Genomic DNA, 55,774 nt, shown 5'->3' with positions numbered 1-55,774 from the left:
GGTGGTCCCTTCGTCTATCGGTTAGGACGCCAGATTTTCAATCTGGAGAGAGGGGTTCGACTCCCCTAGGGACTGCCATCTCTGGCTGTATTTCAGAATTGTTGCTGTGATGTATCTGCGACGAAATGTCGCGGAACGCCTTTGTGCGCCGTTTTGACGTGATTTCGTCATTGACGGCTCTCCTCACGCGAGAACACTGTTCTCGTAGTGCTTGCTCCGATGGGCTGATTGGGCAAGCCAGAGGGGTGGGATGTCTGGTTTCGATTTTGAGGACGCTGCGGCGCACGAAGAGTTCGTGCGCATCAGCGGGAGGGTGAAGTGGTTCGACGCCGGCAAGGGCTATGGGTTCATCGTACCCGATGATCCCGGCCAGACCGGGCTGAAGGACGTACTTCTACATGTGACGTCGCTGCGTAACTGCGGCCGCGAAACCGCCATGGAGGGGGCGGTTATCGTGTGTGACGTCGTCAAGAGGCCCAAGGGCTGGCAGGTCTGCGAGGTCGTCAATCTCGACGAAACCTCGGCGCCCGCGCCCCTGGAGCGCCAGAGGCGGACCTTCGCCGACGGGCCGCCGCGCCGCGATCCCCTGCGGGAAGGCCACGGGCGTCACGCCCTGGAGCCCGAAGGGCCGGCCGAGCACGCCAAGGTCAAGTGGTTCAACCGCACCAAGGGCTATGGCTTCGTGATCCGCGACGCCGAGCCGGGCGATATCTTCGTGCATATCGAGACGCTCCGCCGGGGCGGGCTCGAGGACCTGCAGCCGGGCGATGACGTTCTGGTGCGGTTCGCGCGCGGACCCAAGGGCCTGGTGGTCGCCGAGATCACGGCCGGCGACGTCTGACTTCCGTCGTCTCGCGGCGAAAGCTAGTCTCGAGCAGGGACTGGCTTTCGGCGAGGTGGCGCGTGGCGGAACGGATGATCGACAGGCGAGCCTTTCTGGCCGCGCTGGGGCTTTCCCTCGGCGCGGGCGGCGACGCCTTGGCCGCGCCCAAGCTGGAGACGGTCGAGATTGTCACCGGCCGCGGTCGCGCGCGCTTCCAGGTCGAGATCGCCGCCACCCTGGCTCAGCAGAAGCAGGGGCTGATGTTCCGCAAGTCCCTGGCGCCGGACCGGGGCATGCTCTTCACCTATCAGCGGCCGCAGCCGGCGGCCTACTGGATGAAGAACACGCTCATCCCGCTGGACATCCTCTACATCGCGCCCAACGGGACGATCCTGTCGCTGGTCCGCAACGCCCGTCCGCACGACGAGACGCCGTTGCCGTCGGGCGGCATGGTCCTGGGCGTGCTGGAGATCGCCGGCGGCCGCGCCGCGCAGCTGGGGATCCTGCCGGGAGATCGTGTCTTGCACAGGATCTTTCCAAAGGCGTGACGCTTTCGTTGATCCGCGCGCCAAACGCCTGTAGAGCAGCCGCCTGCCGGTGTTTCGGAGCGTAGCGCAGTCTGGTAGCGCGCCTGGTTTGGGACCAGGATGTCGCAGGTTCAAATCCTGCCGCTCCGACCATCGGCAAGTACTTTGGGAGAGGTCCATGCTGGCCCGCATCTATCGCCCCGCCAAGAACGCCATGCAGTCCGGCAAGGCCAAGACCAAGGACTGGGTGCTGGAGTTCGAACCGGCCTCGGCCCGCAGGCCCGACCCGCTGATGGGCTGGACCACGTCCAGCGACATGAATGGCCAGATCCGCCTGACCTTCGAGACCCGCGACGAGGCCGTGGCCTACGCCCAGCGTCACGAGATCTCCTTCCAGCTCTTCGAACCGAAGACGCCCAAGAAGATCATCAAGGCCTATGCCGACAACTTCGCCGCCAACCGCAAGCAGCCCTGGACCCACTAGGGCTATTGCGGACCAGGCCGGCCAGCGCGCGCCCTTAGCTCAGCTGGATAGAGCACTCGCCTTCTAAGCGAGCGGTCGCTGGTTCGAATCCAGCAGGGCGCGCCATTTCGGTGCAAAACCGCGCAACTCTAGAGCGGCCGATTCTACGCCATTGTTGCTGGCCAGGGTTCTGAGCGGCTCTATGCGCGAGCCGCATATCCACACCATACGAAGCCTCGGCAAGCTTAAAGCGCCGCAGCGGCTCCATCGGCCCGTTACCGCTTGGGCAATCCGAGGAACTATGGACCGCGTCCATGTCCTCGAAGATCATGCCCTCCTTCTCGCAAGCCTATATGCGCCGCGAGCCTTTCTGGTTCAGCGCGGAGCGCGGCGACGCCTTGGCGACGAAGGCGCCGGCCAATATCAGAATGGGGAGGGTAAGCGGCGAAATCGTCAGTTCGCATGCCTCGGACGACGGCACATACAGTGGGTAGCTCAAGGAACAGTCTGGGCACTGAATGCGGCGTGGCAACCACATTTCGAGCTGCATTTCGCGGCCCATGCTGACGTCGGCGCCCAGCACGTCGAGAGTCGTTTCGGTCGAACGGTACGTCGTGAGAGGCGGAAGCTTCTCCGAGTTGAAGATCCGCAGCGTCAGCTTTCCTTGCCGATCCCTGACGACGTTCGGTTGGTCACCGCAGAGAGCGTGCGCGCCGAGGTGAGGCGTCCTCGACGCATGCTAGCGCTGGCATTCAGAAATGAGACCGGTAACGTAAAGTCGTTGACACCGTCGGGCGCCGCTTGTTTGTCTCGGCCCAGACCCGGCGAACTGGGCAATGGGAGGGTGCTACGCTATGGATCGACGAGGCCTGATGCTAGGCGGTCTTACGGCCGGCGCGGCGCTGATCCGCCCCCACACAAGCCGGGCCGCGACGCCAGCCGGCGGCGCCAAGCCTACGCCCTATGCGTTTAGCGTCCGCGATTTCGGCGCGGTCGGCGACGGCGCCCAGATCGACTCGCCGGCCATCAACAAAGCGATCGATCATGTCGCGTCGCTGGGCGGGGGCACGGTCTATTTCCCGCCTGGGACCTACGCCTGCTACACGCTTCGCCTGAAGAGCAACATCACCCTGCACCTTGGCGAAGGCGCAGTGATTCTGGCGGCCGCGCCCAATGGCGTTGCGCCGAACGGCTATGACGATCCCGGCCCGGGCGCGGGCAACGCCTATCAGGACTATGGCCACAGCCACTGGAACAACAGCCTGATCTTCGGCGAGGGCCTGCATGACGTCTCGATCGTCGGCCCAGGCCTGATCTGGGGCAAGGGCCTGACCCGCGGCAACCGTTTCCCGGGCGATGCGCCGGACATCTCGGGCCCGGGCGTTGGCGACAAGGCCATCGCCCTCAAGAATTGCCGCAACGTCCTGCTGCGCGACTTCAAGGTCCTGCAGGGCGGCTGGTTCGCCCTTCTGGCCACCGGCGTCGACAACATGACGATCGACAACCTGATCGTCGACACCAACCGCGACGGTCTGGACATCGACTGCTGCCGCAATGTCCGTGTCACCAACTGCACGATCAATTCGCCTTGGGATGACGGCATCTGTCCCAAGAGCTCGTTCGCGCTGGGCTATGCCCGTCCGACCGAGAATCTGACGATCTCCGACTGCTTCCTGACCGGCAACTACGAGATGGGCTCGGTGATCGACGGGACCTGGAAGAAGATGCCGCTGGGCTTCCACGGCTATGGTCGGATTAAGCTGGGCACGGAGTCCAACGGCGGCTTCAAGAACGTCACCATCACCAACTGCGTGTTCGACCACTGCTACGGCATCGCGCTGGAGACGATGGACGGGGCACTGACCGAAGATATCGCCATCAGCAACATCACCATGCGCGGTCTCGGCTTTCCGCCGCTGTTCCTGCGCCTAGGCAGCCGCATGCGCGGTCCGGCGGGCGCGGCGGTGGGCAAGCTGCGGCGGATCACCATCCAGAACATCGTCAGCCATGGCGCCACGCCGCAGCCGTCGATCATCGCCGGCGTCGCGGGTCATCCGGTCGAGGACGTCAAGATCAGCGACGTCTATTTCCATTCGCTGGGCGGCGGTTCGGCCGAGCTGGCCAAGCGTTGGCCGCCAGAGGCCGATAAGGCCTATCCCGACCCCGACATGTTCGGCGACCTGCCGGCCAGCGGCTTCTTCATCCGCCACGCCCGCAACATCGAGATGAGCAACGTGGAGATCGTCACCGAGGCGGCCGACGCGCGTCCGGCCTTCTGGCTGAATGATGTCGAGGAGATCGATCTCTTCCGGCTGCGCCTGCCCAAGGGGCCGAGCTTCCTGCTCGACCAGGTCACGGGCTTCCGGTCGTTCGGCAGTCGCTGGTTGCCCGATCGCCGGATCGACGAGACGACGACCCAATCGTTCTAGCGGGGTGCCCTGTGATGCGCTTGGCGCTATTCGCGGCGGCTCTCGCCCTGGCCGCTCCGGCGCTGGCCGCGCCGAAGTCGCCGGCGGCCGTCTATCGCAATCCGATCCTGCCGGCGGACTATTCGGATCCCGACGTCATCCGGGTCGGCGACACCTATTACCTCGTCGCTTCCAGCTTTCACTTCTCGCCCGGCGTGCCGATCCTGACGTCCAAGGACCTGGTCCACTGGACGATCGCCGGCCACGTCTTGCCCAAGCTGCCGTTCGCACCGGAATATGACCTGCCGGGGCCGGCGCCGACCGATGATGCGGGCAAGCGCATGCCGCGCGACCAGCGCACGTCTGGCCAGCGCTACGCCGGCGGGGTCTGGGCGCCGTCGATCCGCCACCACGACGGCAAGTTCTACGTCTATTTCGCCACCCCCTATGAGGGGATCTTCATGTCGACCGCGACCAAGGTCGAAGGCCCATGGACGGCGCCGGTGGCCGTGGTGGCAGGGCCGAACCTGGAGGATCCCTGTCCCTTCTGGGACGATGACGGCCAAGCCTATCTTGTGCACGGCAAGGTCGGCGCGGGCCCGCTGGTGCTGCACCGCATGGCCCCGGACGGCAAGTCGGTGCTCGATGAGGGCAAGGTCATCATTGAGGACGCCAAGGCCCTGCCGGTGCTGGAGGGGCCCAAGCTCTACAAGCGCAACGGCTGGTATTACATCTTCGCACCGATCGGCGGGGTCGATACCGGACCCCAGGCGGTGATGCGCTCGCGGTCGATCTGGGGCCCGTACGAGCACCGCGAGGTGCTGGTCCCGGGCAATGGCTTGAAGGGGCCGCACCAGGGCGGCTGGGTCGAGACGCCCTCGGGCCAGGGCTGGTTCGTCCACTTCAACGGCGAGGGCGCCTACGGCCGCATCGTCCACCTGCAGCCGGTGGTCTGGAAGGACGACTGGCCGTTCATGGGCGAGCCGATCCCCGGCGCTGGCCCGGACGCCCACGGCGGCCGGCCGGTCCTCACGCATGCCATGCCGGATGTCGGCGGACGCTTCCCGACCGTCTCGCCACAGACTTCTGACGGCTTTTCCAGTGCGAAGCTCGGGCCGCAGTGGGAGTGGAACCACAATCCCGATGACAGCCGCTGGAGCCTCTCAGCGCGGCCTGGCTTCCTGCGTCTGACGGGCGGGCCGGCGGTCAATCTGGTCAGCGCCCGCAACACCCTGACTCAGTCGCTGCAGAGCCGGAGTTCGGTGATCACCGCGCGCCTCGACGCCAGGGGGCTGGTCGAAGGGCAGCGGGCGGGCCTGGCCATGTTTGGCGCGGGGATCGGCGCGATCGGCGCGATCCGCAAGAACGGCCAGACCCGGATCGTCTTCTCGCTCCGAGGCGTCGACACCTTGGGCCCGGCCGTGCCGGCTGGCGCGATCGACCTGCGTGTGGCCGTGGCCGACCAGGCGGCGCACTACAGCTACAGCCGCGACGGCGGAAAGACCTTCGTTGACATGGGGGGCGGGGTCCTGCCGCGCTTTTCCTGGTGGAAGGGCGCGCGGCCGGCTCTGTTCAGCTACAGCGAGCCGGGACAGACCAAGCCTGGTGTCGCTGACTTCGATTGGGTCGACGTCAAGTCGGTGGCGCGCTGAGCAGGGTAGGGGACGGGACGCGTCGTCCGTTGACGGTGACGCGCTCCAACCGTAGCGCGTTGGCATGGGCGACGACGCTGGCCTTGGTGACCCCGTCGAAGCGGCAGTCGCTCAGCACGATCTCGCCCAGCGGCGCGTTCGGCAGGCCTTGCAGGTCGAGGACCTGGGCGGCGGCGTGGGCCCGCATCCGCTCGATCCGGACCTTGCGCAGCACCGGCGTGAAGCCGCCGCGCGCGCCTTCCTCGTAGTTGAAGTCGCAGAGGATCGCTGCCCGCGCCACGCGCCCGACCGTGATGTCACGGCAGTAGATGTCCTGGATGACGCCGCCGCGCATGGCGTTGTTCTTGAAGCGCAGGGCGTACCAGAGATCCTGGCTGTCCATGTGGCAGCGCTCGACGAAGATATTGTCGACCCCGCCGGACACCTCGCTGCCGATCACCACCCCGCCGTGACCGTCCTTCATCATGCAGTCCTGGATCAGGATGTTGCGGGTCGGCTTGGCCAGGCGGCGACCGTCGGCGTTGCGGCCCGACTTGATGGCGATGCAGTCGTCGCCGCAGTCGAAGATGCAGTGCTCGATCAGCATGCCGTCGACGGATTCGGGATCGCAGCCGTCGGTATTGGGGCCGTGACCGATCACCGTGACGTCGCGGACGGTCACGTTGCGACACAGCACCGGATGCAGCGTCCAGCACGGCGAGTCACGCAGCGTGACGCCTTCGACCAGCACGTTGGCGCAGTTTTGGAACTGCACCATCATCGGCCGCAGATAGTGGCCGTCGCCAAAGACCCTCTCGGCGACGGGAACGCCGCGCTCGGCCATGTCGAACAGAGCCTGGCGGGCCTTGCGCTGGTCGGGCATGCCCGGACGCCAGCCAAACTGCGCGCCACTGCTCCAAGGCCACCAGGCCGGGCCCTGGCCGTCGAGCGTTCCGCTGCCGGTGATCGCGACGTCATGCTGGCCATCGGCAAAGACCAGCGGCGCGTAGTTGATCAGCTCGACCCCTTCCCAGCGCGTGGCGACCATGGGGTAGCGGGCAGGGTCAGTGCTGAAGAGCAGGGTGGCGCCTTGCATCAGGTGTAGCTCGACGCCGCTACGCAGCCGGATCGCGCCGGTGAGCCATCGGCCCGGCGGTACGACCACCCGCCCGCCGCCGCCCGCCACGCAGTCCTGGATCGCCTTCGAGATGGCCGCGCTCGTCGCGTCGACATCGCCCTGGATCGCGCCAGCTTGCGTGATGTCCCATTGGCGCGCGGCGAAGACCGGCGGACGGATCTTGCGCCCAATCACCGTGGCCGCGGCCCAGGCGTCTGGGGCGGCGGCAGCCAAGCTCGGAACGGCGAGCGTGGTCGCCAGCAGGCTTCTACGAGACAGGGTCCGGGGTGTCATAGCCAGGTCCACGCGGTCGCGCCATCGTAGTTTGCAGCCTCGTATATCGACGCAATACCACTTTGTGGACAGCTATTGCATATGTCGGAATTTGAGGTACCGTTACCATAACGACCGCAAATGATAGCGGTACCTTCGGGAGGGGACTATGAAGAACACTCACAAGCAACGCCTGTTCATGAGCTGTGAAACGGCCATCGCGCTGGCGGCAGCCATGCTTGTGCCAGCGCTGGCACAAGCTCAAACCCAAGCTTCGCCGTCGGCCGATAGCGACACCGTCACCCAAGTGGTGGTGACCGGTTCGCGCCTGGCGGCCCGCGGATTTCGAGCCCCGACACCGGTCACGGTGATCGGCTCGGAAGAGATCGGTCTGTCGGGCACGCAGAACGTCGAGACGCTGCTCAACGACACGCCACAGTTCCTGGGATCTCAGAACAACGGCCCGACCGCCAACACCGTGCCGGGCGGAACGGCGACGCTGAACCTTCGCGGCTTTGGCGCCCAGCGTAACCTGGTGCTGGTCAATGGCCGGCGCTTCACGATCACCGGGCCGGACCAGACGACCGACATCAACACGATCCCGGCGGCGCTGATCAAACGCGTCGAGACCGTTACCGGCGGTTCGTCGGCGGTCTACGGCTCGGATGCGATCACCGGCGTCGTCAACTTCATCATGAAGGACGATTTCCAGGGCGTCGAACTGACCGGTCAGGCCCGCCAGGACACCCACACCGAGACCAAGACCTACACGGCCGACCTGACCTTCGGCACGAACTTCGCTGACGATCGCGGCAATGTCGTCGTGGCCCTGAACTATCTGGATCGCGGCGGCTACACGCGCGGCGACCGCGGCGGCTGGGCCACGCCCAGCATGGCCGACGGCTGCGTCACGGCCGGCACTTGGAGCGCCACGCGTCCGGGCACGCCGCAGGCCATTCCGGCCGGCCAGAACTGCGTGTCGGCGGGAGGGCGGCCGGGCCTGATCTTCGGCGGCAGCGGCACCATTCCCAACGGCCGCTTCGTCACCGTCGGATCGCCCTCGAGCGCCGGCCTTACGGCCGCGCTCGCCGCGGCCGGCCTCGGCGGCATGGGCTCGCGCGGCTTCACCTTCGACAATGCGGGCAAGGTCGCCCGGCCGGCCGTTACGCCCGGCGACGACTACGATCTGGGCCCGGCCGCCTATCTGGTCATTCCCCAGCGCCGCTGGATGGCCAACTTGGCCGGTCACTACGACTTCAATGCGCACATGACGGGCTATGCCGAGGCCCACTACAGCAACAACCGCGTCTCCATGCAGCTGCCGCCCAGCGGCATCGGCGGCAACTTCCTGCTCAACACCAACAATCCCTATCTGACGCCCCAATTGCAGGAAGTCCTGCGCCAGCTCGACCTGGCCGAGACCGGCACGGTGCGGGTGACCAACGGCACGTCGTCGCTGACGACCACGGCGGGCGACGGCCTGGCCGTCCTGAACGTCAACCGCCGCCTGCCCGACGTCGGCAACCGCCTGAACACCGCCGACCGCTCGGCCTACCGGACGGCCATCGGCATGCGCGGCGACCTGGGCAGCGCCTCGGAAGGCTTCCTGCGGAACCTGAAGTACGACGCCTATTACAGCTACACCCGCACCACCGATACCAGCATCTCCAGCGGCGCGGCCTCTCTCAGCAAGTTCCAGGCGGGCCTGCTGTCGGTCAGCGGCGCGGCGCCGGTGCTCAACATCTTCGGCGCCAACCTGGCGCCGCAGGGCGCTAGCTCGATCGCGGTGTCGTCGACCAACTACACGGAATCCTCGCAGCAGGTCCTGGCCGCCAGCCTGGCCGGCGAGCTGTTCGACACCTGGGCCGGTCCGATCGACTTCAGCACCGGCGCCGAATACCGCAAGGCCTCGGCGCGGTTCGTCCCGGACAGCTTCCTGGCCTCCGGCGACGTCTCCGGCTTCAACGCCGCCCTGCCGACCAAGGGCTCGGAGTCGGTGAAAGAAGTCTATGGCGAAGTCCGCGTGCCGCTGCTGAAGGACTCGGCCCTGGGCGAGCGCGCCAGCGTCAACGGCGCCTTCCGCTATTCCGACTACGACCTGGCCGGTGTCGGCGGCGTCTGGACCTATTCGGTGGGCGGCGAGTACGCGCCGATCTCCGACATTACCGTGCGCGGCCAGTTCCAGCACGCCATCCGCGCGCCGAACGTAGGCGAACTGTTCGGCGGCAACACCACCAGCGGCCCCTCGGCGGTCGATCCCTGCTCGAGCCGTCAGCCGACGGCCCAGCAGACGGCGGCGGTGCGGGCGATCTGCGTGGCCACCGGCGTGCCGACGGCTTCGGTCTTCACCCTGTCGGTGCAGCCCAACACCTTCATCAACCAGGTCTCGGGCGGCAACCCGAACGTCGGTCCCGAAGAGTCGGACACCACGACCTTCGGCCTGGTGCTACAGCCGCGCTTCGTGCCGGGTCTGGCGCTCAGCGTCGACTACTTCAAGATCAACCTGGACGGCGCCATCGCGCCCCTGGGCGGTGGCATCGCGAACACCCTGAGCCTCTGCTACAACACCGTTCAGGACGCCAATAGCGTGTTCTGCAAGGCGATCACCCGCGACCCCTTGACCGGCCAGATCGCCGCGCCGGGCTATGTCACCACCACCAACGGCAATACCGGCGGCCTGAAGACCTCGGGCGTCGACTTCGACGCCAGCTACCGCTTCAACCTGGCCTGGGGTCCGTTCGGCGAGAGCCGCTTCGATATCGGCACGAACTTCACCTACACGGACGAGTTCACCGCGACGCCGGTCCAGGCGCTGCCGGCGACCAAGAACTACTGCGTCGGCGCGTTCGGCCCGACCTGCGGCCAGCCGATCCCGGAATGGAAGGGCACGACGCGCATCACCTGGCGCTCGGGTCCGGCGACGCTCAGCCTGCGCCACCGCTACATCGGCGAAGTGACGGTCGACACCTACCTGCTGCCCAAGCGCCTCGGCGCAGCGTTCCCCGACAAGGCGACGCTGACCAACCCGGTGATCAAGGCCCAGAGCTACTTCGACCTGACCGGCGCCTATGACGTGACCAAGGACATCTCGGTCACCGCCGGGGTGCGCAACCTGTTCGATAAGAATCCGCCGATCGTCGGCTCGTCGGCGCCCTCCAACAACACGTTCTCGGCGACCTATGACGTCGAGGGCCGGGTGGTCTACGCCAGCGTGACCGCCCGGTTCTAACCGGCATGGCGGTCCTTTCATTCCGCCAGAATCTGACCTCCTCCTCCGAGGCTGGCGCTTTATGCGCCGGCCTCTTCTTTTTCGTGGATGCTGCTCAGGGCCCGGCGATGGCGGTCATGGCCTCATTTCAATGTCGGCGCTCCGGGCCCGGGCGCGCTGCGCGCCAACGATCGAGTAGCCGCCTCTATCAAACGCCGAGCGTCACATCCTGGCGCGACCCCAGCGGCAGTTATTGGCGCTGGCCTGCCAGGCAGTCAGACCAGCTGATCTTTGGTCGCTCGTTGGGTTTCCTATTACGGTAGTTGCGGGCGCCCGCTCGTCGTCGGCGCGTCGCTCGCGGGCCTGGGGCGCACGCTCTGACCATGGCCTCGCCGAGGGCCTAACCCGGTTATAGGGCTCCCGGTTTTCTTATACCGGCCCGTGGCGGAGGTTTGTTAGGTCGATAATGGGGCGGGCCTGCTCGACACGGGCGCCGGTTCGAAAGACCCCAAACATTTCATGCCGGAAGGTGCTTCTGTGATCATCGACTGCCACGGCCACTACACGACCGCGCCGGCCGCGCACGACGCCTGGCGCCAAGCGCAGACCAGCGCTTTCAAGTTCGGCGGCGATGTTGATCCGGCGTATCCCGACATCTCCGACGACGAGATTCGCGAGACCATCGAGCAGAACCAGCTGCGCCTGCTCCGCGAGCGCGGCGCCGATATGACGATCTTCTCGCCGCGGGCCTCGACCATGGCCCACCACGTCGGCGACGAGGCTGTCAGCCAAGCTTGGACCCACCGCTGCAACGATCTGATCAAGCGCGTCGTCGACCTTTATCCCGAGACCTTCATCGGGGTGTGCCAGTTGCCCCAATCTCCCGGCGTTTCAATCGAGCACTCGATCGGTGAGCTGGAACGCTGCGTGTCCGAACTGGGCTTCGTCGGCTGCAATCTCAACCCCGATCCGTCCGGCGGTCATTGGACCAGCGCCCCGCTGACCGACCGGGCTTGGTACCCCTTCTTCGAGAAGATGGTCGAGCTGGATGTGCCGGCGATGATCCACGTCTCGGGCAGCTGCAACCACAATTTCCACGCCACCGGCGCTCACTACATCAATGCCGACACCACGGCGTTCATGCAGTTCTTGGAAGGCGACCTCTTCAAGGATTTCCCGGACCTGCGGTTCATCATCCCGCACGGCGGCGGCGCCGTGCCCTATCACTGGGGCCGCTATCGAGGCCTGGCGGACATGCTCAAGAAGCCCGCCCTTCGCGACCACGTGATGAAGAACGTCTTCTTCGACACCTGTGTCTACCACCAGCCGGGCATCGAGCTGCTGTTCAAGGTCATCGACGTCGACAACATCCTGTTCGGCTCGGAAATGGTCGGCGCCGTTCGCGGCATCGACCCGGAGACGGGCAACTTCTTCGACGACACCAAGCGCTATGTAGACGCCTTGCCGATCCCCGACGCCGACAAGCGCAAGGTGTTCGAAGGCAATGCCCGCCGTGTCTATCCGCGCCTGGACGAGATCCTCAAAGCCCAGGGACGATAGCCTTCCCAGTCGTCCAAGGCCTCCGGGGGCGCTCGCCGCAATCGCGGCGGCCGCCCTTTTCATGGGCGAAGGCGGCCTGGCGGGGTCTCACCCCCCGTCCCATAGCCTGGATCTTCGCGGCAAGGGCGCCGGTGGTTGGCGAGCACGGACGCCAAGCGCACGACCATTTCCTCTTGGCCTAGAGCCGGGCCGGTTCGAGCTTGGGTGAGAGAAGGTGCACGACCAGCAGCGCGATGAGGTAGGCGCTGCCGGCGACGATGAAGATCGGGGTGTAGCTGCCGATCTGCTCGAGCACCTGGCCGATGTACTTGGAGAACACCATGCCGCCAAAGGCGCCGACCATCCCTCCGATGCCGACCACCGAGCCGACGGCGGCGCGCGGGAAGACGTCCGAGGGCAGGGTGTAGAGATTGGCCGAGAAGCCCTGGTGGGCGGCGGTGGCGACGCCGATGATCAGCACGGCGACCCAGACGCTGTCGGCCTTGGCGGCGAAGACCACCGGCATGGCCAGAAGGGCGCAGACCAGCATGGTCAGCTTGCGCGCGGTGTTGAGGCTTGCCCCGCGCTTTAGCAGGGTCGAGGACATCCAGCCGCCGGCGACGCTGCCGACGTCGCTCATCAGGTAGATGGCGATCAACGGCGGACCGAAGGACTTGAGATCCAGACCATAGCGCTTGCCCAGGAAGTCGGGCAGCCAGAACAGGAACATCCACCAAATCGGGTCGATCAGGAACTTGCCCAGGGCGTAGCCCCAGGTCTCGCGCTTGGTCAGGAGCTTGGCCCAGCCGATCTTCTCGGCGGGGTCAGCAGGATCCTGCTCGATATAGGCCAGCTCCGCGCCCGAAAGGCCCTTGGCCTCGCGCGGGCGGCGATAGACCAGCAGCCAGATCGGCAGCCAGACTAGGCCCGCCACGCCCGTGACGATGAAAGCCATCTGCCAGCCGAAGGCCAGCACGATGCCCGGCACGACCAATGGCGTGACGATGGCGCCGATATTGGTGCCGGCGTTGAACAGGCCCGTGGCGAAGGCGCGTTCCTTCTTGGGGAACCACTCGGCCACGGCCTTGATGCCGCCCGGGAAGCCGCCAGCCTCGCCGACGCCCAGGCCCATGCGCACCAGGACGAACCCAGACAGGCCCCGCGCCCCGGCGTGGGCGATGTGGGCGATCTGCCAGATCAGGAAGGCGATGCCGAAGCCCCAGCGAGCCCCGATCCTGTCCATGATCTTGCCCCAGGCCAGGTAGGCCACGGCGTAGGCGAGCTGAAAGTAGAAGACCAGATCGGCGTAGTGCGTCTCGTTCCAGCCGAATTCCTTCGACAGGTCCGCCTTCAGCAGGCCCAGCGTCTGTCGGTCGACATAGTTGATGACCATCGCCGCGAACAGCAGCCAGACGACCACCCACCGGTACCGGCCGCTCGTGGCGGACGGCGTCGGGTTAATGCGCGTTTCCATCGCGATTTTCCTCGCCCCTTGGACTTTGTCGTGAGTGCGCCGTTCAGGCGTCGTTGGTGCGCGCCAGCCGGTCCTCGATCTCGCCGACATAGCCGCGAGCGGCGTCGACGAAGGCCTGGGCGTTGCGCAGGAGAGACGTGTCGCCGCGGCGGATCAGGCCGGCCGGGCGTGACCTGGCGGCGGTCTCCAGCGGCAGGAGCCGCATGGCGCCGCGCAGAAGGTCGCCGGCCAGCATCATGTGCGGCATCACGGCGACGCTGTCTGTGGCGTAGAGGATCTCGCGGATCATCGCCGGAGAGCTGGATCGCAGCGGCTGGCGCGGCGCGATGCCCATCTCGGCCAGCAGGCCGTCGATCTCGCGGCCGACGCGCTGGGAGACGGTCGGCAACACCAGCGAGTAGTCCGCCAGGACCAGCCGGGTATCGAGGCCTTGCGTAAAGATCGGATGGTCGTGGCGCGCCAGCACCGAGATCGGCTCGGAATAGAAAGGCGTGCGCACCAGGCCATCGTCCTGGGGCATGGGGTAGAGCTGGCCGATGATCAGGTCGATCTCGCGCAGGGTCAGCAGCGAGATCAGTTCCTCGGTGCGGCCCTGGGTGACACGTACCTCAATGTCGGGCCGGGCGATCTTCAGGCGCGCCAGGGCGCCGGGCAGGACGCCGGCGGCCGCGACGGGCAAGGCGCCGACCACCACGGGACCGCCATCGCCGCCCTCGATCGCGTCCAGTTCGTCCTCGAGCCGGCCGATCTCCGAGAGCAGGCGACGGGCCGAGGCGGCCACGGTCAGGCCGAAGGGCGTCGGGTCGGCGCCGCGCGCGTGACGGTCGAACAGCCGGGCGCCGACGATCTCCTCGACTTCCTGCAGGTTCTTGGTCAGGGCCGGCTGGGAGAGGCCGAGCGCCTTGGCCGCTTGCAGGATGCTCTCATGGGTGACGATCGCGTCGATCACTCGCAAGTGCCGAAACTTCAGGCGCTGTTGCAGATAGCGTTGCACTAGTCGTCCTTCCGCTCGGCAGGCCCGTCCAGACGTGCGGCGATGGCGTCCAGCAAGGCCTTCAGGTCGTCAGGACCCTCGGCCGCCGAAGCCAGCCCCAGGGCGCCCTGGCGAGCATGGACCTCGACCATCGCGCAGGTCATTGGCGCCTGCAAACCCGCGCCCAGCAGCATCTTGGCTGCTTCGACCATCTCCTCGCTGCGGCGCTTGCCATGGACCAGCGGCCGCGACAGCAGGTAGCGCGCGAGCACGGGCCAGTCGGGATGGGGGATCGTGTTGCTGAGCGAGGCCAGCACCTCGTCCTCGACGCCGTAGTGGCGCGCGCTGGCCAGGCTCTCGGTGACGACGGCCTCCAGCCCCTTGACGAAGATGCTCCGCGACAGCTTCACCGCCGAGGCCCGGCCGATCTCAGAGCTGGACGGCGAGGCGGCAAAGCCGAGGGTCGCGAGCATCGGGGCGATGTCGTTGGCCGCTGGTCCGCCCAGCAGGATCGGGGTCTTCAGCCGCTTGGGAGCGATCGGGGCCATCACCGCGCCCTCGACATAGCGGGCCGCGCCGTCGGCGAGCGCCTGGGCCTCGGCCTGTCGGGTCTGGGGCGAGACGGAGTTGAGGTCCAGAAAGAAGGCTCCGCCAAGATAGGGAGCGGCTCCGCGCGCGACGTTCAGCGCCTCGGAGGCGGTGACGGCGCTGATCACCAGGTCGCGGCCCTCGCACGCTGCCGCCAGGTCGTCGACGACCTTGGCTGCAGCGTTGGCGGCCGCGCGGGATGGCGCGGAGGCCGGATCGGCAAACAGCCGATCATGCACCAGGACGTCGGCGAAGCCCGCCGCGACCAGGTCGGTGCGCAGGGTCTGGCCGACCTCGCCATAGCCGATCAACGAAAGGCGCGGGCTCATGCTTGTCCGTCCCAGATGGCCGCCGGCACGAACACCGAACCCGTCATCAGCAGTCGCGCCGTTCGTAACAGGGCGGCCGACACCACCTCACCTTGCGGCGACAGGCTGAGCAACGCGGTGAACTCACCGGTGGGATGCTCGACGGTGACCGTGATGTCGCCTTGGCGATCGGGCAAGTCCGCTACCGAGGCGGCGACCGAGCCAGGCAGGCAGGCCGCGGTCGCGACGCTGACCGCGCCGAACACCCCGATGGCCTTGTGCACGGTGTGGGGGATGAAGCTGCGGGTCGATAGGGCGCCGCCCGCGACCGGCGGCGAGACGAGCGTGACCTTAGGTACGGTGGCGGCGGTGACGTCGCCAAGGTTCATGCGCCGGCCCGCCCCAAGCCGGATGGCCTCGACCTTGGCGCGCAGCGCCGCGTTGGCCTCAAGATCGGCGGGCGTCTCGTCGCCACGCACGCCCAGGTCAGCGCCCCGGACCACGACCACCGGCATGCCGTTGTCGATGCAGGTCACTTCGACGCCCTCGATCATGTCGACGACGTTGCCGGTGGGCAGCAGGGCGCCGCACGACGACCCGGCGACGTCGGCGAACGTGATCGGGATCGGTGCGGCCGAGCCCGGGACGCCGTCGATGCGGCAGTCGCCGGCATAGTTGACCCGTCCGCCCGGCGTCTCGATGCGGGCCGTGGCCAGGCCATCGGTATTGCGCATGAAGATCCGCACTTCGGTATGGCCATCGCCCGCGGCGAGCAGACCGGTCTCCAGCGCGTAGGGGCCGACCCCCGCCAGGATGTTTCCGCAGTTCTGGCGATCGGACACCAGGGCTTGCGCCACCGACACCTGCAGGAAGAGATAGTCGATGTCGGCGTCAGGCCGCGACGGCGGCGACAGGATCGCCACCTTGCTGGTCAGCGAGTCCGCCCCCCCCAGGCCGTCGATCTGGCGATCGTCCGGCGAGCCCATGGCGGCCAGGAGCACGCGGTCGCGCAGCGCCGGATCGGCCGGCAGGTCCCGGCTGTGGAAGTAGAGGCCCTTGGAGGTGCCGCCGCGCAGGATCAGGCAGGGGATTGCGGTCTGCATGCTCAGGCGCCGGTCTCGTCGGCATAGTCGACATAGACCAGGCCCGCCGCCTTGAGCGGTTCGCGCATCTTGTACAGGTCCAGCCCCAGGACGCCGGACGCCAAGGTGGCGCGCTTGTCGACCTCCATGGCCTCACGCTTGTCCGAGGCGGCCAGGACGCTCGCCGCGTTCAATCGCTCGACCACGACCACGCCGTCGTCGTCGGCGATGATCACATCGCCGGGGCGAACAAGCGCGCCGCCACAGACGATGGGAATATTGACGCTGCCCAGCGTCGCCTTGACCGTGCCTTGGGCGGAAATGGCGCTCGACCAGACGGGAAAGCCCATCTCCTTGAGAACGGCGACGTCGCGCACGCCGGCGTCGATCACCAGGCCCTTGACGCCGCGCGCCATCAGCGACGTGGCCAGCAGGTCGCCGAAATAGCCCGTGTCGCAAGCCGAGGTCGGTGCGACCACGAGGATGTCGCCAGGCTGGCACTGCTCGACGGCGACGTGGATCATCCAGTTGTCGGAAGGGGGGATCGAGACGGTTACGGCGGTCCCGGCGACATGGGCGCCGGCCCAGATCGGTCGAAGCTTCGGCGAGATCAAGCCGATGCGTTCTTGGGCCTCGTGCACCGTCGCCACGCCGAACGCGGCGAGGCCTTCGACGGCGGCCTTATCGGCGCGCGGCGGATTTTGGACGACCTTATTCAACGGCAATGCTCCTGCGTGCGCAGGCGTTGGCCCAAGATCCCCGGGGCGCGCCGCGTCGACGAGGGAGGGGCAAGGACCAGAACCCTCATACCCGGCGCCTCCCGAAACTTATGACCTTGGCGCGCCGGGCCAGAGGCTCGATCGCGCCGGGCTCGCCGTGGCGAACCCGCCTTGGCTAGCATCGGCGCGCCTGCGCCACGTATGCTTTTTGGGAACGAGGTATAACCAACTGCTCGACCCCAGCGCCGATGCGGTGTGCGCCTAGCCTGTCCGTTATAGCCCCTCCTGTTTTGTTATACGTCGCGGGACGGAGAGGCTTGGTAACGGCAAGGTTCGCAACGGATAACGGGCCGGAGGACCCAGTGGCGTCAATGGATCACTCGCGTGGAAACCTAGTAGGCGCCCTCAAAGCGTTCGCGGCCATCGGCCTGCTGGCGTTCGCCGGTTGTGCGGCGGCCCAGCCGCCATCGTCGACCGGTCTTGCGGCGCTCGCGCCGATCAAGCCGGCGGTCGAGTGCGAGGCCCTGGTCGATGCGGACGTCAGCGCCGAGGTCGGCGGCAAGACGACCATCACCTCGGCCAAGGTGTCGGGCAGCGGCGACAAGGTCTTCTGCGCCGTCCAAGGCGTGATCGCCCCGCAGATCCGCTTTGAGCTGCGCTTGCCGACCAAGGGCTGGACCCAGCGCTACCTGCAGGTGGGTTGCGGCGGTCTCTGCGGCGTTCTCAACATCCGCACCGAGCACGCCGACGGCTGCATCCCGGTCCAGAACGGCCAGATCGCCCTGGCGTCGACCGACATGGGTCACCAAGGCAAGGGCGGCATGGCCGCCATGGGCGACGGCGCCTTTGGGACCGATCCGCAAGCGCGGGTCGACTTCGCCTATCGCGGGGTCCACCTGACCGCCGTGGCCTCCAAAGCCCTGATCGCCAAGTTCTACGGCCAGGGGCCGAAGTTCTCCTACTTCTCGGGCTGCTCGGACGGCGGTCGCGAAGCCCTGGTCGAGGCGCAGCGTTTCCCAGGTGACTTCCAAGGCATCGCCGCTGGCGCTCCGGCCATGTACTTCACCGTTCAGAACAGCTTCTACCATGCCTGGCAGGCGGCCTCGAACACCGGCCCCGACGGCAAGTCGGTGCTGATCGCCTCGCGCCTGCCGATCCTGCACGCCGCGGCCCTGGCCTCGTGCGACGGCGTCGACGGCCTCAAGGACGGCCAGATCGACGATCCGCGGGCCTGCCGCTTCGATCCCGTCGTCGCTCAGTGCAAGGATGGCCAAGCCACCGACAATTGCCTGACGGCCGCCGAGGTCGCCACCGCGCGCAAGCTCTATGCGGGTCCCACCGACGCCAACGGCCGCTACTTCACGCTGGGCCAGCCGCAGGTCGGATCAGAGCTGTCGTGGACGGGCGTCTTCGTGCCGCGTTCGGCCGATCAGGGTCCCAACAGCTACAACATGGCCGAGCAGCCCGTGAAGTTCCTGCTGTCGGAGACGAACCCGGCCGCCAGCTACAGCCTTGGCGCGGACTTCAAGTTCACGGCCGAGCAGTTCCAGAGCCAAGCCTGGGCACACCAGCTCTACGACGCCACAGAAACCGACCTGCGCGCCTTCTCGGCCAAGGGCGGCAAGCTGATCATGTGGCACGGCTGGTCGGACCCGCACATCTCACCGCTGGGTACGATCGCCTATCGCAACGCCGTGGTGAAGGAGATGGGCCAGGGCGAAGCCGACAAGATGCTGCGTCTGTTCCTGTTCCCGGGCCTCTATCACTGCTTTGGCGGTGATGGCCTCAGCCAGTTCGACGTGATCACCCCGCTGATGGCCTGGGTCGAGGCCGGCCAGGCGCCGAGCCAAATCCTCGCCGGCAAGGTCGATGTGCCCGACTTCGGGCCGCCTCCGGGCGAGGACGGCGGTCACGCCATGGGCCCGCCGCCAGCGGGCATGGGTCCCCCCGGCGGCATGATGGGGCCTCCGGGCGCCGGCCGTGGCGGTCCGCCCATGGGCGACCTGCCGCCGCTCACCCCGACCCGCCTGCGTCCGGTCTTCGCCTATCCGCAGGTGGCCAGCTACAAGGGCGCCGGCTCACCTGACGCCCCGGAGAGCTTCGTGGCCAAGACGCCCGCGAGCGAATCGGCCTCGCGCGACGCCTACGCCGCCAGCCTGCTGACGCCGCGCTTCCACAACGACTGCGAGGTCGACGGCGCGGGCCTCACCTGCAAGCCGGCGAAGCACTGAGGATCATCCATGGCAAAGCTCATCGGCGCGATCGGCGTCTCTCACACCCCGACCATCGGCTACGCCCGCGACCGCAACCTTGAAAAGGATCCGGTCTGGGCTCCGATCTTCGAGGCCTTCGAACCTCTGAAAACCTGGTTGGAGGAGAAGAAGCCGGACGCGCTGGTGATGATCTACAACGATCACGTCACCTCGTTCTCCTTCGACCACTACTCCGCCTTCGCGCTGGGGGTGGGGGAAGCCTACGAGGTCGCCGACGAGGGCGGCGGTCCCCGCGACCTGCCGCCCGTTCCGGGCCACGCACCTCTGGCGCGCTGGCTGACCCGGGCGATCATGGCCCAGGACTTCGACCTGTCGGTATTCCAGCACAAGGCGCTGGACCATGGCTGCCTGTCGCCGCTGTCGCTCCTGACCCCGCCCGGCGAGACCTGGCCGATCCCGATCGTGCCGCTGCAATGCGGCGTGCTGCAGTTTCCGGCCCCATCTGCGTGGCGATGCCTGCGCCTGGGCCAGGCGCTGCGCCGGGCCATCGACTCCTGGCCGGAGGACGCGCGGGTGGTGGTTGTCGCCACAGGCGGTCTCTCCCACCAGGTCCATGGCGAGCGCGCAGGCTTCAACAACACAGTCTGGGACGAGGAATTCCTCGACCTGCTGGCCAAGGAGCCCGAGCGGCTGGCCGACCTGACCCACGCCGACTATGCGCGGCTGGGCGGCTTCGAGAGCGCCGAGGTGATCATGTGGCTGATCATGCGTGGGGCGCTGTCCAACGACATCGCCTGTCTGCATCGGACCTATTACCTTCCGTCGATGACGGCGATCGCCACTGTGCTTTACGAGGACGAGGGGGACGGCACCGGCGAGCGCGAGATCGCCGAGGTGCGCAAGGAAGCCACCCGCCAGCTCCAGGGCGCCGAGGCGTTGGAAGGGACCTACCCCTTCACCCTTGAAACCAGCGCCAAGACCTACCGCATCAACCGCTTCCTGCAGGGTCTGGTCGAGCCGGCCGCGCGTGAGCGCTTCCTGGCCGATCCAGAGGCCGAGTTCGAGGCCGCGGCCCTGAGCGAAGAGGAGCGCGGCTTGATCCGCGCCCGCGACTGGCGCGGCCTCATCCACTACGGCGCGATCTTCTTCGTGCTTGAGAAGTTGGGCGCTGTCGTCGGCGTACCTAACCCGCATATCTACGCGGCGATGAAGGGCATGTCCGTCGACGAGTTCCTGGCCACGCGCAATGCCCAGATCACCTATTCGGTGGCGCGCAAGTAGTTCGCCAGAGCCGAGATCACGTTAGGTTATACGTCCCGGTTTTTATCTATACCGTGTCCGATCCTCCCCCCTGCTAGCTGAGACGAGAGCTCATCGAGAGCTTTGCAAGCGGTCCAAGACCGCCGTCCCAGCGGGCGGCGCCTCATGAGAGGCCGCGTTGTTTCGCATGACGCAAGGAGGGAATCTTGACACGACACCTGGCCCTGAAGTTGACCCTACTGACCACGGCCCTCGCGCCGGTCGCATTCGCCTCGCACGCCTTTGCTCAGGACAAGGCCGACACGGCCCCCACGATCGAAGAAGTTGTCGTCACCGCACAGAAGAAGACCGAGCTGGCGTCCAAGACGCCAATCGCGCTGACCGCCTACACCGGCGAGACCCTCAAGGCACAGGGCGTCGTCAGCGTCTCGGACCTGCAGAACCTGGCTCCGTCAGTGAACATCGGCCGCGACGGCTTTGGCGTGAACGTCAACATCCGCGGCGTCACCACCACCGACACTACCAGCAAAGGCGAGCAGGGCATCTCCTTCAACGTCGATGGCGTCGCAATCGGCCGCCCGACGATCCAGGGCCTGTCCTTCTTCGACGTCGAGCGCGTCGAGGTCCTGCGCGGCCCGCAAGGTACGCTTTATGGCAAGAGCAGCACCGGCGGCGCGCTGAACATCATCACCAACAAGCCCAAGAACACCTTCGAGGCCAACGCCAACGTCGAATTCGGCAACTTCAACACGCGTCGCGCCGACGCTGTGGTGAACCTCCCCCTGGGCGAGAAGTTCGCCGTTAGAGCCGCTGTCAACACCAACAAGCGTGATGGCTATGTCTATCCCGCCGATGGCTCGGCCGCCCGCAACGACCAGGACGACGTCTCGGCTCGCATCGCGGCGCTGGCCACGTTCAGCGAGGACACCAGCCTGCTGGTCTCGACGACGTTCGGCAGCGTGCGCGGGGTCGGTGCCGGCGCTGTGCTCTACAACAACTACCTGACGAAGTCTGGCGCGGACGCCCGCAAGGTTTACGGGAACCCGTTCGGCGGGAAGACCAACGAGGACTTCCACAACTACAACGTCGACTTCAAGACCGCGCTGAACGGCATCGCCTTCAACTACACCGGCGCGCGCCACCTGTTCTCGGCTGACGATCGGTCGTCTTCGACCAACGATCCGCTGGGCAACTATCAAGGCCCGCCTCCCGCTGTGGGCACCTACGCCTGGCGCCAGTATCGTGGTGACGTGGCGACGACGTCCCACGAGGCGCGCATCTCGAACGCCGAGTCCGGGCACCTCGATTGGGTCGCTGGCGTCAACTACACCAAGGAAGACATCAACGAGAGCGACCACAACTGGTCCGCGCCGGTGACGAACGCCACGTTGGCCGGGAGCCGGAACGGCATCGATCCTGTCAACAACACGGTTCACACGTCCAAGGGGGCCTTCGCCCAAGGCACGTTCCACGTCAACGATCGCTTCAACCTGACCGCGGGCGTTCGCCGCTCCTCGGACGAGGTCGACCGCCACGGCACGTTCGCCGCTGGTCCTGGTCCCTGGCCTAACGCGCAAGGTGGGGTCTGCGTGGCGCCGCAGGACTGCATCGGCGGCCCGAACAACGGCTACCAGAAGGCCAAAAAGACCACTTACCGCTTCGCGGCCGACTACCAAGTCGCGCCTGGTCAGATGGTCTTCGCTTCGCTCGCGACCGGTTACAAGGCCGGCGGCTTTAACGACTTCGACCCGACGACCGGCGGCGTGGGGACCTACGACCCTGAATCGCTAACCGCCTACGAGGTCGGCTACAAAGGACGCCCGCTCGGCAACCTGCAGATCAACACGACGGGCTTCTACTACGATTACTCCAAGTCGCAGGTCTCAAGCCTGGTCAATATTTCGGGCAACATGGTCATCTACACCCGCTCCGTGCCGGTGAAGATCTATGGCCTTGAGATCGAGACGAAGTACAAGCCGACCCCGAACGACTCGATCGATGTGGCGGCGACGTTCCTGCACTCGGAGTACACCAGCCTGAATGCCGGCCTGTTCCAGAACATCGACTGGTCCGGCTACCGCCTCGACAAGACGCCGAAGGCGGCCCTGACCGGCGCCTACGCCCACGTTTTCGAGTTAGAGAACGGCGGCTCGATTACCGCCCGTGTGTCGACCAAGTACAGCTCCGGCTACCTGACCAGCTCGTTCGTCGACGCGATCCAGTTCAAGCAGAAGTCGTTCACTCGCTCGGACGCGACCGTGACCTATGCAGATCCCGATGGTCGCTTCTCGCTGACGGGTTTCGTCAAGAACATCGAGAACGATCTTCAGATGATCAATTCGCCCGGGAACTACTCTGCGGCCCTGCCCAACTCGGCGTCCATCGCGGTGAGCGAACCGCGGATGTACGGCGTGCGCATCGGCGTCCGCTACTAGGTCGAGCGAACACTCCCGCGAGGACGTCCTAACGTGTCCTCGGCAGACTGGACCCGGCGCTTGCGCCGGGTCTTTTTGCGTCTGGATCAGCCGATTGGCTCATGAACGCCTTCGCCGCCACGCACCCAGTAGCCAGCCGCCTTGATGCGGCGCGCGTCGATGCCGGCCGTGTCGATCAGGTGGGCCCGCAAGGCCCTGGCGACCTGGGCCTCCGCCGCGATCCAAATGAAGCCTTCGCCGGACGCCGGCAGCACCTCCGGCAGCCGGGCGATCAGCGCCTGTGCATCATCGCCCTGGCCGCTCTCGCGATCCAGCCACGCGCCCGTCCAGCGAGCCCGCGTCTCGAAAGCCTGGGTGTCAGCCTGGCTTTCCACGATCACCAGGCTGTGGATTTCCTGGCCGTCTGGCGCTTCCTCGATGCGTCGTCCGATGGCCGGCAGCGCGGTTTCGTCACCGATTAGCACCAGCCAATCGACCGCTTCGGGAAGGATAGAGGACCCTCGAGGACCGCCGATGACGAGTTCGTCGCCGACCTTGGCGGCGACTGCCCAGGCCGTGGCGGGCCCGGCGTCATGGATCGCAAAATCGATCGTCAGGCACCCGGTCTCCCGGTCGAAGGCGCGGGGCGTGTAGTCCCGCATAATCACCGTGCCGTTGGGGCCGGGGAGCATCAGCTTGATGTGATCATCGGGGCTTTGGCTCGGGGAAGTCCGCCAGCTCCTGCGACCGGAACACCAACCGGAGCATGCCGGGTGACATCGGGAGAACATGCTCGACCGTGCAGTGGCGCCGGCGCAGGTCGTGGCGCACCCGACGAAGCGTCCACCGGTCGGCAGGGGAGGGCGTATCCATGTTAATTCGAGCCTATTTCGTTATATCGAATTTATAGATATATCGCATTCCGTGATGCGCAAGGGCGTCGACGAGCGGCGGCTGCTCGCTAAACCCAGCTGGCGCTGGGAGCTCACACGATTGGTGATACCTCGTCCGAAAAAGGAATAACGCCGGTCCTCCAAGCGTCCCCCATGGTCGCGTTGCAGCGGCGAAACAAGCCGCAACCGATTAGGGGGATACCAATGGCAGCTCTCCGCCAGGGCGGACTGCGCGCGCTTCTTTGCGCTACCGTGTTCACGACATTCATGCCGGTCTTGGCCCATGCCCAGGCCAGCACGCAGACCAGCGAACCCATCCTGCTCGACGATGTGATCGTCACCGCCAACAAGCGCGAGGAAAAGCTTCACGACGTACCGGCGAGCGTCAGCGTTGTGACTGCTGCGGTGATGGAGAAGCACCAGATCAACGACGCCAAGGACTTCCCGCAGTTCGCGCCAACCCTGAACTTCCAGGCCGCCGACGAGGCGCGCCTCTTCAACTTCTCGATCCGCGGCATCGGCACTGAGGCGTTTTCGGTCGCCGCCGAGCCAAGCGTGGCGGTGATCGTCGACGGCGTGGTCTACACCCGGCCGGGCGCAGCCTTCGATGGCCTGACCGATCTGGAGCGCGTCGAGGTGCTGAGCGGGCCGCAGGGCACGCTGCAGGGCAAGAACGCCTCGGCTGGCGCCGTCGTCATCGTCACCAAGAACCCCAACCGTGATCACTGGGAACGTCGCGCCGAGCTCACCGTCGCCGAGGACAACGAGCGCAAGGCCAGCCTGATGTTCACCGGGCCGCTGAGCGACCAACTGGCGATCCGAGCCTACGGCTACTACAGCAAGCGCGACGGCAAGGTGATCAACGTCGCCGATGGCAAGACCGTCAACAATGTCGAGGGCTACGGCTTCCGCGGCAAGCTCGACTGGCGGCCGGCCGACAGCGTGCGGTTCCTGCTCTCCGGGGATATCACCCGGCGCGACGCCGACTGCTGCGGCGAGCCGATCCGGGTGGCTGCCGCGTCCGGCAACGTCACGGCCGCCTTCACCAAGACCCCGGTCGGTCCGGACAATCGCTACGTGAACTTCGACACGCCCCAGGAGGGCAAGCAGAAGAATGAGGGGATCTCGCTGCAGAGCGAGTTCGACGTCGGCGAGTTCACCCTGACCTCGCTGACCGCTTACCGCCACTACAGCGACTTCGCCATCCGCGACCGCGACGGCACCAACGCCAACTTCACGGGCGTCACGCCCCAGCAATTGTTCAACGCCACCGTCCCCGGGATCAGCGCTGCCGACGCCCTGGCGCGCCTGGACGCCCTGATGATCAACGACGCCAGCTTCGCCACCCGCAACGGCAAGATCGGCGAAAGCAACAGCCTGGAGCAGAACGGCACCTTCTCCCAGGAAATCCGCCTGACCTCGCCCGTCGGTGAGAAGGTCGACTACCTCGTCGGCGCCTACTTCTACGATGGGATCATCCGGCGCGACCTGACCATCGCGGGCGTGCGCTCCAACATTGCCGGCAACGTCACCTTCACCAGCCCGACGACCTACGTGGTCAATCGCGACACCGCCTACGTGCTGGCCGACATGCGCACGCGGGTCCACACCACCAACAAGGCCGTCTTCGGCAACCTGAACTATCGCCCGGTCGACAAGCTGACCCTGACCGCTGGCTTCCGCTACCTGGGCGAGATGCTCAAGTGGCGTCACCAGAAGGTCACCGGCCCGAACGGCGACCATATCGGCGCGGCCAATCCGGCTCGGCCGGGCGCGAACTTCGGCACCCCGGTCTTCGACGTGAACCGGGAGTTCAGCGACACGGCCAGCATCGGCAAGCTGATCGCCAAGTACGAGTTCACGCCCGACATCCTGGTCTTCGGCTCCTGGGCCAAGGGCTACAAGGGGCAGGCGGTCGACGCCGACATCTATGTGACCCAGGCCGGCTATGACGCCTCGCCCGTCGCCCCTGAAAAGTCACGCTCGTGGGAAGGCGGCGTCAAGGCGCGCTTCCTGGACCGAAAGGTCGAAGTGAACGTGACCTATTACGACACCCTGTTCACCGGCTTCCAGACCTCGTCGGCTGGCCTGGACGGCTCGGGCGCGCCGGTTCTGCGCTCGGCGGGCAAGCTCTACACCTCGGGGGTCGAGGGCGATTTCACCTTGCGGCCGTTCGAGGGTCTGACGCTGTCGGGCAACTTCCTGTTCGCCGACAACAAGTTTGGCGATCTCTTCGTCGACGCGGTCACCAACGTGAAGGGCGGCACCCCGCTCAACGCGCCCAAGAACAAGTACGGCTTCGCCGGCTCGTATGACACCGCGATCGGTGAGTGGAAGGTGTCCCTCAGCGCCAACTACACCCACGCCGCCAGGACCCTGTTCAGCAACCTGGCCGACGCCAACAAGCCAAGCTCGGTGTGGTGGCGGCCGGCCTACGGCGTGGCCAACGCCAGCATCACGGTGCGCGAGCCCGAGGACCGCTACCGCGTGACGGTCTTCGTCAAGAACCTGGGCAACACCCACTACGTCGATGGCCTGCGCCGGATCTCCGGTTCGGTCGGCGGCGCGGGGGCGGTGGCCCAGTCGCTGCCACGCGACTTCGATCGCTATGTCGGCGCAACGGTTGTCGCCTCGTTCTAGGCGGATGCGGCGGGCCCGCCGGCCCGCCGCCCTTTTTCGGAGTACGATCTTGAGTGACGTTTCAACAGGCGCGGCGGTTCGGATCGGCGCGCTGGCGGGGCTCGCCGGCGGTTTGGTGATCTGGATCTACGAGGCGGTCGTCTGGGTCGGGATGCAGCACCTCCTGTCCCTGAAGGGCATTCCGGCCAACGCCGTCGGCCTGGTGTTCGGCAAGCCCGTTCAAGCCAGCCTTGGAGCCTTGGCGTATGTCCTGGGGACCGGCATCCACTTTGCGTTCTCCGCCGCCTGGGGCGTCGGGTTCGCGTTGATCTGGCCCTATTTCCGCCGGCGCGGCGTCGAGGCGACGTTGCTGGCCCTGGCTTATGCCGTGGTGGCCTGGATCGTCATGCACGTCGCCATCGCCGTCGTGGGCGATGATCACCCCGACTACCTGGATCCCGTCGTGGTGATCGGCGGCTTCATGTCCCACTTCTTCTTCACCGTGCCGATGGCGCTGCTGATCAAGCGCCGGTACGCTGAAGCGCGTTGAGCCAGCGGATGGGCGGCCGGGCCTGGAGGCGGGTTCGCGCGCGCCGCAGGCTCGGGGCGCGAGACAGGGACCGGCGCTGGCGGCTAGGCCGCTGCCGACCGCCCTTCCGTCAGGAAGGGCGAGATGACCGCCAGGGTGTTCTTCACGTAGGCGGCCTTCTCACCGACCGGCGCGACGTAGTGGATCGAAGCTTCCGCCTCGGCGCGGCCCGCGCCGCGCGCGCTGATCCAGGCGGCAAGATACTGGGAGGCCAGGCACCCGCCTGCCGTGGCGACGTTGCCGTGATCGACCGACCGGCGAGTTGCTGTCGGCGTAATGTCGACGGCAAGCAACCTCGTTTTCCAAGGACGCGGCACTGGCGAGCTGAAGGTGTTTGACGCGACCAACGGTAAGGCGCTGGCGAGCATCGAAGTGGGCTCCAGTCTGATGGCCGCGCCGATGACCTACTCTATCGACGGCGAGCAGTACGTTGCGATCATGGCCTGGGTTGGCGGCGCGCGCGGTAAGGCCTAGCGGACGACATCGACGCCGCGCGGGTCGATGGAAACGCGGCGCTTATTGAGATGGCGCGCGGTATTCGGCTTCACTCACCGGGCCGAGCCAGGTCACGCTTGTGCCGTCTTGGGCCTCGGCCACGGCGACATGGGTCATGGCTCTGGTTGGTGCGGCTCCGTGCCAGTGCTTGACGCCGGGCGCGGTCCAGACCGCGTCGCCGGCCTTCATCCGGCGTACTGGCCCACCCTCAACCTGGACCAGGCCTTCGCCGGCTGTGACGACCAGCAGTTGGCCGAGCGGATGGCTATGCCAGTTGGAGCGAGCGCCCGGCTGGAAGGTGACGGTGGCGCCGCCAAGACGGGCCTGACCGGTTCCCTTGAACGGCGAGGTCACGGTGACCGCGCCCGTGAAGGTCGCGGTGGGCCCCTGGACGGGTTTCTGCCCGGGGGCGGTGATCGTGAGGCCATCGGCCGCTGCAGGCGCCTGCGCGGCGTCCAGATCCTTGAACACCTTGTCGGCGACGGCGACCGCAGCGGTCGCCTTGGGCCAGCCTGCATAGAACGCCAGGTGCGTCAGCGCCTCGCCGACCTCCACGCGCGTGAGGCCATTCTGCAGGCCAAGGCCAATATGGAAGGCCAGGCCCACCTCATCGCCGTTGGCGGCCAGCGCGGCCATGGTCACCAGGCTGCGGTCGCGCTGGGCAAGATCGGGCCGCCGCCAAAGATCGGCGAAGACCACATCGTTGGTCAGCGCCGCCAGCTTGGGCGCCGCCGGCCCGATGGTCGTCGTCACCGTCCGGGCTCTGGCGGCGTCAGAAGCGGGGAGAGGCAGGCCCGCCGTCACCGGGGCGCGCAGGGCGGCCATGTCGACGCCCCGATCGGTGAACACCTTCTCGATCACCTCCAGCGATGACACCGCATTGGGCCAGCCGGTATAGAAGGCCAACTGGGTGACGGCCCCGGCGATCTCGCCAGGCTTGACGCCGTTGTCGAGCGCGCGGCCCAGGTGGCCGGTGAGTTGGGCGGTCTTGCCGGTGGCGATCAGCACCGACACGGTCACCAGGCTGCGATCGCGCGGGCTGAGCGCCGGGCTCACCCAGACGTCCCCGAACAGGACGTCGTCGGTGTAGCCGGCAAGGCCCGGGGCGACGGCTTGCATGGCCTTGGGGGCGAGGGACTTGCGTTCCTGCGCCTCGACCAGGGTCGCCAAGGTCAAGGCCGCGATAGCCGCGACGACAGGTTTGTTCATCGGAAATTCCTCTTCGATCAGGTCTTGGCGGGGGCCTCGACCTCCGAGAAGGCCAGGACACCTTCAGGCAGCCGCAGGCCCTGGATCTGGATCGCCGAGGCGACGGCCGTCAGTTCGCCAAGTTCGGCGGGCGTGAAGCGGATGGCCGCGGCGCCGGCGTTGTCGACCATGTGCGCCATCTGGGTTGTTCCCGGGATCGGCACGATCCAGGGCTTTTGGGCCAGCAGCCAGGCCAGGGCGATCTGGCCGAGTGTGGCGTCCTTGCGCTGCGCCCAGGTCTTGAGAAGGTCGACCAGGGCCAGGTTGTGGGACAGGTTCTCCGGTGCAAACCGGCCTTCGACCTTGCGGATGTCGCCGTCGGCGAAACGGGTGCCCGCGTCGACGGCCCCGTTGAGGAAACCCACGCCAGCGGGCTCCAGCACACGAAGCCGATGCCCAGTTCCTCGCAGGTCGGCAGCACCCATGTCTCCGGCCCGCGCCAGAGCAACGAATACTCGTTCTGGACGGCGGTCACCGGCAGGGCGGCATGGGCGCGGCGCAAGGTCTGGTGGCCCATTTCGCTGAGACCCCAGTGCAGGACCTTGCCTTGGGCCATCAGGTCCTGGATCGCCCCAGCCACATCCTCGATGGGGACCTGGGGATCGACGCGGTGCTGGTAGAGCAGGTCGATGCGGTCGGTGCGCAGGCGCTTGAGCATGCCCTCGACCGCGACCTTGATATGTTCGGGACGGCTGTTGAGACCTGGCCCGCGCCGGCCGGTCTCTGGGTCGATGTTCCAGCCGAACTTAGACGTGATCACAACCTTGTCGCGGAACGGCTGGATCGCCTCGCCCAGGATGCGCTCATTCTCGAACGGGCCATAGGCCTCGGCCGTGTCGAAGAAGGTGACGCCCCGGTCATGGGCGGCCCGGAGAATGTTCAACATCTCGGGGCGATAAGGGACGGTGGTCGGATAGGCGCGGTGCATGTTCTGCACGCCCATGCCGATGCTGGAGACCTCCAGCTTGCCGAGCTTGCGCCGCTCGCCGTTGGCGGCGGGCGCCTTCGCCCGGGTCGCAGCCCCGGCCTCAACGGCCCCGCCGGCGGCGACGGCCGGCAGGGCCAGGCTGAGCGCGAGCAGAGCTCGGCGACCGACGCCAGAGGTCTTGGTGGTCTTGTGGTCCATGGGAACCTCCTGTCGCGGCGTAGTGGGTTAGCGGCCGGTCTGGGCGAGAACCGCTTCGGGAAGCCTAGCGCCCTGGATCGGGATCTTGGCGGCGGCGTCTTCGATCGAAGCCAGGTCCTGCGCGGTCAGTTCGACGCTGGCCGCGCCCAGGTTCTCGGTGAGGCGATGCAGCTTGGTGGTGCCGGGGATCGGCACGATCCAGGGCTTCTGCGCCAGCAGCCAGGCCAGGGCGACCTGGGCGGGCGGGGCCTGCTTTGGCTCGGCGATGGCCTTGAGCAGGTCGACTAGCGCCATGTTGGCGGCCCGGGCGTCGGCGGCGAAGCGCGGCGAGATCGACCGGAAATCGGTCGGGTCGAGCTTCGTGGTCTCGTCGATCTTGCCGGTCAGGAAACCCGCGCCCAGCGGGCTGAACGGCACGAAACCGATGCCAAGTTCCTCGCAGGCGGCGAGGACGCCGTTGTGCTCAACGTCGCGGGTCCACAGCGAATACTCGTTCTGCAGCGCAGCGACAGGCTGGACGGCGTGGGCCCGGCGAAGCGACTCCACGCTGGGCTCGGAGAGCCCGAAGTGTTTGACCTTGCCGGCCGCGATCAGGTCCTTCACGGCCCCGGCGACATCCTCCATCGGCACGGCCGGATCGACCCGGTGCTGATAGAGCAGGTCGATGTGATCGGTGCGTAGGCGCTTCAGCTGGGCCTCGGCCACGGCCTTGATGTGCTCGGGCCGGCTGTTGAGACCGCCGGTCCGGGCGCCGCTCTCCAGGTCGACGTCGAAGCCGAACTTGGTGGCGATCACCACCTGGTCGCGGAATGGCGCGATAGCTTCGCCCAGCAGCGTTTCATTGGTGAACGGCCCATAGGCCTCGGCGGTGTCGAACAGGGTCACGCCGCCGTCGAACGCTGCGCGGATGACGCCCAAGGCTTCCTCATGGGGCGTGGGCGGACCATAGGCCGAGCTCAGGCCCATGCAGCCATAGCCGAGGGCGGAAACTTCCAGGCTGGCCTGGCCTAGTTTGCGCTTTTTCATGTGGTGCTCCGTGTTCTTCAGCGAAACGCGGAGCCCCCCAGCGCCTTCGCATGCCGAGGAAGATAGGTCTGGCCCGTTTCAGCGATTAGGCCCCATAATCGCCATGTCGCTTTTAGTGGGGCTAACAAATGGCTCAGGGCTTCGACGAACTTGCCGCCTTCGCCGCGGTGGCCAAGGAGCGCAGCTTCACGCGCGCTGGAGCCAAGCTTGGGGTCTCGCCTTCGGCGCTCAGCCAGACGGTCAAGGGGCTTGAGGCCCGGCTTGGCGTTCGCCTGCTGACACGGACGACCCGCAGTGTCGCGCCGACCGAGGCGGGCGATCGTCTTCTACAAACCATCGCCCCGCGCTTTGAGGAAATCGAGCAGGCGCTGACCGCGCTCGCCGATATGCGCGAGCGGCCCGCCGGCACCATCCGCATCACCGCCGGCGAGCATGCCGCGCGCTCGGTTCTTCAATCGGGCTTGGCCAAGCTGCTGCCGAACTACCCCGACATCCGGGTCGAGATCGTGGTCGACTACGGCCTGGTCGACATCGTGTCGGAGGGGTTCGACGCGGGCGTGCGGCTGGGCGAGCAGGTGGCCAAGGACATGATCGCCCTGCGCATCGGCCCGGAAATGCGAATGGCCGTGGTCGCCTCCCCAGCCTATTTCGCCAGTCGTTCAAGGCCGCAAAGCCCGCAGGACCTGACCGAACACAACTGCATCAACATGCGGCTTCCGACCTATGGCGGCCTGTTCCCCTGGGAGTTCGAGAAGGACGGCCGCGAAGTGAAGGTGCGGGTCGATGGCCAGCTGACCTTCAACACCATCCGTCAGCGGCTGGACTCCGCCCTGCAGGGCTTGGGTCTGGCCTACATGCCCGAGGACGTCGCCGCGCCCTGCATCGCGTCGGGCGACCTCATCAGGGTGCTGGAGGACTGGTGCCTGCCGTTCCCAGGCTACCACCTCTACTATCCTAGCCGCCGCCATGCCTCGCCCGCCTTCTCGATGCTTCTGGACGCCCTGCGGTTCAAGGAGCGGTAGCGCTGGGCATTTGTAAGCAGGTCTAAAAGGAGCAAGTCCTTTGCGCCGACTAATCTTGGATATGACGGCGCGATAGCTTCCCTTCGAACACGAAGGAAGATCCGTCATGGGCTTGACCACCAAGCTTTCGCATCGCGCCAGCCTCGTGGTGCTCGGCGCCATTCTCGGCGGCCTTGCTCTGGCCGGGACGGCGCCAGCGCAGACGCTCAAGTCCATTCAGGCGCCGGCCAAGCCTCTCGTCCTGAAAGACCGGGGGAGCTTCTTCGTGGGCGGGCGTTCGGTCGAGCAGAAGGCGGGGGAGATCCTGCTGGGCCCGGACGACAGCGTGACCGTTGACCAGATGTACGTCGAGTACATGGTCCCCACCGGCAAGGCCAAGATCCCCGTGGTGATGATCCATGGCGCGGGCCTGAGTGGAAAGAGCTACGACACCACGCCCGACGGACGCATGGGGTGGTACGAGTATTTCGTCCGCCAATCCCACCCTACCTATGTCGTCGACCAGGTCGGCCGGGCGCGGTCCGGATTCAACCAGGCGGCCATCAACAACAGGCTGTCGGGCTCCAGCACCGCGCCGACCGGCTCGGTCGCGCCGACCGCGCCTGGCGCTCCGGCGGCGATCGGGCAGGGGGCCTTCCGTTTCGGCGATCGTGTCGGCGTCTGGACCAACTTCCGCTTCGGGCCAAGGTTCGGCGAGGCCTTCTCCGGATCCCAATTCCCTGTGGAGGCGGTCGGCGAACTTTCCAAACAGTCCATTCCGGACCTGACGTCGCAGGTGCCCCAGCCCAACCCTACTCTCAAGGCGCTCTCCGAGCTGGCAGGCGAGCTGAAGGGCGCGGTCCTGATCAGCCACTCCCAGTCTGGCCCGTTTCCCATGGACGCGGCGCTGATCGATCCCAAGGGCATCGCCGCCATCGTCGCCCTCGAACCGGGCGCTTGCCGGGCGAACTACACCGACGACCAGATCGCCAAGCTCGCGAAAATCCCCACCCTGGTGTTGTTCGGCGACAATCTGGCCGCGCCGACGGGGCTGGGGGCGATGACCTGGCAAAACCGGCTCGACGGCTGCCGGGCCTATGCGGCGCGGATCGCCGCGGCCGGCGGCAAGGTCGAAGTTATCAGCACCGCGGAAAAAGGCATCCGGGGCAACAGTCACATGCTCATGCAGGACAAGAACAACCTGCAGATCGGCGACTTCGTCCTGGCCTGGATCGACAAGCTGGGATGATCCGTTCGAGGTAGGGGCGGCGAGGTCTGGCTCGAACACGGACTCGACCTATGGCCAAGCGGTGCTTCGCCGAGGCCTCTGCCCCTTTGGAGCGCGTCGTGCAGTTCGAAGCGGTTCGCGCCTGAGGGGGCCTGACGCCACCAATCTCAACCCTCGCTGCATCGCTGCCGATAGGAGCCAGGTAAGTTGTGGTCAGCCTTCTAAGGGTGCTTCTTAGGCCTTGGGCGACCTCTATCGCTGCGGGGGAGCCAGAGCCAGCAGGTTCTGGCGCTCGCCGATGGGGACGGCCTCAGGTTCAGGCGCTGCTCGACCTTGGCCGGATCGTCCAGCCCGTGCGAGGGCTTGAGCCTCGAGACGTGGATGCCTCCTCTGACGCCTCCTTGGTCGAGCGCCTGGCTATTTCGATTGGCGCCACACCCATCCGCCCTCGGGCGAGTATTCGGGGCCAGGCGGCGGTGTCGGGGTCTGGTTCGGATTGAGCCCGAAGCTGTTGGCTGGCCCGGCGGTCGCGAGCGGCTGGACGGAAAGGTCGGGGGTCTGGCCGCGGGGGTGGATCAGGATCCGTTCCCCCGCGCCGAGCTTGGCACTGTAGCGTTTGGGGCCCGCGGGCTGAAGCTTTCGCGCCTGGCCGTTCACGCTGGCCACGGGATCGGCGATATCGGTTTCGATGACGAAGGGCTCCGCGGCGCGGCTCTTGGCGCTGATCCACCGGGTGGCGCCGGCCTGCCGCTTGGCGCTGACCAGGAAGCCGCCCTCGGCGCTCAGATCCGAGAAGACGGCGTCGGGCCAGGCGTTGGGCACGGCCGGGAAGGGTCGGACGACCCCGCCCCAGCTCTGCAGCAGCATGTCGTGCACCGACTGCGCGCCTGACAGCGGCGTCTCGATGACGGGCCAGGTCTCCTTGTAGAGCGTGTTGGGCCGCAGGTGCTCGGTGAACAGGCTCTGCAGGTACGTCAGGGCCTCGTCGCCCTTGCCGAGCGCCGAGGCGATCGACGAGCCGCCGGTCGAGGAGTAGCCGCGCAAGGCCGCCCGCATCGACTGCCAGTGGGCGAGGGAGCGTTCGATCAGTTCCGCGCTGCCGGGTTGGTCGCGGTTCACCAGGTAGAACGGATAGACCATCAATAGATGCGAATAGTGCCGGTGAGAGGCGCTCAGCGGCTGGCCGGCGCCGATCATGAAGCCGGTCTCGTCGCGCGGATAGTCGACCAGCTCGACCAGGATGCGCTTCCATTCGGGGATCAGCGGGTCGGCGATCTTGAGGCGGTCGGCGGCGTCCAGCAGGGCCGTGCAGCTCCAGCGCAGGGCGGCGAGATCGTAGTTGAGGTCCGGCGCGTAGCCGAATTCCGGCGAATAGGTCGACGGCAGGTGCAGGCGTCTGTCGTCGCCGCGTTCCAGGAAGTGGCGGTAGTAATTGGTCGTCCGCCGCAGCACGGGATAGAGAGTGTCGCGCAGCACCGTCTCGTCCATGGTGTGCCGCCACACCAGCCAGACATTGTGCAGGGCCCAGGGCAGGTTGCCGACCTCTGGCGGATCGCCGGAAACCCGCTGGCCGACCTTGGTGCAGCGGTCCCCGGGCGTGGGCGCGGGCGGCTGCGACAGCATGTTGCGTCCCGCCGAGCGTCCCATCGTGGCGGAGTCGTGCCGATAGGCCGGCTCGGCATTGTCGATCAGCTGCTGCTGATGGTCGTGGATGACATTGACCAGGGAGTAGGCCAGCGAGGCGCGGTTGGCGGTCAGCGGCGCCCAGTAGTTCAGCTGGACGTTCAGGTTCCAGGTCGCATAGGGCCAGCTGGACGGCTGCTGCCAGGGGCCCTGGTTGTCGATATAGGGCCGGTCGGCGCGCGTCGCCGAGCCCAGCTTGTACATCTGGATCCAGTAGAAGCTCTCGACCCGCGTGTCGGGGATGCTGAGGAAGCTGGCCGGATAGTAGGCGCGCCACCAGGCCTGGTGGCGCTGGAACAGCGTCCGGTCGGCAGCCGCTTTGCGCACTGACGCCAGGGCGTCGGCTCGACCCTTGGCGAGATCGTCCTTGCTGAAGCCCGTGCTGACGATCAGCCGGCCCGCGCCCTGGCGCCAGGCCGTGGCCGCGCCGCCGCCGCTGACCAGCAAGGACTGGAGCCACAGGGTCTCGTCGCCGTCCTGGGCGGTCTGGCCGGGCGGATTGTTCTGGTAGTCGGCGACGACGAAGCGGGGCACGTCGTGCTGGAGACCCCAGGTCTGGCGCGGGCTGATCGCCTCTTCGCCTACCCATTCCCATCGGGCGTCGGCCTCGCCCGTACGGCCTGTCGTCTCGACCATGATCACTTGGTCGTCGGCATGGACGTAGGCCCGGATGTCGATGGAGCCGAGGTCGGTGGCGAGGCTGGCCGCGAGGAATGCGTCGTGCAGCACCAGGCGCATCTTCACGTCTTCGGACAGCTTGCCCTTGGTCCGCAGCAGGAAGTGTCCGATGGGCAGGCGCGGGGTGCGGATGCCGGTCTGGTCGGGCAGCAGGCGGTAGTCCTGGACGTCCGAGCGCTGGACATCCAGGCGCAGCGCGCCGGCGGCTTCGTCGTAGTAGAGCTGGGCGCCCATCATGCCGTTGCCCAGGAACGGACCTTCGTCCCAGGCCTTGGGCAGGCGGGTCCAGACCATGTCGTGCCGGGCCAGGAACTTGGGCCAGTCGATCGGGGCGGTCGCCGCCTGGGCCATCGTGGGCGCGGGCAGCACGCCCAGGGCGGCGGCCGAGACACAGAGCTTCAAGGCGGACCGGCGTGCGATCGTCATGGGGCGGCTTTCATTCGATCAGGATGTCGGGGCAGGGCGTTCGCCGGGCAGGGCGCCCGGCGAACCTCGTCTGTGACGTCAGAACTTCATGTTCAGGGCGACGCGGTAGGTGCGGCCGTCATAGTCTTGGCGTCGCGCCATCTCTTCGACGCCCTGGTATTCCTGGCGGACGGCGTTGGTGATGTTGAAGGCGCTGATCGAGATGCTGGCGCCTTCGCGGATGTTGAACGAGGCCGAGCCGTCCAGCTGGCCGCGGGCCATGACCCGTCGCGCCGCGCCGCCGAAGCTGAAGATGGCCGCGTCCGGCACGTTGTAGTCGGTGCGGTAGTTGTAGGTCAGGCGCACGCCGAAACGGTCGGTCTCGTAGTAGCCGATGACATTGAAGTTGTGCTTGGAGATCCCCGGCAGCGAGACCTTGGCGCCGGTCGGTCCGGTGCCGTCGACCACGGTGTAGGCGTAGTTGAACGCGCCGCCGAAACCGCTCCAGAAACCGGGCAGGAAGTCGAGGTTCTGCTGCACGTTGAACTCGGCGCCGCGCAGCGTGTACGGCGTCGTCGAGTTGACGTAGCCGGTCAGGTTGACGGTCTGCAGGTCGCCGCTCGCATCCGCGCCGGCGGTCGTATAGCAGAGGTCGCCCTGCAGGCTGAGCGGGCCCAGGCCCAGTGTGCCGCCGTCGGTCGGGCACAGCGCCTTCGCGCCGCTGACCTGCTGGATGTAGTTGTGCAGGCGTTTCTGGAAGACGGTCAGCGCCACCATTCCGCCGGGGCGGTTGTACCACTCCATCGACAGGTCCAGCGACGTGGCGGTGTAGGGCTGCAGCTCGGCGTTGCCGAGCGTGGCGGTGATGACATTGGTGTCGCTGGGCGTGCCGACCAGGGTGACCGGCGAGAACTGACGCGGATGCGGGCGCACATAGGTGCGGTAGGCCGCGGTGCGGACGATGAAGTCGTCCGTCACGTCGAACACCGCGATCGCGGACGGCAGCCACTCGCCGTAGCTGTCCTCGTAGCGGCGATAGGCGTAGTCGGAGAGGCTGCCCAGGGTGGTGGTCGAGGTGCGGATGCGGTTGAGCGTGTCCACCGTCTTGTCGGTGTGCTCGTAACGCATGCCGACCGAGCCGCGCACCGGGATCGAGAACAGTTCGCTGGCGTACTTGCCCTCGACATAGGCCGAGCTGACGTCGGTCCGGCTGTCGAAGTTGTAGCGGCCGATGTTCACGTCGTCGTTCAGGGTCTGGTTGAAGCCGTTGAAGGCCAGCGGCGCGCCCTCGTAGGGCGTGACCGGCTGCAGGCCCTTGAACAGCGCGCGTACGTCGGTGATCCGCCAGTTGGTGTTCATGCCCGGCAGGGAGCCGCCGAAGAAGTCGTCGACGGGGCCGGCCTGGCGATAGCTTTCCTTGATGTTCTGGGACTGGATGCCGACCGCGTTGATCTTGGAACCGCGCGAGCTGTAGTCGTTGCGCTCGAAGCGCCCGCCGATCTGGATCGCGTTCAGGGGACCGAAATCCAGCTGGCGCTCGATGTCCTGCTGGACCGCCTTGATCTTGCTGTCGGCATAGGCCTGGATGCCGGTGATCTGGAAGCGCAGGCGGTTGGGCGTGCCGGCCGCCGAATTGTACCAGTTGGTGAACTCGGCGCTGCTGGTCGCGGCCGAGCCCTGGATCCAGGTCGGATTGCCGTCGACATTGAACAGCGGCGCGGCGCTGCTGAACGTCATGCGGTACTTCTCGAAGTCGCCGCCGCCGCTGGCGAAGCTGCCGTTGATGCCGTTGCCGGTCGCGACCTGCACGCGGTTGAAGGTGACGTACTGTTCCTCGGAGGCATTGTTGGCGCCCGAGATCGTGGCGACCGTCGACAGGCGCCAGGGGCCGTTCTTGTATTCCAGGGTCGGGTTGAAGCCCCAGGCCTTCTGGGTCTGCGGGAAGAGGCGCGAGTCCTCGACGACGTTGACGCCGGAGAAGTCGAAGTCCTGGATGTAGTACGAGCCGTTGGCCCCTTGGCGCAGGTTGCCGGTCGGGGTGATCCGCGCGCCGGTGCCCGAATAGTTCACCGTGCTGAAGTTCTGGCTGGTGTTGCTCTGGACGCGTCGCGTGAAGAGGCCGGTCACGCCGAACTTCAGCTCATCGTTGATCTTCCATTCCGCGCCGCCGGCGGCCGAGAACTGGTCGCCGATGTTGATGCGCGTGTACTGGCGGCTTTGGGCGACATACTGGACGCCGGTCTGGGCCAGCTTGCCCGTGCCGCCGGCCACCGCGACGCAGCCCGAGACGGCAGCGTAGGTGGTCGTGCAGGTCCCGGCCGGCGCGTAATAGTCGGCATAGCGCGTCATCAGGTCGGGCGTCAGGGCGGTGGTCAGCGTGCCGTAGCTGTTGAACAGCACGGAGTCGCGACGGAAGTTCTCGTGCTTGAACGCCGCGATCCCGAAGACCGCGAAGTTGTCGGTGAGGTGCTTGTTATAGCCAAGCGTGAAGCTGGGTTCGCCGCGCTTGCCCAGCTCGTTGTAGTCGTAGGACGCCTTCAGGCGGCCGCCTTCGCGGCGCGACAGTGCCCCTTGGATCTGCAGGTCGATATTGCCGCTGACGCCGCCCGCCTGGGCGTGGGCCAGGGGCGACTTCTCGATACGGACGGCGCTGAAGACGTCCGACAGGAAGGCGCCCAGCGGGGTCGAGGATTGCAGGATCGGTTCGGCGAAGGCGACGCCGTTCAGCGTGGTGCGGGCGAACTCGCCGGGCAGGCCACGTAGGTTGATCGTCGCTTCGCGGCCCTCGGCCTCGCGGTTGATCTGGATGCCGGGCACGCGTTGCAGGGCTTCGCCGATATTCAGGTCCGGGATGCGGCCCAGGTCATCCGACGAGATGCCGTCTGTGATCTCGATGGCCGTGCGCTTGGTGCGCACTTCGTTGGCGTAGCTCTGCTTGAAGCCGGTCACGACGACCTCGGTCACCGCTTCCGCCGGTTCGGCGGCCTGCGCGCTCTGGCGCGCCAAGGCGGGCGCCGCCGACACCAGACAGGCTGCGCTGACGGATGCAAACAGCACCGAATCGTACAAACGCATGTTCCACTCCCCTTGTTTTTATATGTGGCTGAAGTGGCGCTTCGAGTGTCTCCTCGTCAACAATTTTCTTCATCAGTGAATATGAATTTTGCTATTAAAATTGTCTGAGTTTCCGGTTTCTCTGGGCGCGAGGGCCTCAGGGCGCGCTTTCGGCCGGCATCCGAACAGCGCGAGGTCGACCGCCCGACCCATCCGCGCATAGCCCTCGTCGTTAGGATGCAGCCGGTCGGGACGGCTGGCGGCGTCGACCATCGACAGGGGCTTTTCGGGGTCACGCAGGGCGGCGTCGAAATCGACCACGCCGGCGAACAGGCCGCTGCTACGGATGAAGGCGTTCATCGCCTGGCGGGTGGCCTCGGCCGTCGGCTCGAAGCGGTCGGAGCCTTCGAATGGCGTCAGGGTCGCGCCGATGACGGTGATGCGGTGGTCGGTCAGGCGTCCGACGATCTGGCGGTAGGCGCTGATCGCCTCGCGGGCGTCGCGGCCCGGCTTAAAGTCGGGCGGACCACTGTTGCGGATGTCGTTGATGCCTTCCAGCAGCACGACATAGTCGACGCGGGGCAGGGACAGCACGTCGCGATCCAACCGCGCCATGGCCGACGGGCTACGGCCGTGGTCGATCAGGCGATTGCCGCTGATGCCGGCGTTGACGACGACATAGCGGCCCGGACAGGCGGCGTTGAGCCGTTGGCCCAGCATGGAGGGCCAGTCGCGATGGGCGCCCAGGGTGGCGGTCGAGCCCTCGGTGATCGAGTCGCCCAGGGCCACGACCACCTTCGGCGCCTTGTCGACGTGTCCATAGATCGCCGAGATGACGTTCTGACGAGCGACGACCGGCGTCGTGTCGGCGACCTCTGCGCGGCCCGGCGTGATGCGGACCGCCGTACGGCGCACGGCCGGGATCGCCGTCTCGGGGAAGTGGATGCTAATGGCCAGGTCGGCGAGGGCGGGGGCATCCAGGGCCATCGTGTCGCTTACCATGACGCCGCCCGGCGGCAGGGTCACCGAGGCCGCGCCGTCGAACAGCACCGGAATGGCGGGGGAGGCGGCGCCGAGACGGCGAACGGTCATTGTGTCGATCGTCATTGGGGCGGTCCCCAGCTCGTTGCTGATCCGCAGGCGCAGGGCCTTGGCCGCGCCACCCAGTCGTACGTCCTGGCGCACCGTCTCGTCCTTGAACGTCAGCGAGCTTCGATCGGAGCCGGCCTTGAGATCGGGCGCCGCCGAGGCGGTCCACACGGGGATCCACTCAGCCGCCTGGGCCGAGGTAGAGCAGGCCAAGGCAGTGACCATGGCGACGGCCAACAGGGGCGTATGCTCTCTAGGTCTCATGGCTTCCCTCCGTAACGACCGCTATCCGTCACTAATGGATGTAAAATTCATCTATGAAAATATCTGAGCCTGCGATAGGCCTAGATTGTTCGTCATTGTCGCCGGAGCAGAGCGTGGCCCGTAAAACCCTCACCCGTCGTCAGTTGGGCGTGGCCGCCGCCGTCATCGGTCTGGATCGCGCCCTGGCCGAGACCTCGCCCAGCGCCGCCGGCGAGCACGTCCTCTGGTACCAGCAGCCCGCCACGCAATGGGTCGAGGCGCTGCCGATCGGCAACGGCCGGCTGGGGGCGATGATCTTCGGCGACGTGTGGGCCGACAGGTTGCAGCTCAACGAGGCCACCCTGTGGAGCGGCGGGCCGTACGATCCGGTCAATCCACGCGCTCGCGAAGGCTTGGAGCCGGTGCGCGCCCTGATTGCCGCCGGCCGTTTCGCCGAGGCCGAGCAGAAGGCCAACGAGACCCTGGTGGCGCGACCGGTGCGCGAAATGGCCTACCAGCCGTTCGGCGACCTGGGTCTGAGTTTCGTCGGGCCCAAGGGGACGATCAGCGGCTACAAGCGGTCATTGGATATCGACAACGCCATCGCCGAGACCCGGTTTGAGATCGATGGCGTCCGCTATCGCCGGCGGATGCTGGCTTCGCCGGTCGATCAGGTGATCGCCATCGAGCTGACGACCAGCAAGCCGGGAACGCTGGACTTCGACCTGAGCCTGACCTCGGCGCAGACGATTCAGCAGGTCGCCGTCGAAGGGCGAAGCACGCTCAAGGTCTCTGGCCGCAACAACGACGGCGAAGGCGGCATCGCCGGCGGCCTGACCTATTGTGGCCGGGCTCGCGTCGTGGCCCAGGGCGGCTCGACGCGCGGCGTCGACGGCCGGATCGCGGTGCGCGGCGCCAATCGGGCGACCATCCTGGTGGCCATGGCCACCAGCTATCGGCGCTTCGACGACGTGGGCGGGGATCCCGAAGCCATCACGCGCGGCCAGATCGACAAGGCCACGCCTAAGTCCTTCGACCAGCTGGCCCGGGCCGCCACCGCCGCTCACCGCGCCTTGTTCGACCGCGTGACCCTGGACCTGGGCGGCCAGGACGACATCGGCCTGCCCACCGACCAGCGCATCGCGCGCAACGAGACCAACGACGATCCCGGCCTGGCGGAGCTGTACTTCCAGTACGCCCGCTACCTGCTGATCGCCTGCTCGCGGCCCGGCGGCCAAGCGGCCAACTTGCAGGGCCTGTGGAACGACCAGGTCAAGCCGCCCTGGGGCTCGAATTACACGATCAACATCAACACTCAGATGAACTACTGGCCCGCCGAGGCGGGCGGCTTGGCCGAGTGCGCCGAGCCCTTGTTCGACCTGATCGCCGACATCGCCGAGCGCGGCGCGGTCACGGCCAGGCAGATGTACGGCGCGCGCGGCTGGGTGGCGCATCACAACACCGACCTGTGGCGCGGGACCGCGCCCTTCGACCACGCCAAGGCTGGCCTGTGGCCGACCGGCGGAGCCTGGCTGTGCCTGCATCTGTGGGAGCGCTACGACTACGGCCGCGACAAGCGGTTCCTAGCGCGCGCCTATCCGATCCTGCGCGGGGCGTCGCTGTTCTTCCTCGACACCTTGCAGACCGACGCGGCCACCGGCTGGCTGGTGACCAGCCCGACGGTGTCGCCCGAGAACCGCCACGGCTTCGGCTCGACCCTGTGCGCGGGGCCGACCATGGACATGCAGATCCTGCGCGACCTGTTCGACAACACGCGCGAGGCCGCCCGTATCCTGAACCTGGATCACGACCTGAGCCGGGATCTGGCCAAGGCCCGTGAGCGCCTGGCGCCGTCACGCGTCGGCGCCGGCGGGCAACTGATGGAGTGGAAGGACGACTGGGACGCGGTCGCGCCCGATCCCAAGCATCGTCACGTCTCGCACCTGTATGGCCTGTATCCCAGCTGGCAGCTGGATCCGGCCGTGCATCCCGACCTCGCCGCCGCGGCCAGGCGCACCCTCGAGACGCGCGGCGATAAGACCACCGGCTGGGCGATCGCCTGGCGCATCAACCTGTGGGCCCGTCTGAGGGACGGCGACCACGCCCATGAGGTGCTGCGGCTGCTGCTAGCGCGCGAGCGCACCTATCCCAACCTGTTCGACGCCCACCCGCCATTCCAGATCGACGGCAATTTCGGCGGGGCGGCGGCGATCATGGAGATGCTGGTCCAAAGCAAGGGTGGCATCATCGACCTTCTGCCGGCCCTGCCCAAGGCCTGGCCGCAAGGCTCGGTTCGTGGCCTCCGGGTCCGCAATGGCGGGACGGTGGATCTGTCCTGGCGCGACGGCAAGCTGGAGCGGATGACGCTGCGCTGCGCGACGGCGGGCAAGCGCACGATCCTGTGCGGCGGGACCCGCCGCGAGATCTTCATGCGCGCCGGCGAGCGGGTGACGCTGGAAACCCCGACCCTGCAAGGCGCCGCGCGGGCCGCCTCGTAAAGTCCAACCCGCCAAACAGGCCTCCACCCGTTGGCGGGAGACTGAACCGGGCGGCACGCACGGCGCCGCCCGGTTCCCTTTATCTGGGATCCAGAACCCGGACGTCGACATCACGCGCCGCCGCAACGCCGGCCAGGGCCAGGGTGGTGCGCATCTCCGCCGTGATCAGGTCCAGCAGGCGACCCACGCCCGGACCGCCTGCGGCGGCCAGGGCATAGACCCAGGCCCGGCCCAGCAGCACGCCCTTGGCCCCCAGGGCCAACATCCGCACCACGTCCATGCCCGAGCGGATCCCGCCGTCCGCCAGGATCGTCAGATCTTCGCCGACCGCCTGGGCGATGCTGGGCAGGGCGCGGGCGCTGGACAGGGCGCCGTCCAGCTGGCGTCCGCCGTGGTTCGACACCACCAGGCCGTCCGCGCCCAGGCGCACGGCGTCGCGCGCGTCGTCCGGCTCCAGCACGCCCTTGATGATCAGCGGGCCCTGCCAGGCCTCGCGGATCCATTCCAGGTCGCGCCACTGGATCGAGGGATCGAAATTGGCTCCCAGCCAGCCCATGAAGTCCTCCAGGCCGCTGGTTTTGCCCAGCACCGGCGCGACATTGCCCAGCTGGTGCGGACGGCCCCGGACGCCGACGTCCCACGCCCAGTCCGGCTTTCCGCAGATCTGCGCATAGCGCCGGAAGGCCGCCATCGGGCCCGACAGGCCGCTGTGGGCGTCGCGCCGGCGCGCGCCCGGCACGGGCATGTCGACCGTGAACACCAGGGCGGTCGCGCCCTGGTCCTTGGCCTTGGCGATCAGGTCGCGCATGAAGCCACGATCGCGGATGACATAGAGCTGGAACCAGATCGGCGCGGGGCTGGCGGCGGCCACTTCGTCCAGGGCGCAGACCGAGACGGTCGACAGGCAGAAGGGCAGGCCGCGCGCGGCCGCGGCTCGCGCGGCCTGGACCTCGCCGCGCCGGGCGTACAGGCCGCTGAGGCCCACGGGACCCAGGACGATCGGCGCGGCCAGCGACTGGCCGAACAGGGACGTCGTCAGGTCCACGCCGCCGACATCCTTCAGCACCCGCTGGCGAAGGGGCAGCCGCGACAAGTCGCCGACGTTCTCGCGCAGGGTCATCTCATCGCCTGAACCGCCGTCGATATAGTCGAACAGGAAGCGCGGCAGGCGTCGACGCGCGGCGCGCCGGAAATCCTCGGTAGAGGTGGCGATCATGGAGGCCTCAGCTCAATTGCATTTCTTATATGAACGTGTATTTCACATATGTCGAAACGCAAGGCGCGCCGCAATGCGCCGACCAGGAGGATGACCTTGGCGATGATCCCGAAACGCGAGATCCGGCGCGCCGGCCTGCCTGTCAGCGTCCTGGGCCTGGGCGCGGCGTCGGTCGGCAATCTCTATCGCCCCGTCTCCGACGCGGACGCGCGCGCCACCCTTGAGGCGGCCCTGGACGCGGGACTCACCTATGTCGACACCGCGCCGCGCTACGGCCATGGCCTGAGCGAACGCCGGGTCGGCGACGTGGTGCGAGGGCGTGACGACGTCGTCCTGTCGACCAAGGTCGGTCGCCTGATGACGCCCGTTCCAGGCCTGAAGGGCGATGGCGAGCGGCACGGCTTCCGATCGCCGATGCCATTCGAGCAGGTGTATGACTACACCCACGACGGAGTCATGCGGTCCTACGAGGACAGCCTGCAGCGGCTGGGCCTGGCGCGCATCGACATCCTCTATGTGCACGATATCGGGCCGGCGACTCATGGCGACGACGACGCCCGCACCTTCGCGCAACTGACGACCGGCGGCGGATTCCGCGCGCTTGAGCGGTTGCGGGAGACCGGGGCGATCTCCGCCTTCGGCCTGGGCGTCAACGAATGGCAGGTCTGCCTGCGGGCCATGGAGCATGTCGATCTCGACGCCGTCCTGCTAGCCGGCCGCTACACCCTGCTGGAGCAGACGGCCCTGGAGAGCTTCCTGCCCGCCGCCCTGGCGCGTGACGTCTCGGTGGTGATCGGCGGGGCCTACAATTCCGGGATCCTGGCCACGGGCGTCCGGGGCGAGGGGCCCCACTACTACGACTATGGCGAAGCGCCGCCGGAGATCGTCGAGCGCGTGCGCCGGCTGGAGGCTCTGGTCGAGCGCCACGGCGTGCCCCTGGCCGCCGCCGCCCTGCAGTTCTGCCTGGCCCATCCCGCCGTCGTCAGCGTCATCCCGGGCCTGGGCTCGGTGGGACGGGTTCGAAGCACCCTCGAGCTCTACGGCGCCACGATCCCCGCCGCCTTCTGGGGCGAGCTGCGGACGGAAAACCTGATCGACCCGCGCGCGCCTTTGCCGGGCGACGAACTCTAGGACCTCTGAAGATGACCGAGACACAACCAGCGGCGGCCGGAAGGCTGGCCGGCAAGACCGCGCTGATCACGGCGGCGGGGCAGGGGATCGGCCGCGCGACGGCCGAGGCCTTCCTGCGTGAAGGCGCCCAGGTCATCGCCACCGACCTGAACCTGGAGGCGGTGTCGTCGATCGACGGCGCCACGCCCTACGCCCTGGACGTCACCAATGCCGAGGCGGTGCGGGCCATCGCCGAGGCCTTCCAGGACATCGACGTGCTCTACAACTGCGCGGGTTTCGTCCACGCCGGCACGATCCTGGACTGCGACGAGGACGCCTGGAATTTCTCCAACGCCCTGAACGTCACGGCCCAGTACCGGATGATCCGCGCCGTCTTGCCGGGCATGCTGCGCAACGGCGGCGGCTCGATCATCAACATGTCGTCGATCGCCTCGTCGATCAAAGGCGTGCCCAACCGCTTCGCCTACTGCGCCACCAAGGCCGCCGTGATCGGCCTGACCAAGGCCGTGGCCGCAGACTTCGTGGGGCAGGGCGTGCGCTGCAACGCCATCTGCCCCGGCACCGTCGAGACGCCTTCGCTGCTCCAGCGCCTGCGCGACACCGGCGACTTCGACAAGGCCTATGCCGAGTTCACCGCTCGCCAGGCCATGGGCCGCTTTGGCCGCCCGTCTGAACTGGCCGCCCTGGCGGTCTATCTGGCCTCGGACGAGGCCGCCTTCACCACCGGCCAGACGCACGTCATCGACGGCGGCTGGGTGATGTGACCTTCGGAGACGCTCTATGAAACTTCTACGTTTTGGACCCGTCGGCCAGGAACGGCCCGGTCTTCTGGACGCCGATGGCGTCATCCGTGACCTTAGCGGCGTGATCGGCGACCTGGACCCGACGACTCTGACCACCGAGAGCCTCGCCAGGCTGCGCGGGCTCGATCCGTCGACCCTGCCCGCCGCGCCGGCCGACGCTCGCCTCGGCTCCTGCGTGGCCAAGCCGGGCAAGTTCATCTGCATCGGTCTGAACTACGCCGACCACGCGGCCGAGTCGGGCTTGCCGATCCCCGAAGAGCCCGTCGTGTTCATGAAGGCCACCAGCGCGCTGTCGGGTCCTGACGATCCGATCCTGAAGCCGCGCGGCTCGACCCAGCTGGACTGGGAGGTCGAGCTGGCCTTCGTCGTCGGCGAGCACTGCGCCTATGTCTCGGAAGCCGAGGCCGAGGCGGCGATCGCCGGCTACTGCGTCTGCAACGACGTCTCCGAGCGCGCCTTCCAGATGCAGTCGTCGCAATGGGACAAGGGCAAGGGCTGCGACAGCTTCGGGCCGCTGGGGCCGTGGCTGTTGACGCCGGATGAACTGGGTGACGTCCACGACCTGCACATGTGGCTGGAGGTCAACGGCAAGCGGTTCCAGGACGGGTCGACCAAGACCATGATCTTCCGGCCAGCCTTCATCCTGTCTTATCTCAGCCGGTTCATGAGCCTGCAGCCGGGCGACGTCGTCACCACCGGCACGCCGCCGGGCGTGGGCCTGGGCCAGAAGCCGCCGCTCTGGCTGAACGTCGGCGACCAGGTGGCGCTGGGCATCCAGGGGCTGGGCGAGCAGCGCCAGGTGGTGGTCGCCGCCTAGTCGCCCCTAGACGCGGACGTCGGACGAAGCCAGTTCGGCCGAAATCCGACCGGCCGCCTCACGGACCAGCTGAAGGGCGTGCCCCTGCTCGACCTTCAGCGGGACCTTGCGGACGAACGGCATGGTCAGGGCGGCGGCGGCGATCTCGCCGCGCAGGACCGGCGCGGCCAGGTCGACGATGCCCGGCACGATGTCGCTGGGATGCTCGTCATAGCCGTTGGCGTGGGCGCGCTCGGCGCGCGCACGGAAGGCGGCCAGGCGATCGGCCGGCAGGTCCGGCGCGAAGAAGGTCTCCCAGCGCGCGCGCGTGGGCGGGGTCTGGAAGGCGTAAAGCACCGTTCCGGAGCCCGTCAGCACCAGCGGCTGGCGATAGCCGATCCGCACCGAGAACCCCAGCAGGCTGGCCGATTCCATGCGCGCGGCCACGACGATGTCGCCGTCGGCGCGCAGCGCTAGGTGACAGCTCTGTTCGGCGGTCTCGGCCAGGTCGCGCATCACCGGCAGGGCCACTTCCAGGATCGACTTGACCGGCGCTTGCTGCATGCCCAGGGCGAAGAGGCGCGTGGTCGGCAAGTAGCCGTTGCCGACCTGCTCGATGAACCCCCGATACTCCAGCACCTGGATCATCCGGAACAGCTCGCCGGTCGAGCGATCGAGCGCCTGGGTGATCATGCCGATCGACATCGGCTCGCTGGCCTTCGAGATCAGCTCCAGGATGTCGAGGCCCTTCTCGAGCGCCGGGGCGCGATAGCGCTGCTCGTCGCTATCCGTTCCTGCCTTGCCGGTTCCGCTCAATGCCGCCGCCTCTCGTTTCACATGCGAAAGTCTAGCTGATTGATGGAACCGCGCGAAGTGGTCTTGGCTATCTCTGCAGCCAAAGATCGAAGATGTGGACGGGCGCGGGCGCGCCCTCGAGGGTCAGCGACAGATCGGACAGGTCTCCGGCGTTGAGCGGCAGCATGCCCAGATCGACCTCGCGCAGGTCCTTCGCGCCATTCGTGACCGTCAGCGGCGCGGTCAGGGCGGCGGCGCCATAGCGGACGACGACGCGGCCGGGCGCGGCCGTGGCCCCGTCCAGCGTGCTGTAGCGCAGGCGGACGTGAACCGGCGTGGCCTCTGTTCCGCGAACCGACCACACCAGGCGATTGCCCGGACGCTCCAGTCCGTCGACATAGAATCGCGCGGTCTTGCCGTCGCCGTAGGTGAAGCCGGTTCCTTCGGCCTTGGCGTCGAACGCCAGCAGCTGGTTGGCGCTCCAGCGGGTTTCGATCAGGCGTCCGGCCTGGCCATGCACGGGGCCGTCGGTCTCGACGACGATGACGCTGTCGGCGGCGTCGGGCGCCTGGGCCGGCAGGGTCAGGTCATAGTCGCTGGCCCCGACAGGTTTGACGGCCACCGGCGCCTTGGTCGCCAGCACATAGGCGCGCTTGGGTGGGCTCAGCAGGCCGCCCACACGCAGGGCGCCGTCCTTTGGCCAATCGAACACATGCAGATAGAGCCGGTCGCCCTTGACCGTGCTGTCACCCCAGGCCTGGCGGTCCAGAGGCGTGCGCGACGTGCCGCGGATGCTCTCGCCGTTGACGCTCATCCACTGGCCGACCCCGGCCAGGATCGCCGCGTCCGGCGCATCGATCGCGCCGTCGCCGCGAGGACCGACGTTCAGCAGGATGTTGCCGCCCTTGGCCGAGGCCTTGGCGATCAGCTGCACGAAATGGGCGACGCTCTTGTGGCTGTGGTCCAGCGTGTTGAAGCCATACGACTCGTTGGTGGTCGGGATGGCCTCCCAGTCGCCGGCGGTCGGGCGCAGCTCGGCCGGGCGGTCGGCGGTGTCCAGGAAGTCGCCCAGATTGAGATCGTTGGACCGCGCGGCGCGGCCGTTGATCACCACGTTCGGATCGGCCTTGCGGACCGCCTCGACGATCTTTGCCTGCTGGAAGAAGGGCAGCTTGCCGGGGGTGTCGAACCACAGGATGTCGGGATGGTAGCGGGTGATCAGCTCGTTCATCTGCGGGATCACCTTGTGGTCGATATAGCGGTCGGTGTTGGCTAGGAATTGCGGATAGGTGTTCCACCAGTCGACGCCGCCGTGCAGTTTCCTGTCGCCGGCGGGATTGTCGTAGTCCCAGTCGTTGCCCGGCGCGTCGGGGTCTTCCCAGTCGAAGGCGTGCGAATAGTAGAAGCCGACCTTCAGTCCCTCGGCGCGGGCGGCCGCGACCAGTTCGGCCAGCGGATCGCGGGGGAAGCCCGACACCTGGGCGATGTTGTAGTCGCTGGCCTTTGACGGCCACAGGGCGAAGCCGTCGTGGTGCTTGGCGGTCAGGATGACATAGCCGGCCCCGGCCTGCTTCATCATCCGCACCCAGGCGCGGGCGTCGTAGGCGTCGGGCCGGAACTTGGCGGCGACCTCATCCTTGTAGGTCTGCCGAGGGATGCGCGCCACGCGCATGATGTGCTCGGAATAGCCGGGATTGGGCTGGCCCTTCCACTGGCCGCCCAGCACGGAATACGGCCCCCAGTGCACGAAGACGCCGAACCGCGCCTGCCGGAACCAGTCCAGGCGCTGGTCGCGGGTCTTGCCGGCTTCGGCCCACCAGCCATTCAGCGCCCGGTTGGCCGCCGCCGCGTCGTTCGCTGCCGCCGCGCCGATGCCGGTCGGCTCGTTGGCCTCGGCGCTGCGGCGCTGCTGGGCGTTGGGACCGTCGGCCTGGGCCATGGCCAGGGTGGGGGCGGCCAGCAGGCCGGCGGCCAGAATCCGGAGGCTTTTCATCGGGCGATTCCTGAGGAGGGGGCGGCGCGGGCCCGTTGCGCCGAACGCCGCGACCGCAGACTGACCGTCATTGCCCGATGTAAGCAATCAAATTTTATAAGCGAATATCAATTTTATAAATATCATAAAAATAGGTAGCGGTACCAGCGAATTCTATCAAATCCGGCAGCGATTTTGATTGACTCAATTTCAAATATGAACAGAAAGATCAGATACAAAATAATCAAAAGGGGAGGCGACCAATGTCGCGAAAGAAGGATGTTCTGGTGGGTAGCGCGTCGTGGCTGGCCCTGGCCTTGATCCCGAGCCTGGGTCACGCCCAGGCCGTCAGCCCCGCGCCCGACGCGGCCACGGTGGATGAGGTGATCGTCACCGGCTTCCGCCAGAGTCTGGCGCAGGCGGCCACCATCAAGCGCACCGCCTCGGTGATCAGCGACGTCATCTCGGCCGAGGACATCGGCAAGTTCCCCGACCAGAACCTGGCCGACTCGCTGCAGCGCATTACCGGCGTGCAGATCACCCGCACCAACGGCGAGGGCTCCAAGATCAGCGTCCGCGGCCTCAGCCCGGACTTCACCCAGACGCTCTATAACGGCCGTGTGCTGACCACGCCGAGCGGCGGTCGCAGCTTCGAATTCTCGACCCTGGCGTCCGACTTCGTCAGCGCCGTCGAGGTCTACAAGACCCCGAGCGCCGACCAGCTCAGCGGCGGCCTGGCCGCGACGGTCAACATCAACACCGCCAAGCCGCTGGACCTGGGCCGCAACCGCATCGCGATGAGCGCCGAGGGTCTCTACGAGCTGAAGTCAAAGAAGATGCAGCCGCAGGTCGCCGTGCTGGTCAACCACCTGTTCTCGGACACGTTCGGGGTCAATTTCGGCGTCAACTACCAGCGTCGCGACTTCCGCTCCGACACCTTCCGGGGCTTCGGCTTCGAGAACGGCGTCGAGGCCACGCGCACGCCCAAGCTCGACTACAATCGCGACGGCGACTTCAACGACACCATCCGCTTCAACCACGAGGCCGGCACCCGGATCATCCTGGGCAAGACCAAGCGCGTGACCGCGATCGGCGGGTTCCAGTTCGAACCGACCGACCACGTCGAGATTTACGGCGACGCCCTCTATTCGAAGTACGAGACCAAGCTGACCCAGCCGATCAACACGCTGCGGTTCACCAGCATCATCTGCGCGACCGCCCAGCAGGGCACGGCGCCGGGCGGCTGCATCCGCGACAGCGTGCTCGATGCTCAAGGGCGCGTGATCTACATGGACGCCGACGGCGTCGACTATCGCAACACCAACACCGTCACCAACACCTACAACACGCTGAAATCGGGCGCAGCGGGCTTCAAGCTCGACTTCGGCCGCCTGAAGGTGGATGGGGAGGGCTCGTACTCGAAGGCCGAGCAGCTGTTCGACAGCTTCGTGCCGACCGTGCTGGGCCGCGCCAGCGCCTCGTACGACTTCCGCCAGGATCCGGGCAACCTGCCGCAGATCAGCTTCAACCGCGGCTACAACCCGCTGGACCCGACCAACTTCCGGGGCATCGGCCTGTCGGGCGACTATCACCGCCCGATCGACGACCGGAACTGGGACACCAAGCTGGATCTGACCTTCGACGCCGGCCAGGGTTTCCTGCGCAGCGTGAAGGGCGGCGCGCGTTACTCGGATCGCAAGCAGGCCTTCGGCACCAACCAGATCAAGGTCACAGCCGCGCAACTGGCCGGGCTGCTGGGGCTGCCGGTCGTCAACTCGGTCGATGGCCCGTCGTTCGACGCGTCCAGCCTGATGCGGCGCTACACGTTCGACCATCTGCTCAACAGCTATGACGGTCCGGTCAAGTATCCGAACACCTTCCTGTCGGCCGACGCCGACCTGCTGTTCGCCAAGGCGCCGCTGGACGCGATCCTCAAGGTGGCGCCGACCGTCCGCGCCCTGGCCAACGAGTACGCGGTCAACGAGAAGGAGGCGTCGGCCTATCTGCGCGCCGACTTCGCCACGTCCGACGATCGCCTGACCGGCAATGCCGGCCTGCGTTACGTCCACACCGATCAGGAGTCGTCGGGCTATGCGCCGGACCTGACCCAGATCCGCTTCTCGCTGGGCTCCTCGACCACGACCCTGCCCAGCGTCACGCCGGTGTCGATCAAGCGCAAGTATCACGACTGGCTGCCCAGCCTGAACCTTCGCTACCAACTGATGGATGACGTAGTCCTGCGCGCGGCCGCGGCCCGGGTGATGTCGCGTCCCACGCTGGCGACCCTGTCGCCGTCGACCACGGTTAACGCCAACACCAGCTTCATCACCATCAACAACCCGATGGTCGACCCGTACCGGGCCAAGCAACTGGACGTCTCGGTCGAGTACTATTTCGGCCACGGCGGCTTGGTCAGCGCGGCCCTGTTCTACAAGGACGTCCAGAACTTCGTGGTCTCGACCAGCCGCACGGAGAACATCAACGTCATCCTGACTGAGACCGGGGCGACGGTGCCGCGCACCTTCACGATCTCGCAGCCTGACAACGGCGCGGGCGGCAAGCTGAAGGGCGCCGAGCTGGGCGTGCAGGCGCCGCTGAGCTTCCTGCCCGGACCGTTCGACGACTTCGGCGTGATCGCCAATTTCACCTATATCAGCGCCGACGACGTCGCCACGGTGCAAGGCGGGCCGGCGCTGGCTCTGCCTGGCGTCTCGAAATACAGCTACAATCTGGTCGGCTACTACGAGAACGGCCGCCTCAGCGCGCGCTTGGCCTACAACTTCCGCAGCAAGTTCGTGAACGCCACCGGCTCGACCTTCGGCGACGGTAGCTACGCCCATTCGTACGGTCAGGTCGACTTCTCGGCCGGATACGACCTCACCAAGAGCATCAGCCTGACGCTGGACGGCCAGAACCTGACCGACAGCGCCCGGATCGACCAGAACGTCTACGGCTATGCCCGAGGCTACGAAAACGTAGGCCGACGGTTCACGGCCGGGGTGCGCGCCAAGTTCTAGCCTTCCCTAGACGGCGCTTGCGCCGGCGGGACCGGAAGCTTCCCCCCATCCGGTCCCGCCAAGCGCGATTCATCCATACATGAAATTGAAATTCAAATATGCTTGCCTCTGCGTGGCGCGCATGCGAACTGTTAGCGCTACCTTTTCATGCGGGCGGCAGGAGACACGAGCCTTGGAGACTAAGATCTTGACCTGCGCCGCCATCCAGAAGCGAGGTTCGTGCTGATGACCCGGATCACTGGCCTGCGGACGATCGACGTACGTTTCCCCACCAGCCGATCGCTGGACGGGTCGGACGCGATGAACCCCGATCCGGACTATTCGGCCGCCTATGTGGTGCTGGAGACCGATACGGCGGGGCTGGAGGGCCACGGCCTGACCTTCACCATCGGTCGCGGCAACGACCTGTGCGTGACGGCCATCGAAGCCATGCGCCACCTGGTGGTCGGCGTGGATCTGGCGTGGGTCAAGGAAGACCCCGCCCGCTTCTGGCGTCATCTGACCGGCGACAGCCAGCTGCGCTGGGTTGGTCCGGACAAGGGCGTCATGCACCTGGCCACGGGCGCCGTCGTCAATGCCGTCTGGGACCTGTGGGCCCGGGCCGAGGGCAAACCGGTCTGGGCGCTGGTGGCCGACATGTCGCCGGCCGAACTGGTGCGCGCCATCGACTTCCGCTACCTGACCGACTGCATCAAGCCCGACGAGGCGCTGGCGCTTATGGAGGCGCGGGCCCAGGGCAAGGCCGAGCGGCGCGAGCGGCTGCTGGCCGAAGGCTACCCCTGCTACACGACCTCGGCCGGCTGGCTCGGCTATGACGACGCCAAGCTGCGACGGCTGGCGCAGGAGGCGGTGGACGCCGGCTTCCGCCACATCAAGCTGAAGGTCGGCGCGGATCTGGAGGATGACATCCGCCGGGTGCGGGTCGCCCGCGAGGTGCTCGGCCCCGATCGCACCCTGATGATCGACGCCAACCAGGTGTGGGATGTCGAGCAGGCAATCGACTGGGTCAACGCCCTAGCCTTCGCCAAGCCCTGGTTCATCGAGGAGCCGACCAGCCCCGACGACGTCTACGGCCACGCCCGGATCAAGGCGGGCATCGGCGACATCAAGATCGCCACCGGCGAGATGTGCCAGAACCGCATCCTTTTCAAGCAGTTCATCATGAACCAGGCGATCGACGTCGTGCAGATCGACGCCTGCCGCCTCGGCGGGGTCAACGAGGTGCTCGCCGTCCTGCTGATGGCCGCCAAGTACGAGCTGCCGGTCTGCCCGCACGCGGGCGGGGTGGGGCTGTGCGAATACGTCCAGCACCTGGCGATGATCGACTATCTCTGCTTCGCCGGCACCCATGAGGGGCGGGTGATCGAATATGTCGACCATCTCCACGAGCATTTCGTCGACCCGTGCGTCATCCGCGACGCGGCCTACATGCCGCCGCAACGTCCTGGCTTCTCGATCGAGATGAAACCGGCGTCGCTGGCCCAGTACACGTTCGGCGCGGACGTTCAGCCGCGTCTCGCGTCGCGGGCCTGACGCTCAGACCCCACGCTTATCGTACGGGCTCGTTCGGAGGCTGCCTACGCCTCCGAACGAAGCGCCCTGGAGGGATCATGCGAAGCCTCGTCATCGTCGCCTTGCTCGTCGTCGCGCACCCGGCCCTGGCCGAGCGCAGGATCCTGGTGCGCAATCTGGCGCAGTACGAGAAGGCGCTGTCGACGGTCGCGCCGGGCGATACGATCGTGCTGGCCAACGGTGTCTGGCGTGATGCGCAGCTCGAGTTTCGCGGCCAGGGCCAGGCCGGCAAGCCCATCACCCTGACCGCCCAGACGCCGGGGCGCGTGGTGTTCTCGGGGCAGTCCAACCTGCGACTGGCCGGCAGTCATCTGGTCGTCTCGAACCTGGTGTTTCGCGATGGCTATTCGCCGACCGGAGAGGTCGTGTCCTTCCGCCGCGCGCCAGGTGACCACGCCGTCGACAGCCGGGTCACCGGCGTCGTGATCGACCGCTACAACAAGCCCTCCCGCGACAGCCTCGACCACTGGGTCGCGCTGTTTGGCGCGCGCAATCGCTTCGATCACGGTCACCTGGTCGGCAAGACCAACCTGGGGCCGACGCTGGTCGTGGTTCGCGAGCCGGTCGACGGCCTGCGCAACGACCATCGCATCGACCACAACTTCTTCGGACCGCGTCCCGATGTCGGCGGCAATGGCGGCGAAACCATCCGGATCGGCACCAGCGAATACGCCCACACCGTCTCGCACACGGTCGTCGACAACAACTGGTTCGAGCATTGCGACGGCGAGAACGAGATCGTCTCCAACAAGTCCGGCGGTAATATTCTTCGCAGCAACGTCTTCTTCGAGAGCCAGGGCGCCTTGGTCCTGCGCCACGGCGATGGCGGGCTGGTCGAAGGCAACGTCTTCCTGGGCAACGGCAAGCCGCGCACCGGCGGGATACGGGTGATCAATCGCGGCCAGACCGTGCGCGACAACTATATGGAGGGCCTGGCGGGCGAGGGCTTCGTCGGCGCCCTGAGCGTCATGTACGGCGTGCCCAACAGCCCGGCCATCCGCTATTCTCAGGTGGACGGCGCGATCATCGAGCACAACACCATCATTAACGCCCGCTCCATTGTCCTGGGCCTTGGCCTGGACAAGGAACGGACCGCGCCGCCGATCAACAGCCGGCTGGCGTCGAACCTGATCGTCAATCTGGACGGTTCGGATCCCATCCGCATCACCGGCGACGCCAGCGGCATTGCGCAGAGCAACAATCTTCGCGATCCGAAGACCGTCCTCAAGCGCCGCGCCAACGGCCAACTCCAGGCCGTGGACGGCGGCGACGTCGGCGCCAAAAGCATCGTCGTCGTCGAGCGCGCGGCGACCGGGGTGTCCTGGTACCCGAAGGGCCATTAGGGCGCTCTTCGACGGCCGGAATATCAAGAACGAGGTCCAAAAGGGCCACTTGGGGAGGGCGATCGCCTTGTATCGGATAGCTACGATTTCTGCCCTGATCCTGCTGGGCCTGAGCGGAGCCGCCCAGGCGGCCGAGGCTCCCGGCGCGGCTATCCCGGCCTACGACGTCACGGTCCGCGAGCGCATCCAGCCCCAGACCGAGCAACTGCTGATCAAGCTGGTCAAGGACGGCCG

Annotated in this window: 38 protein-coding genes, 3 tRNA genes and 2 pseudogenes; 26 read left to right on the top strand and 17 right to left on the bottom strand. The window is 67.0% G+C overall.

What is annotated here, in order from left to right; translation table 11 throughout:
• Positions 1-3 precede the first annotated feature (3 nt).
• The 9 genes and pseudogenes from AC1RR5_RS15785 (at position 4) to AC1RR5_RS15745 (ending at position 5,873) form a co-directional block, all read left to right on the top strand.
• Positions 4-78: transfer RNA gene (locus AC1RR5_RS15785), tRNA-Glu, on the top strand.
• A 172-nt stretch (positions 79-250) separates the two neighbouring features.
• Positions 251-841: a stationary phase survival cold shock domain protein CspD gene (gene cspD / locus AC1RR5_RS15780; RefSeq protein ID WP_492922750.1), complete on the top strand. Its 591-nt coding sequence runs from the start codon at positions 251-253 to the stop codon at positions 839-841.
• Positions 768-1,371: pseudogene (locus tag AC1RR5_RS15775) on the top strand (DUF192 domain-containing protein). The gene cspD and the pseudogene AC1RR5_RS15775 overlap by 74 nt, the downstream one beginning before the upstream one ends.
• A gap of 55 nt (positions 1,372-1,426) precedes the next feature.
• Positions 1,427-1,503, top strand: a tRNA-Pro gene (locus AC1RR5_RS15770).
• Between the two features lie 25 nt (positions 1,504-1,528).
• Positions 1,529-1,834: an ETC complex I subunit gene (locus tag AC1RR5_RS15765; RefSeq protein ID WP_454715773.1), complete on the top strand. Its 306-nt coding sequence runs from the start codon at positions 1,529-1,531 to the stop codon at positions 1,832-1,834.
• A gap of 28 nt (positions 1,835-1,862) precedes the next feature.
• Positions 1,863-1,939, top strand: a tRNA-Arg gene (locus AC1RR5_RS15760).
• Positions 1,940-2,127: 188 nt separating this feature from the next.
• A complete protein-coding gene (locus tag AC1RR5_RS15755; RefSeq protein ID WP_492922748.1) occupies positions 2,128-2,307 on the top strand; it encodes a hypothetical protein in 180 nt (59 codons plus the stop codon).
• Positions 2,308-2,667: 360 nt separating this feature from the next.
• Positions 2,668-4,242, top strand: coding sequence for a rhamnogalacturonidase (locus AC1RR5_RS15750; protein ID WP_492922746.1), 1,575 nt, complete (start codon positions 2,668-2,670; stop codon positions 4,240-4,242).
• Positions 4,243-4,256: 14 nt separating this feature from the next.
• Positions 4,257-5,873: a glycoside hydrolase family 43 protein gene (locus AC1RR5_RS15745; RefSeq protein WP_492922744.1), complete on the top strand. Its 1,617-nt coding sequence runs from the start codon at positions 4,257-4,259 to the stop codon at positions 5,871-5,873.
• On the opposite strand, the gene AC1RR5_RS15740 is transcribed toward AC1RR5_RS15745, so the two are convergent.
• Positions 5,854-7,263, bottom strand: a complete 1,410-nt coding sequence (locus AC1RR5_RS15740; RefSeq protein ID WP_492922742.1) for a glycoside hydrolase family 28 protein — start codon at positions 7,261-7,263, stop codon at positions 5,854-5,856. The two genes, AC1RR5_RS15745 and AC1RR5_RS15740, sit on opposite strands and share 20 nt — an antisense overlap.
• A 148-nt stretch (positions 7,264-7,411) precedes the next feature.
• Between AC1RR5_RS15740 and AC1RR5_RS15735 the strand changes: the two genes are divergently transcribed.
• Positions 7,412-10,471, top strand: a complete 3,060-nt coding sequence (locus AC1RR5_RS15735) for a TonB-dependent receptor domain-containing protein (protein ID WP_492922740.1) — start codon at positions 7,412-7,414, stop codon at positions 10,469-10,471.
• Between the two features lie 516 nt (positions 10,472-10,987).
• Entirely contained in the window at positions 10,988-12,010 is a 1,023-nt protein-coding gene (locus AC1RR5_RS15730) for an amidohydrolase family protein (protein WP_492922738.1), read from the top strand.
• Between the two features lie 178 nt (positions 12,011-12,188).
• Here AC1RR5_RS15730 and AC1RR5_RS15725 read toward each other — a convergent pair whose 3' ends face one another.
• From AC1RR5_RS15725 to AC1RR5_RS15705, 5 genes are read right to left on the bottom strand one after another with little or no spacing between them, the layout of a single operon-like run.
• Complete coding sequence (locus AC1RR5_RS15725) at positions 12,189-13,463, bottom strand: MFS transporter (RefSeq protein WP_492922736.1); 1,275 nt, start codon at positions 13,461-13,463, stop codon at positions 12,189-12,191.
• 43 nt (positions 13,464-13,506) lie between these two features.
• Entirely contained in the window at positions 13,507-14,457 is a 951-nt protein-coding gene (locus tag AC1RR5_RS15720; protein WP_492922734.1) for a LysR substrate-binding domain-containing protein, read from the bottom strand.
• On the bottom strand, positions 14,457-15,353 hold the full coding sequence (locus AC1RR5_RS15715) for an NAD(P)-dependent oxidoreductase (RefSeq protein ID WP_492922732.1): 897 nt from the start codon (positions 15,351-15,353) through the stop codon (positions 14,457-14,459). Before AC1RR5_RS15715 ends, AC1RR5_RS15720 begins: the two co-directional genes overlap by 1 nt.
• Entirely contained in the window at positions 15,350-16,435 is a 1,086-nt protein-coding gene (locus AC1RR5_RS15710; protein WP_492922730.1) for a 4-oxalomesaconate tautomerase, read from the bottom strand. Before AC1RR5_RS15710 ends, AC1RR5_RS15715 begins: the two co-directional genes overlap by 4 nt.
• Positions 16,436-16,437: 2 nt before the next feature.
• On the bottom strand, positions 16,438-17,133 hold the full coding sequence (locus tag AC1RR5_RS15705) for a 4-carboxy-4-hydroxy-2-oxoadipate aldolase/oxaloacetate decarboxylase (RefSeq protein WP_492922728.1): 696 nt from the start codon (positions 17,131-17,133) through the stop codon (positions 16,438-16,440).
• A 371-nt stretch (positions 17,134-17,504) separates the two neighbouring features.
• Between AC1RR5_RS15705 and AC1RR5_RS15700 the strand changes: the two genes are divergently transcribed.
• The 3 genes from AC1RR5_RS15700 (at position 17,505) to AC1RR5_RS15690 (ending at position 23,041) form a co-directional block, all read left to right on the top strand.
• Entirely contained in the window at positions 17,505-19,364 is a 1,860-nt protein-coding gene (locus AC1RR5_RS15700) for a tannase/feruloyl esterase family alpha/beta hydrolase (RefSeq protein WP_492922726.1), read from the top strand.
• Positions 19,365-19,373: 9 nt separating this feature from the next.
• Positions 19,374-20,627, top strand: coding sequence for a gallate dioxygenase (locus tag AC1RR5_RS15695; RefSeq protein ID WP_492922724.1), 1,254 nt, complete (start codon positions 19,374-19,376; stop codon positions 20,625-20,627).
• Positions 20,628-20,812: 185 nt separating this feature from the next.
• Positions 20,813-23,041: a TonB-dependent receptor gene (locus AC1RR5_RS15690; protein ID WP_492922722.1), complete on the top strand. Its 2,229-nt coding sequence runs from the start codon at positions 20,813-20,815 to the stop codon at positions 23,039-23,041.
• An 86-nt stretch (positions 23,042-23,127) separates the two neighbouring features.
• Here the strand turns inward: AC1RR5_RS15690 and AC1RR5_RS15685 are convergent, their stop codons facing one another.
• Positions 23,128-23,712, bottom strand: coding sequence for a siderophore-interacting protein (locus tag AC1RR5_RS15685; protein WP_492922720.1), 585 nt, complete (start codon positions 23,710-23,712; stop codon positions 23,128-23,130).
• 453 nt (positions 23,713-24,165) lie between these two features.
• Here AC1RR5_RS15685 and AC1RR5_RS15680 point away from each other — a divergent pair, with 453 nt between their 5' ends.
• Both AC1RR5_RS15680 and AC1RR5_RS15675 read left to right on the top strand, forming a co-directional pair.
• Positions 24,166-26,553 (top strand): TonB-dependent receptor, encoded by a 2,388-nt coding sequence (locus tag AC1RR5_RS15680; RefSeq protein WP_492922718.1) that lies wholly within the window; start codon positions 24,166-24,168, stop codon positions 26,551-26,553.
• 49 nt (positions 26,554-26,602) lie between these two features.
• Positions 26,603-27,082, top strand: coding sequence for a hypothetical protein (locus AC1RR5_RS15675; protein WP_492922716.1), 480 nt, complete (start codon positions 26,603-26,605; stop codon positions 27,080-27,082).
• Positions 27,083-27,165: 83 nt separating this feature from the next.
• Here AC1RR5_RS15675 and AC1RR5_RS15670 read toward each other — a convergent pair whose 3' ends face one another.
• On the bottom strand, positions 27,166-27,414 hold the full coding sequence (locus AC1RR5_RS15670; protein ID WP_492922714.1) for a hypothetical protein: 249 nt from the start codon (positions 27,412-27,414) through the stop codon (positions 27,166-27,168).
• Here AC1RR5_RS15670 and AC1RR5_RS15665 point away from each other — a divergent pair.
• Entirely contained in the window at positions 27,398-27,595 is a 198-nt protein-coding gene (locus AC1RR5_RS15665; RefSeq protein WP_492922712.1) for a hypothetical protein, read from the top strand. The genes AC1RR5_RS15670 and AC1RR5_RS15665 overlap by 17 nt on opposite strands.
• Before the next feature lie 42 nt (positions 27,596-27,637).
• Here the strand turns inward: AC1RR5_RS15665 and AC1RR5_RS15660 are convergent, their stop codons facing one another.
• From AC1RR5_RS15660 to AC1RR5_RS15650, 3 genes and pseudogenes are all read right to left on the bottom strand, one after another.
• On the bottom strand, positions 27,638-28,825 hold the full coding sequence (locus AC1RR5_RS15660) for a (R)-mandelonitrile lyase (RefSeq protein ID WP_492922710.1): 1,188 nt from the start codon (positions 28,823-28,825) through the stop codon (positions 27,638-27,640).
• 17 nt (positions 28,826-28,842) lie between these two features.
• Positions 28,843-29,792: pseudogene (locus tag AC1RR5_RS15655) on the bottom strand (aldo/keto reductase).
• Between the two features lie 225 nt (positions 29,793-30,017).
• Positions 30,018-31,016: an aldo/keto reductase gene (locus tag AC1RR5_RS15650; protein ID WP_492922708.1), complete on the bottom strand. Its 999-nt coding sequence runs from the start codon at positions 31,014-31,016 to the stop codon at positions 30,018-30,020.
• Between the two features lie 128 nt (positions 31,017-31,144).
• On the opposite strand from AC1RR5_RS15650, the gene AC1RR5_RS15645 reads away from it, so the two are divergent.
• Both AC1RR5_RS15645 and AC1RR5_RS15640 read left to right on the top strand, forming a co-directional pair.
• Complete coding sequence (locus AC1RR5_RS15645; RefSeq protein WP_492922706.1) at positions 31,145-32,038, top strand: LysR family transcriptional regulator; 894 nt, start codon at positions 31,145-31,147, stop codon at positions 32,036-32,038.
• Positions 32,039-32,144: 106 nt separating this feature from the next.
• Positions 32,145-33,266, top strand: a complete 1,122-nt coding sequence (locus tag AC1RR5_RS15640) for an alpha/beta hydrolase family protein (RefSeq protein ID WP_492922704.1) — start codon at positions 32,145-32,147, stop codon at positions 33,264-33,266.
• A 396-nt stretch (positions 33,267-33,662) separates the two neighbouring features.
• On the opposite strand, the gene AC1RR5_RS15635 is transcribed toward AC1RR5_RS15640, so the two are convergent.
• The 3 genes from AC1RR5_RS15635 to AC1RR5_RS15625 form a co-directional block, all read right to left on the bottom strand.
• Positions 33,663-36,032 carry a glycosyl hydrolase family 95 catalytic domain-containing protein gene (locus AC1RR5_RS15635; RefSeq protein ID WP_492922702.1) on the bottom strand — a complete coding sequence of 790 codons (2,370 nt, stop codon included), beginning with the start codon at positions 36,030-36,032 and terminating at the stop codon, positions 33,663-33,665.
• Between the two features lie 78 nt (positions 36,033-36,110).
• Complete coding sequence (locus tag AC1RR5_RS15630; RefSeq protein ID WP_492922700.1) at positions 36,111-39,086, bottom strand: TonB-dependent receptor; 2,976 nt, start codon at positions 39,084-39,086, stop codon at positions 36,111-36,113.
• Between the two features lie 72 nt (positions 39,087-39,158).
• Complete coding sequence (locus tag AC1RR5_RS15625) at positions 39,159-40,418, bottom strand: SGNH/GDSL hydrolase family protein (RefSeq protein WP_492922698.1); 1,260 nt, start codon at positions 40,416-40,418, stop codon at positions 39,159-39,161.
• Positions 40,419-40,531: 113 nt separating this feature from the next.
• Between AC1RR5_RS15625 and AC1RR5_RS15620 the strand changes: the two genes are divergently transcribed.
• Positions 40,532-42,895: a glycoside hydrolase family 95 protein gene (locus tag AC1RR5_RS15620; RefSeq protein ID WP_492922696.1), complete on the top strand. Its 2,364-nt coding sequence runs from the start codon at positions 40,532-40,534 to the stop codon at positions 42,893-42,895.
• 79 nt (positions 42,896-42,974) lie between these two features.
• Here AC1RR5_RS15620 and lldD read toward each other — a convergent pair whose 3' ends face one another.
• The gene (gene lldD, locus AC1RR5_RS15615; protein WP_492922694.1) at positions 42,975-44,111 is read right to left on the bottom strand and encodes an FMN-dependent L-lactate dehydrogenase LldD; all 1,137 of its coding nucleotides are present in this window, start codon (positions 44,109-44,111) and stop codon (positions 42,975-42,977) included.
• A 102-nt stretch (positions 44,112-44,213) separates the two neighbouring features.
• Between lldD and AC1RR5_RS15610 the strand changes: the two genes are divergently transcribed.
• Genes AC1RR5_RS15610 through AC1RR5_RS15600 form a run of 3 tightly spaced genes read left to right on the top strand, consistent with a single transcriptional unit; the run spans position 44,214 to position 46,862 of the window.
• On the top strand, positions 44,214-45,242 hold the full coding sequence (locus tag AC1RR5_RS15610) for an aldo/keto reductase (RefSeq protein ID WP_492922692.1): 1,029 nt from the start codon (positions 44,214-44,216) through the stop codon (positions 45,240-45,242).
• Positions 45,243-45,253: 11 nt separating this feature from the next.
• Entirely contained in the window at positions 45,254-46,006 is a 753-nt protein-coding gene (locus AC1RR5_RS15605; protein WP_492922690.1) for an SDR family oxidoreductase, read from the top strand.
• Between the two features lie 16 nt (positions 46,007-46,022).
• Positions 46,023-46,862: a fumarylacetoacetate hydrolase family protein gene (locus tag AC1RR5_RS15600; RefSeq protein ID WP_492922688.1), complete on the top strand. Its 840-nt coding sequence runs from the start codon at positions 46,023-46,025 to the stop codon at positions 46,860-46,862.
• Positions 46,863-46,868: 6 nt separating this feature from the next.
• Here AC1RR5_RS15600 and AC1RR5_RS15595 read toward each other — a convergent pair whose 3' ends face one another.
• Together AC1RR5_RS15595 and AC1RR5_RS15590 are read right to left on the bottom strand one after the other, a co-directional pair.
• Positions 46,869-47,657, bottom strand: a complete 789-nt coding sequence (locus tag AC1RR5_RS15595) for an IclR family transcriptional regulator (RefSeq protein WP_492922686.1) — start codon at positions 47,655-47,657, stop codon at positions 46,869-46,871.
• Positions 47,658-47,724: 67 nt separating this feature from the next.
• On the bottom strand, positions 47,725-49,629 hold the full coding sequence (locus tag AC1RR5_RS15590; RefSeq protein WP_492922684.1) for an alpha-L-fucosidase: 1,905 nt from the start codon (positions 49,627-49,629) through the stop codon (positions 47,725-47,727).
• A gap of 242 nt (positions 49,630-49,871) precedes the next feature.
• Here AC1RR5_RS15590 and AC1RR5_RS15585 point away from each other — a divergent pair, with 242 nt between their 5' ends.
• From AC1RR5_RS15585 to AC1RR5_RS15575, 3 genes are all read left to right on the top strand, one after another.
• Positions 49,872-52,625 (top strand): TonB-dependent receptor, encoded by a 2,754-nt coding sequence (locus tag AC1RR5_RS15585; protein WP_492922682.1) that lies wholly within the window; start codon positions 49,872-49,874, stop codon positions 52,623-52,625.
• A gap of 225 nt (positions 52,626-52,850) precedes the next feature.
• Entirely contained in the window at positions 52,851-54,158 is a 1,308-nt protein-coding gene (locus tag AC1RR5_RS15580) for an L-fuconate dehydratase (protein ID WP_492922680.1), read from the top strand.
• A gap of 77 nt (positions 54,159-54,235) precedes the next feature.
• On the top strand, positions 54,236-55,540 hold the full coding sequence (locus AC1RR5_RS15575; RefSeq protein ID WP_492922678.1) for a polysaccharide lyase 6 family protein: 1,305 nt from the start codon (positions 54,236-54,238) through the stop codon (positions 55,538-55,540).
• Positions 55,541-55,774: the final 234 nt, after the last annotated feature.

It is taken from the genome of Caulobacter sp. GW821-FHT11E11, assembly GCF_058808315.1.
Note: the sequence above shows the minus strand (reverse complement) of the source record. Positions and strands in the feature narration are given on the sequence as shown.

Excerpts from the sequence above, each read along its gene's own strand:
- cspD (WP_492922750.1), top strand. The coding sequence starts at position 251 with ATGTCTGGTTTCGATTTTGAGGACGCTGCGGCGCACGAAGAGTTCGTG.
- AC1RR5_RS15765 (WP_454715773.1), top strand. The coding sequence starts at position 1,529 with ATGCTGGCCCGCATCTATCGCCCCGCCAAGAACGCCATGCAGTCCGGC.
- AC1RR5_RS15755 (WP_492922748.1), top strand. The coding sequence starts at position 2,128 with ATGTCCTCGAAGATCATGCCCTCCTTCTCGCAAGCCTATATGCGCCGC.
- AC1RR5_RS15750 (WP_492922746.1), top strand. The coding sequence starts at position 2,668 with ATGGATCGACGAGGCCTGATGCTAGGCGGTCTTACGGCCGGCGCGGCG.
- AC1RR5_RS15745 (WP_492922744.1), top strand. The coding sequence starts at position 4,257 with ATGCGCTTGGCGCTATTCGCGGCGGCTCTCGCCCTGGCCGCTCCGGCG.
- AC1RR5_RS15740 (WP_492922742.1), bottom strand. The coding sequence starts at position 7,263 with ATGACACCCCGGACCCTGTCTCGTAGAAGCCTGCTGGCGACCACGCTC.
- AC1RR5_RS15735 (WP_492922740.1), top strand. The coding sequence starts at position 7,412 with ATGAAGAACACTCACAAGCAACGCCTGTTCATGAGCTGTGAAACGGCC.
- AC1RR5_RS15725 (WP_492922736.1), bottom strand. The coding sequence starts at position 13,463 with ATGGAAACGCGCATTAACCCGACGCCGTCCGCCACGAGCGGCCGGTAC.
- AC1RR5_RS15715 (WP_492922732.1), bottom strand. The coding sequence starts at position 15,353 with ATGAGCCCGCGCCTTTCGTTGATCGGCTATGGCGAGGTCGGCCAGACC.
- AC1RR5_RS15710 (WP_492922730.1), bottom strand. The coding sequence starts at position 16,435 with ATGCAGACCGCAATCCCCTGCCTGATCCTGCGCGGCGGCACCTCCAAG.
- AC1RR5_RS15700 (WP_492922726.1), top strand. The coding sequence starts at position 17,505 with ATGGATCACTCGCGTGGAAACCTAGTAGGCGCCCTCAAAGCGTTCGCG.
- AC1RR5_RS15695 (WP_492922724.1), top strand. The coding sequence starts at position 19,374 with ATGGCAAAGCTCATCGGCGCGATCGGCGTCTCTCACACCCCGACCATC.
- AC1RR5_RS15685 (WP_492922720.1), bottom strand. The coding sequence starts at position 23,712 with ATGCTCCCCGGCCCCAACGGCACGGTGATTATGCGGGACTACACGCCC.
- AC1RR5_RS15665 (WP_492922712.1), top strand. The coding sequence starts at position 27,398 with ATGTCGACGGCAAGCAACCTCGTTTTCCAAGGACGCGGCACTGGCGAG.
- AC1RR5_RS15660 (WP_492922710.1), bottom strand. The coding sequence starts at position 28,825 with ATGAACAAACCTGTCGTCGCGGCTATCGCGGCCTTGACCTTGGCGACC.
- AC1RR5_RS15650 (WP_492922708.1), bottom strand. The coding sequence starts at position 31,016 with ATGAAAAAGCGCAAACTAGGCCAGGCCAGCCTGGAAGTTTCCGCCCTC.
- AC1RR5_RS15645 (WP_492922706.1), top strand. The coding sequence starts at position 31,145 with ATGGCTCAGGGCTTCGACGAACTTGCCGCCTTCGCCGCGGTGGCCAAG.
- AC1RR5_RS15640 (WP_492922704.1), top strand. The coding sequence starts at position 32,145 with ATGGGCTTGACCACCAAGCTTTCGCATCGCGCCAGCCTCGTGGTGCTC.
- AC1RR5_RS15635 (WP_492922702.1), bottom strand. The coding sequence starts at position 36,032 with ATGACGATCGCACGCCGGTCCGCCTTGAAGCTCTGTGTCTCGGCCGCC.
- AC1RR5_RS15630 (WP_492922700.1), bottom strand. The coding sequence starts at position 39,086 with ATGCGTTTGTACGATTCGGTGCTGTTTGCATCCGTCAGCGCAGCCTGT.
- AC1RR5_RS15625 (WP_492922698.1), bottom strand. The coding sequence starts at position 40,418 with ATGAGACCTAGAGAGCATACGCCCCTGTTGGCCGTCGCCATGGTCACT.
- lldD (WP_492922694.1), bottom strand. The coding sequence starts at position 44,111 with ATGATCGCCACCTCTACCGAGGATTTCCGGCGCGCCGCGCGTCGACGC.
- AC1RR5_RS15610 (WP_492922692.1), top strand. The coding sequence starts at position 44,214 with ATGATCCCGAAACGCGAGATCCGGCGCGCCGGCCTGCCTGTCAGCGTC.
- AC1RR5_RS15605 (WP_492922690.1), top strand. The coding sequence starts at position 45,254 with ATGACCGAGACACAACCAGCGGCGGCCGGAAGGCTGGCCGGCAAGACC.
- AC1RR5_RS15600 (WP_492922688.1), top strand. The coding sequence starts at position 46,023 with ATGAAACTTCTACGTTTTGGACCCGTCGGCCAGGAACGGCCCGGTCTT.
- AC1RR5_RS15590 (WP_492922684.1), bottom strand. The coding sequence starts at position 49,629 with ATGAAAAGCCTCCGGATTCTGGCCGCCGGCCTGCTGGCCGCCCCCACC.
- AC1RR5_RS15585 (WP_492922682.1), top strand. The coding sequence starts at position 49,872 with ATGTCGCGAAAGAAGGATGTTCTGGTGGGTAGCGCGTCGTGGCTGGCC.
- AC1RR5_RS15580 (WP_492922680.1), top strand. The coding sequence starts at position 52,851 with ATGACCCGGATCACTGGCCTGCGGACGATCGACGTACGTTTCCCCACC.
- AC1RR5_RS15575 (WP_492922678.1), top strand. The coding sequence starts at position 54,236 with ATGCGAAGCCTCGTCATCGTCGCCTTGCTCGTCGTCGCGCACCCGGCC.